Origin of the sequence: Clostridium ragsdalei P11, from assembly GCF_001675165.1 — a bacterium.
GTDB lineage: Bacteria > Bacillota > Clostridia > Clostridiales > Clostridiaceae > Clostridium_B > Clostridium_B ragsdalei.
In genome coordinates, this window is record NZ_LROS01000015.1 from 1 (window position 1) to 57,671 (window position 57,671).

The following is a 57,671-nucleotide window of genomic DNA, read 5'->3' on the forward strand; positions in this document are numbered from 1 at the left end:
GGGAATTAGTATCAGATATTAAAATTCTTTTTGACGAACTTAATTCTAATTTTGCTAAGATTCATTCATTAGCTTATGCTAGAAGTTTCCTAGTATAAGTTAAATTATCACTTAGAAACCCTATAATTATAATGAAAAATTAAATCTTAACAAAAACGAACTATTGAAAAAGGAAACAAAATCTAAAATAGATGCTTCCATTATTATTTACTGTAAAAATCAATTAAATGCTTTAAAATCAACAATAGACTCTCTAATAAATTCCTATAATAGGACTAATTATGAAATTATAGTAGTAGACGATAGTTCTATAGACGGAAGTGCAGATTTTTTACAATATAACTTAGATAAAGGATCCTATAATGATATGACTTTGATTAAGACTCCTAATATAGGAACTGTAAAAGCCAAAAACTATGCTGCAAAAGTTTCTAAAGGAAATTACTTGTCTTTCTGTGATGCTGGTATAAATGTACCAAAATACTGGTTAGACAATCTTCTAGCTATATCTCAAAAATATAAAGCTTCTATAATAGCACCATCCATTTTAACTACCAAGGATAATATTACAAATTACGGTATGACTTTTGATAGTGAACTTACACCTAAACCTTTGATAAATAATCCTAAAATCATAAGTGAAATTCCCTTTGTATGCAGTTCTGCTTTTTGTATTAACAGAGCTGTATTTAAAAAGATAACCGGTTTTAACGAAATTTTTGATATTTATGGAAGTGAATATTTTGAATTGTGTCTTAAAGCCTGGCTTTATGGTTATAAAGTAGTAGTGGCACCGGATATAACAGTAAATCGGTATTGTTTAAAAAACTCATATTCCATTAGCATAGGTACATCCTATATGATTTTTAATATGTTATGCACTGCTTACTGCCATTTTAAAAAAAGTAGGATTGCTAAAATTATAGATACTGTAAGAAATAATTATTTTTTTTATACCGCATCAGATAATATAAAATCCAATATAGATTTAATTTTTAAGTGGAGAGAGAAATATTTTAACGAACGCCTGCACAGCGATGATTTTTTCTTTGATAAATTTAATATTCCATTTTAAATTATTTCTTAAAATCTATATAGTTGAGAGGAGTGTACATTTAGTGGAAGAAAAACCTTCATATAAAAATAAAGTAGATGTTTCCATAATTGTCCCCTGCAAAAATGAAGTAAATAACTTAAAATGGACATTGGACTCCATTATGAAATCTAAAAATTTTCTTAACTTTGAAATCATAGTAGTAGATGATGCTTCAAATGACTCAAGTACCCAATTTTTAAAGTCTGATTTAAACAAGCCTACCTATAAAGATATTATTTTAATTAAAACAAATAATATAGGAGCTGCTCGTGCAAGAAATGCTGGTGCAAAAGTAGCTAATGGAAACTATTTGTTTTTCTGTGATGCCCATGTAAAAGTTCCTGACCACTTACTAGACAATCTAGTGGATACCTTAAAAGTTTCTAATGCCAATATAGCAGCACCTTGTATTTTAGATATGCATAATAATTTAGCAGCTGGCTATGGTCAAACCTGGGATAATAAACTCAATGTTACCTGGATTGTACGTAATCCTGGCATTATCTATGAGATTCCCATTGCCTGCGGATGTGCTTTTTGTATAACCAAAGAGGCTTTTCAAAAAATAAACGGTTTTGACAATTTATTCCAAGTATGGGGAAAAGAAGATGAAGAGCTTTGTTTTAAAGCCTGGCTTTACGGATATAAGATTGTGGTCAACCCAGAAGTAAAAGTAAGACATCTTTTCAGGCCAAAACATCCCTATAAAGTTACTTCATCTAATGTTGCTTACAATATGCTTTGTATGGCATATTCTCACTTTAAAAAACAGCGTATACTTAAAACCATAAACCTTATAAATAGCTATTCTTATTTTCCTATTGTAGTTTCAAGTATTAAATCCAACTTAGACTTAATATTTACCCAAAGGGAAAAATATTTTAAAGAGCGTATACATGATGACGATTTTTTCTTTAAAAAATTCATGATTTCATTTTAAAAAATAAAGGTTATCTCAAAACACTTCTTACGAAATATTTTTGAGATAACCTTTTTAATCTGATGGCTACCATCCGTAACACTTCCATCATATTTAGCTGGAAGACAACGGCTGCTACGCCCCTGGATAAGTTCTTCTAAGCCTCAGATGGAGGATGGTATTCCTCTTAAGCAAACTCCATCTGAGTCTAAGAATCACTTGATGTAAAGTAAATACTAACATGTAGGTGTAATTTTACCTGTAACCTCGTATATATTTACTTTAGGACATGAGGAGCCTACCGTTCCAAGGTTGTTATAGCTTAAACCGCTGACTAAAAATTTTATAGTATTTGGATCTATAGTTCCACAGCAAACTACATCCGAATTACAGAAACATACAACATCTGTGCAGCATAGGAAAGCACAATTTCCACTTGGATCTTTAAATCCCAAACTTGCAAATACTTTAACACTTCCAGTAACTTTTGCTCTATTGAGTGCTATAGTACATCCATTTGTAAGTGTTGCTGTACATTTGCCACTTCCCTGAGTAACAGTAAACTCAGTACGTTTAGAAACACCAGCATGCACATGTCCAGGTATAAATGTAAAATCAGTAGGAACACTAATTAAGCAGCAAAAAGTTCCTGCCGTACAGGATGGACATGGAGTTGGTGGTGTTGTTGGATCACAATTACAACAAGGATCAGAAACGCTTTGTTGCAAAACTTCTCCTGAACCAGATTCAATTAACCCCACTAGTTCCTTTTTTTCATCCTCACTTAAATCCACCGCTAATTGGCCTTTAGTTATATTATCTATTTCCATCATGATTTCTTGAACGTCCTTCAATTATTATCTCTCCTTTTTTAAGTACTTCTACATTAACATTTTACGTAGCAAGTTTTTAATTGTTACAATTTTAAATATTTTTTGTTATAATATTGAAGTCCTTAAGCATATTTTATATATAAAGAATAATTCTCCAAGAGGAGTTAGTTTAATGAGATCTAAAGACAAAAAATCTTATATTTTAAAACGCTCTAATGGAGTTATATGGAACATATCTTATAATGAAAATAGAGAAATTGTATATAGAATATTCAAAGAAAATGCCTGGCATACTTATAATTTGATTACAAGCAATATTACTCAAAATTTTTCAGCTATATTACTTCCAAATGATATAATATATGTTTTATATCAGGATATGAAAGGAAATATAAATTTGCTTTCAGAAGATGAAACAAGATGGAATGAACAGCAAATCATTAAAAACAATAATGGAAAAATAAATGATGTTTACTTTCAAGCTCTCCTAAACCAAAATGAGATTCACATCATCTACAGTGTTTTAAATAAAAAAACAGGTATTACAACTATATGGCACCAAATTTTAGATAAAAAAAATGACCTATCTTCTTCTAAAATAATAGATACACTAAAATTCAATTATGATATATCTTTTTCCCTTCATACTTCAAAAGATAAAAAAATACTTATTTTATATCAGAAATCAGTAAATAATAGGCATGAGCTTGGATACAAAATACTCAATCATGAAAGTAAAAATTGGTCCAACTTCTATAGTATAGATTCAAGTACTTTCCCCTATAAATATTATTCTATACTTAAAAGCAAAAATACAATTCATATACTATATATAAAAAATGACCAAAATAGAAACAGTTTAATCTATGCTAATGGCATTGGTACAGACTTTAAATATAATAAATTATCAGAAAGTGTAAATATAGACTTCTGTTATCTTTTTATAGGATATAATCAAATATGGTGCTCCTGGACACAAGATAATAAAATTTTCAGCAACTTTTCCATAGACAATGGTAGAAGTTTTAGTGATGATCCCTTTAAGGATTCATTAACTTTCCTAGATATTACAAAATGTATTTATAGCTCAAATAATCAAAGTTATCTAGATACTTTTGATTTCAACGAACTGTATACCATAAATAAAAATCCTCTAGAGTATTTGATTATATCTCAAATATTTTCTAATAGTAACGATTATAAGGTCAACCCTTATATGACTTATTTTATGGATGAAATTTCGAAAAAAATCTCTGCATACCAAAAAATGCTTAATCAAAAAAATAACTTAATTCTTCAGCTTAAATATTTATTAAAGCAAGAAAAAACCAAATATCTCTCATACAAAAGCAGATGCTATAATATAAATGAGGAATATGACAATTTCAATAAAACAAAAGATTTGCTAAATGAAAATATTAACTTTATTCAAAAAAGTTTAATTGAAAAGGAAAACAAAATTAATGAACTAGAAAATGCCTCTATTGAAAAAGAAGATGCTATTATTAATCTAAAACTTCAACTAAAAGCTGTTACTTCCCAGCTAAATTTATGTAAATCAAAATCAAATAGTTCTCTTTTAAAGAGAATATTTAAAAATGATAAAATATAATTACACTTTTCACTTGTAACATTTTTTCAAGCTTAATAATTATTTATTTTCAATATCTCATCATATAATTTTTTGTACAAAAACAGAAAATTTTTATATAGTAGAAATGCAGCTAATTATAACTCATCTATAATTAGCTGCATTTCTAAATCTTAATTTTATCAAACTCTTCTGCATTTTAAAAAAGCATTAAATAAACTTGATTCTGATAAAAGTTTATTTTATATTTTCCTGTTTTTTTACCCAATAACTCATTATTTATGAATGGCATCCTGATAAAATTCATAAGCTTGCTTATCAGTTGCTTTCTCATGAACAATCTTACCTATGGCTTCAGCCATTTCTACTGGATGAAGACTTTGGAAAATATTACGTCCCATATCTAGTCCATGCGCACCCTCACTTATTGCATGATATGCCATTGTAAGAGCTTCATTTTCAGGTAACTTTTTTCCACCTGCTACAACAATAGGAACTGGACATGCTGCTGCAACTTCTTCAAAGTTCTCACAATAGTAGGTCTTAACAATGTTAACCCCAATTTCTGCTAAGATACGTGTAGCAAGTTTAAAATAACGATCTGTACGTTCCATATCCTTTCCTACTGCTACAACGCCCATAGTGGGAATGCTATAACGTATACCTTCATTTATAACCTTCGATAAATTATTTATACTTTGAAGTTGGCCATCTGCACCAATAAATCCTTGAACAGCCATACAATCTGCATTGCAGCGGATTGTATCTTGAATGTCAACAGCAACTACCTCATGAGATAAATCATTATTTAGCATAGATGAACCAGATGAAACACGTAGTGCGATTGATTTTTGTCCAACTGGTGGAACACAAGTACGAAGTGCACCTCTTGTACACATCAAAACATCAACATAATCCATAAGTTTGGGAATCAACAAATCAAGTCTTTCCAAACCTGATACAGACCCCATAAAATATCCATGATCAAATGCAAACATTACAGTATTGCCACTATTTTTATCAAAAATATTTGCAAGATGCTTTTTCATTCCCCAATCTAAATTATTAGCTCCTTTAACATAAAAGCCTTTAGAATTATTCGCAAATTCAGTATCTATGTGATAATCTTTTGCTACTTTAAAGCCTTCCATATCTGGCATAATTAAAATCCTCCTTATAATTTATACATTTATCATTTGAAATCAAATAAATAAGTTATACATTAAAAATCAAAATTGTTCATATTACTTTTAGTAAATACAGTTCTCTCAGGTAGTAATACAACTCCTGAAGAAGGATCAGAAGTACTTGCTGAATCATTAAGTACATTATTAGGCATAACTTCTACAGTACCAATATCAGGAATTTTAATCTTATCACCAACTTTTACTTTATTACCTGCAGCAAGATAGTATGCCATGTAGCAACCCATAGCACCTTGGATTCCGCAATCCCATAATCCCCAACGTGTAATAATACCTTCTTTACAATACTGTTTTATAGAATTAGGTGAAGCAAACCCAGTAATAGTAATATCTTTAGCTTTTTTACCTTTGTTCTGAGCTGCCTGACATTGTCCAGGAAGTGCAGTAGAGTCATTGCAGATAATTAAGTCAATATCCTTATGTGCTGATAATATAGATTCACCAACTGAAATAGCTTGTTCGGCATCTTGATTTGAATAATAGTTATCTGGTGCAACATTTTGCCAGTTAGGATATTTTTGCTTAATGTATTTTTCTCCCTCTACTCTCCAAGAGTTTTGGTCAGTAACACTTGCATTTGAATAATGCCAGCAATATTTGATAGGATCCTTATCTGGGTTTTTGCCACGTTCTTTTAATGAATCGTAACTCATTTTAACTAGCATTTCTCCTAATTGCTTAGGTGTACCTTGAGAGACCATAATTTTACGAACAGATGGATCTACATCAGAATCCCATGTAGTAACTTTAACACCTGCTGCTGCTGCAGCTTTTAAAGCATCCTTAACGCCAGCAGCATCAACAGATGACATACAAATTGCATTTGTACCTTGTTGAACTGCTTTGTTAATTACAGATACCTGAGCAGATGCAGATGCACTAGCATCACCTTCGTAGTCAACTTTAAATCCCCACTTTTTAGCATATTTTTGAGCACCCTTATTAGCAGATTCAAAGAATGCATTGCCTGTAACCTTTGGAATAAAAGTTACCGTAATGTTACTATTTTTGTTAGAAGTACTTTTCTCTGCAGAATCACTTGATGGCTTACTGGATGAACCACATCCCGTAAATGCTGTAAGAGCCATAACAACAGTTAATGTCAAAGCAAAAACTTTTTTCATTATAAAACCCCCCTGTTTTTTTGTTTTTATATGCAGACGTAAATATTCGTCTATATATACCTAATAACACTAAATAAAATTTATTTATGACTAATTTTTGATGGATACATAATGGCGTAAAACTGTAGAAATCTTTTGATTTTTAGAAATACAGCTTCCTGCAACTACAAGGACTAACATAATGCCTACTGGAATATCTAAGTACTGGTTTGGCATGCCATTCATTGAAAGACCAAATCTCATGATTCCAATTACAACTGCCGCAAGTGCTGAACCAATTACTCCACCTTTACCTCCTAAAGTGGATGTTCCACCAAGTACTACAGCTGTAATTATTGGCATAGTTAAATCACTTCCAAAATCAGATTTTGAAGATCCAAGATAACTTGTCATAATGATACCTGCAATAGCAGCTGCCATACCTGAGAAAATATATGTACTCATAATGATAAGCTTTGAATTAATACCAGTAAATCCTGCTGCATTTTGATTAATTCCACAAAGGAAAACTTTTCTTCCATATTTTGTACTGTGTAAAATAATATAAGCAATAGCTGAAAGTGCTATGAAAATAAGAAACTGTGATGGAATAACACCAAAAAAACGTTTCTTGGTAAAACTTGTAAAGTACTGTGGAAAACCACTAATGCCAAGATAAGCAGCGGTCTTTGATATATTTGATACCGCAATAGCAAGTCCAGAATATAGAAATGATCCACCTAATGTAACTACCATTGGCTGAACACCAGTAAACCCTATAAAAAAACCACTTAGGGCACCACATAGGCCACCAACAATAAGAGCTATTAGGCATGCTGCTATAATGTTAACTCCTGCACTTTTCCACATTACTCCAATAACTATCGAGGTTAACCCCACTATAGAACCGGCCTGCAAATCAATACCACCTGTAATAAACACAAAGCATGTAAAAATTGCAATAATACAAATAGAAATAAAATCGTTTACACTGCCAAATAGAACTTGAGGTTTTAAAAATCTAGGATTTAAATTACCAAATATAATTACTTCTACAATAAGCAATATTACCAGGAAATATTCCCATCGAAACTTGAATTTTGTATATATTCCTTTTAGTTTCTGTCGCATACTTTATTTCCTCCTTCTACTTTGTATTCAATAACTTCTGCAGTTCTCGCTGCCAAACGTTCTCTTCTTGACTTTTCAATATTATGCTTCTGAATTACTGCATCTATAACAACAATAGTAATTAACAAAATTCCAGTAATTGTGTTATCATAATTGGATGATAATCCTACGAAGACCAAAATACGACTGATGGATGCCATAATTAATGCACCAAAAGTTGCTCCAATCATATTTCCAATACCACCAGAAAGACTTATTCCACCAATAACACATGCAGCAATAGCTTTCATCTCATAACCATTACCAGACATAGGCGTTACAAACCCAATACGACTAACAAATATTACAGAAGCCAAGGATGCACAAACTGCACAAATTATAAAGCTGATCATCTTAGTTGCAGTAACGGGAAGACCTATATGAACAGCTCCATCCTCATTATCACCTACTGCTTGAAAATATCGTCCACATCTTTTTTTCGTTACACAAAAATGTATAAGAATCATTATTATAATAGTACCTATATAAAACCATGATAATCCAAACATACCCATCTGCGAAATTTCCTTAAAGTTACGGGGAATATTTTCAACCCAGGCACCACCAGTATAAACATAAGAAAAGCCTCTTACGATACCGTTTACACCTATAGTCATAATAATTGATGGAACTCCAAGAACTGCTACACCAAATCCATTAACAGTACCTATAACTATTCCAATCAAAATAGCTACCAATAATGCCATCATACTTGAATTACCATTTCTTATCATAGTAGCTGCCACTGCAGCTGATAACCCTAATGTACCACCTATAGATGCATCAATCTCTCCTGTAAAAATAACAAATGCCATACCAATAGCACAGATTGTATAAACCGTAGAACCATTTAAGCAAAGCATAATATTATCTAATTTCCAAAATGCCGGATTTACAACTCCTGCAATTCCAAACAAAGCAAGGAGGAAAATTATGGACGAAAATTCTCTTCTTTTTGTTATCTTTTTCATAAAACTCATACTTTCCATACTCTATACACCCTCCTTTTCTTCTTCATAAACACCAAATGCGGCACTCATCAAGTTATTCTGATTTATATCCGCTTTATTAAATATATGATTTATTCTTCCCTGAAACATGGTAACTGCTCTATCTGAAAGTTCAATAATCTCTTCCATATCTGATGATATGAGTAAGAAAGAAAAACCTTTCTCTTTTAATTTATTCATAATTGAATATACATCACCACGGGCTGAAGCATCAATTCCACGAGTAGGTTCATCTAATATAATCAGCTTTGGATGTGTTAAAAGTGTTCTAGCAATTACAACCTTCTGCTGGTTTCCGCCTGAAAGACTGCCAAGTAACTGATCCTGTCCAGTTACTTTAATGCGAAAATCACTTATAGACTTATCAGTTAACTCTCTTTCTTTCTTAGAATTTATAAAAAACTTAGAAAGATGATTTAAACATCCACATGTAGTATTCATCCTTATATCACCAATCTTAAAAATTCCATCTTGTCGTCTATCTTCTGGAATATAACTTATGCCCTTTTCCATCACTTGAGCAGTTGACATTCCAGTAATATCTGTACCTTCAAGATAAACCTTTCCACCAAGTACCACATCTTTACCAAAAATTGTAGTTGCAAGTTCGGTACGTCCAGCACCTACTACACCTGCCAAGCCTAAAATTTCACCAGGATACACATCAAAAGTCACGTCCTTAAATCCATATCCACTAAAGTTCTTTAAGCTGAATATTGGTTTCAGATTTTTATAATCTGGTACCGTACTATTAAAATTAAGTTCTTTCTTTTCTATATCTGTGGGAAGTAATCCTTGTACAAGCATCTCTCGAGTAAAATCTTTAACTTCCCCATTAAGTGTTATAATCCCATCTCTCATAATTGCAACATGAGTAGCTATAGTAAATACCTCAGCAAGTCTATGAGTAATATAGATAATACCGATGTTTTTCTTTTTAAGATCTTCAATAATTTTAAAAAGGGATTCTACTTCATCAAAAGTTAATGCGCTAGTAGGCTCGTCCAAAATTAATAATTTTGCATTTCTTAATAACCCACGAAGAAGTTCTACCAATTGCTGTTCAGCAATAGATAAAGTCATAGCTTTTCTGTTTAAATCCAAATGCCAACCAATCTGTTTCAATAAATTTCTAAGGTGTTTGTCTAACTCTTTAGAGCTCTCATTAAATCCAATTAGTATATTTTCTTCCACACTCATATTTGGAAAAAGCATAGGTTCCTGTGGTACAAGATACATACCAAGTTTCATTGCATCTAAAGGTTTAGAATTCAAAACCTTTTTGCCACCTACATAAATATCGCCAATATCCTGCTGATAGATGCACATAATAATTTTCATTAAAGTACTCTTGCCTGCACCATTACCTCCAATCAATGCTAATACTTCACCTGCACTGACATCTAGATTAATACCTTTTAAAACTTTATTTTTTGCAAATGACTTATGAATATTTCGCACAGAAAGGAGCGTATTATCAGTATTTATTTCTGAATTTTTTGAAATATTTTCTTCCATACTCCTAGCCTCCATAATTAAATTCCTAACATTTGTTACATGCAGATTAATTTTGTTTGTTTACAAAATCATAAAACATTTTGAAAACTTTGTCAACCGTTTACAATAAAGTTGCTTGTTTTATTATCAGAATTTTATATAAATTTTACTTTTATACACAAATTATTTTATTGATAAAGTATTTATACTAGCCATATTATAAGGTAGTACAATTATTATATTACACAAATTTATTTGAAAATAATAAATTTCTTTTACAACAAGTTTCCATGTTGACATTAAAAAATCATGTTGTTATACTATTTATAAAGTTATCATTTGTTTTTCATCAAAACAAAAGATAGTAAGTCTTTGGAGTAGTCTTCCACTAAATTTAAGTAATTGAAGATTAATATTAAATTTTGTATGCTCTTCTATTGAAAATTGAAATAGGAATTACTACTTTCAAACGTAAAGATATTATTTTTAGCCATAATCTAATACTAAGTCATAGTATTTTATAATCACATAAAATTAATATAGAAAGCGAGAGAAAAACAAATGGATAATGAAGAAGCACTTATGATTAAAGTATCATGGTATTACTATTTTGATAATATGACCCAGCAGCGTATCTCAGAACTTCTTGGTATCTCACGTATGCGTGTAGTAAAACTGTTAGATAGGGCACGTAATACTGGAATTATTCAATTTAAGCTGCGTGATGACCCAGCAAGTCGCTTGCATATAGAAAAGAAATTATCCCAAGTGTATAATCTTAAAGATACTTTTATTGTACCTTCACCACCAAAAGAAGTTTCTATTAATGAAAATATTGCGCGAGCCGCTGCCATGTATATAAATAACCGCCTAGGTAATAACAACTTCATTAATATGGGATATGGCGATACTCAAAGTCGCATCTTGAATAATCTAGCAACCATGGCCGAACGTCCCCTCTCTGTAGTATCAATGACAGGTGGTGTTAGTTATTATTTACCTAATAATATGTCTACAATCTTTAATGCTAAACTTTATTTGATTCCATCACCACTTCTAGTGTCTTCTAAAGAAGTAGTAGAAGCCCTACAAAATGAGGGATCTATTAATGAAATTTCACGTATGTTACAACTTTCTTGTATGTCTGTTGTAGGAATTGGTTCTATTAGCAATAATGCTACTATTGTAAAAAGTGGGATTCTAACTAAAAGCGATTTTCTATACTTAAAAATGAAAGGTGCTGTCGGGGACATATTGTGTCATTTTATTGATAAAGATGGAAAATTAGTAGAAACATATATAGAAGAACGTTTAATTACAACCCCGCTTTCTACACTTCTCAAACTTAATAACGTAATTGGAGTTGCAGCAGGTGATGATAAAGTGTGCGCAATTAAAGCTGTCTTAAATGGTGGCTACATTGATATTCTAATTACAGATGAATCTACTGCATTGCAGCTATTAGATACTAATGAAAGTATTTCACAAAATCCGGAAAACTAATTTTTATTTTAAATTTATTCAAGATATTACTAAAATCAGTTGTACTCATTAATACCAATTTCTAAACATTATTCAATATATGCATTTATTAATATAAATCAATAATTACTCACTGTTCACATGCAGCCTGATTCTATTATGTGGCAGTTGAGGAAAATATATAAGTTTAGTAAATTATTATAAGGAGGTCTTACTGATGCAAAAATATTTAATGGCTGTTGATGCTGGCACTGGAAGCGTTCGTGCCATTTTGTTTGATTTGGAAGGTAATCAGATTGGCTGTGTTCAGCAGGAATGGATTCACAATGAGGATCCTAAATGGCCTGGCAGCATGAATTTCGATTGGAATCATAACTGGAAACTAGCATGTGACTGTATTCATGGAGTAATAGACCAAACAAAAATTAATTCAAAAGAAATTGCAGCTGTATCTACTACCTGTATGCGTGAAGGAATTGTACTATATGATAAATTTGGAAAAGAAATATGGGCTTGTGCTAATGTTGATGCTCGTTCTAATGACGAAGTTGGTGAACTCATACGCATGAACCCAGAATTAGAAAAAGAAGTATATATGGAATCTGGACAAACCTATGCTCTTGGTGCACTGCCACGTATTCTATGGGTAAAAAACAAGATGCCTGAAATATATAAAAAAATTGCACATATAGGTATGTTTAATGACTGGCTAATTTTTAAAATGACAGGCAAATTAGCTGTTGAACCAAGTAATGGATCTACAACTGGCATCTTCGATCTAAAAAAAAGAGCTTGGGATTCTTCTATCGCTGGCAAATGCGGCCTAAAGGATACTATCTTTCCTGATGTTGTGGAATGTGGTTCCATAATAGGTAAAGTTAATACAAAAGGTGCCAAAGACACTGGTCTTGCTGAAGGTACTACCGTTGTAGTAGGTGGTGGTGATGCACAGCTTGGTTGCATAGGTGTAGGTGTGGTTAAATCAAAGGAAGCCGCCATATTTGGGGGGAGCTTCTGGCAATATGAATTTAATACAGATGCTGTAAAAACTGATTCAAACTGCCGTGTTCGTGTTAATTGTCACGCAGTACCTGATGTTTGGCAGTACGAAGCTCTAGCTTTCAAACCTGGTTTAGTAATGCGTTGGTTTAGAGACGGATTCTGTCAACTTGAAAAACAGGAAGCTGAAAAAACAGGTAAAGATCCTTATTATATAATGGATCAAAAAGCCGCTGAGATTCCAGCTGGGAGCTACGGAATGATGTGCGCATTTTCTGATGTCATGAACTTTATTTCTTGGAAACATGCTTCTCCTACTTTCACAAACTTTCAACTTGATTCTGAAAAATTTAATCGCTACACTTTTTATCATGCTATTCTAGAAAATACAGCTATGGTTACTAAAGGCCATCTTGACTTAGTACGAGAAGTTACTGGCAATATGCCAGAAAGCATTGTCTTTGCAGGAGGTGCTTCAAAGAGCCCATTATGGTGCCAGATCTTATCTGATGTTCTTGGCCTACCAGTTCGTGTTCCAGTAGTAAAAGAAGCAACTGGCCTTGGCGCTGCTATTCTGGCAGGTTATGGAGCAGGAATTTATAGCAATATCTCAGAGACAGCAAGAAAACTTGTACATTGGGATAAGACCTATGAACCATCTATAAAAAATCATTTTCTTTACGAAAACCTTTACAAAAAATGGCGTAAGGTGTATGCTGCACAATTAGAGCTTTGTAACCAGAAGCTTACAAATAATATGTGGATCGCACCAGGTCTATAGTACCTATAAAATTAAAAAGATTTTAACAAACAAGGAGGAATTTTGATTATGTATATTATTGACGAAAAAGAAAAAGAATATCGTTTTGGTGATCATGGTCCCAAATACTTGATGAAAGGTCCAAGAATGAACTTTGCTCTAGTTCAGTTTCAACCAGGACAAGATTTTAAAGCTCACTTCCATAATGTTATGGAAGAAAATTTCTACATCATTGATGGTGAAATTGATATTGTGGTAGATGGAAAAGTAAATCACCTAACAAAAGGTCAGTTTATCCATATTGAACCAGGAGAGGTTCATTATTGTGTGAACAATTCTAACTCTGCAATCAAGATGGTATCCACACTTGCTCCTTACCAAGAGGTTGATAAAGTTGAAGTTGACGATTACAAATATTGATGTAGTTTAAAAACTTATTTTAACAAAAAACTATATAGGAAGATATAGATAGATTTGTGTAAAATAGATTGGATTTAGTTTTGTAGGGCTGTCACACTAAAAATAAATTCTACAACATATTATATTAGCAAGTGAATTATCAAGTGATTCTTAGGTTCAGGTGGAGTTTGCCTATAAGGAATACCTTTTCATCTGAACCTTAGAAGAACTTATCCAGGTGCGTAACAGTGCTTATCCCCCACTTTCGCTATGTGCGATAGTGGTGGTTAGCAATGGTAGCAATCGGATAAAACAATATGTTGTATGTAAATTTCTTAGTGCAACAGTCCCCTATTTATTTGCAGATTTAATTAGTATCTGTTAAATTTATTACTAATAGTTTCCCAGTAATCAGAATTTTCCAATCCCAATCTCCATATAGAAATTCCACCTAAATCATAATTATTTACAATATCAAGTTTATATGAGATGCTTGTACTATTTTCAAAATATACAGTGTGGTATATACCTGAACTATCAGTATAATTGAAGTATGGACTTTTAGCTGCAGAATCCCATTTAACCTGGGCACCCTTTTGTGAAGCTATATTATATGCTTGGCTTATGCCATAAGATTTTGCTTTTGCTCCATTTGATGGCCAATCATAAGCATAGGCTGCTAATCCCAATAGTATTTTATCTCTAGGAATAACTGTAATTGCATAATTTATTACATTTTGCACCCATCCTATAGATGCTATGGCACCAGGTGCTCCGCCAGACCAATGTTCATCATAAGTCATCAATACAATCTTATCTGAAACCTTTGCAAGTGCAGCATAATCATAAGCTCCAATCCAGCTCTGCCACATACTATCACTTGTTTTAGCAGGAACTGCTATTGTCACTTCAAATCCTTGTGGATTCAGCGTATTATATAGTTCGCCCATAAATGTCGTAAAATAACTTCTATCATAATAGTAAACATTCTCTATATCAATATTTACACCTTTATAATTGTTTGCTTTTAAACTTTGTAATATATTATTTATAAGTTTTTGCCTATTTGTTGAATTTTCCAGTACAACTTTTGCTATATCTCCATTAAAACTATTTGATACCATGGCATATGTCTTAATTTTGTTATCATTTGCATAGCTTACCTGATTATATGGTACTGAACCTTTTATATTACCTGTGCTATCCATAATATAAGTATCTGTAGCAATTGAATCAATTGCCTGTGAATGATTTATTATAGAATTATAAGATGAACTATCTCCTATATAATAATAAGTAGTATACCCTAGTACAGTTTTACTTGGATACAAAATAGACTGTACTAAAGCATCTGATATAGCAAATGTGCCACCTAATATCTTTAATGAAGATATTGAATCTATCTTTGATCTGATTAAGGACTGTGCCTTAGTATAACTTTTACTAACTAAAACAATAGGGGCAAAATCTTTTGCTGCTGCAGCTGAACCACATAAAGCATCTGGAAAATCTCCCCCATATGCTAAATATACATTGTTAAAATTAAAATCTCCCAAAAATTCATTTATTACATTTAAATTTGTTTCATATCTATCTATTCCACTAAGTCTTTTCATATTAGGTAAATCTTTAACAACATTAGCATTTATTACATCAATACCACCAATTACATAACTTTTAGAAATACTATTGTTATTTATAAAATCTTTAACACTATCAGTCAATATTTTAGCTGGTGTAAGAAGTATTGGCATCTGTTTTGCCGCTGCTATAGAAGCTATAGATAAAGCATCTGGGAAATTTTCTCCTGAAGCTAGTACTACTCCATTACTTGCACCTATATTTTCTGCCACCTTAGCACTCGTTTCGTATCTGTCTTGTCCACTTATACGTGTAATTTGAATATTAAGAGCAATTAATTGTTCTTCAATAGTTTTAGAGACTGCTCCTATACCACCTACTATAAAAACATTTTTAGCTCCTAATCTTTTAATTTCTTCATCTACATTAGAATTTAAATTAGTGCCTTCTGTTATTAAAATAGGTGCATTATACTTTTTTGCAAGAGGTGCAGCAGAAATAGCATCTGGAAAATTTTCTCCTGAAACTAACACCACATACTCTGATTTTTGAAAATTATTTTGTGAGACATTTACTGAAGTTTCATATCTGTTCATTCCACCAAATCTGATATTGGATGGAGCTGCTGCTGCATCTTGCACTGCAATAAAAAACATTATAAATAAAAAACAAAATAAAATATGTATTTTCTTCAATTTATGTCCCCCCAATATCAATTAAATATCAATTAAGTTATCGAACACAATATGCATAATTTGAAGAAGTATGTTCATTCCTGCACGTCATATTAATGGAATTTTATACTGTGTATTCCACTTAATAAACGGGGGTATGTAGATTATTATTACTTTTTCCTAACCTATCTCCTCTAAAAATGAATTTTTTAAAATATAAGAATGGGTAAGTAAAGATTTTTCTATTACTGTTTTATTTATAAACTCTCCTTTATTCATATAATCATAAGCATCATATATGCAAAGTATAGATGCTTTAGTATTGTATACACCTTTAGTTAAGTTTGTTTCAAAAGCTAAAAAATCATTTTCAGAAGTGCTTTTAATAGCATAAGAAGGTTGTCCAATCCATCTAATACCGCTATATTTTTTAACTTCATTACTTAAAAGTGCTTTATTAATTTGATGTTTTAATTCAATTAAGCCACCATATTTATTGCCTTTAATTAGTTCTTCTACACTATTAAACTTAATATGTTCAACAGGAACTTTATTAACTTTCAAAAAAGCTAATAATCCATCGTAAAGACTTTTTTCCATAGAAACATATATAAGTTCATTATTATTGATACCTGCAGTTATATAAAAATACAGACTGGTAAAAAGATGCTGGTATCCATAATAATAAAAAGTTGAATGTATGCCAAATACGTTTTTTAAATTTAGTTTAGAAATATATTCTAAACTTTTATTGCAAAATACACACTTGTACACTAATTCATCCAAATATTCACTTAGCTTAATAATTTCTTCATCAAGCAATTTATAATCTTTTTCAGCTATTAAGTTATTCAACATAATTCTATATTTTTCTATATCATTACGTAAACTGCATGTACTGCATAAAGTTTCCACAACGTCACCTCTATTACAATTTTTATTAAATAATATAAAATTATACCACAATTTTCATATATTTGCATAACATTGTGAATATTTTTATGCTTAATTTCTACATGGAATAAATCTGATGTTTCCACTAAACCATGCAAAATCATATGTAATAATATCTTGTTTGTGCAATTATAATATAATTTACATATCTCTTTTTTGAAATGATCATAATGTTTTGAAAATGCATAGTATATATAAACAGAGTTCTTGGCATCAAATAATCGGATAAACAGATTTTTTAAATAGGAGTGAAGAAATATAAAATGAAAAAATTTCAACCTTTCCATGGTGTGGTTACCATGATTAATGACTTTTTCATAAATAATCGTGAAGAAAGCGCAGGATGTTATAAATTAATATCTGTAGAAAACAGGCTGGGTGATCTGGTAAACTTTATTGTAGGGCCATCCACTTATTTTGTAGATCATGTAACAGTGTCAGTTGGAGATACAATAACTGGCTTTTATAATACGAATGCAGCTGTTCCTCTTATTTTTCCACCACAATTTAGGGCAATTGTTATAGCAAAAGATGTTGAATACCAAAATGTAAAGGTAGACTATTTCAATAGTAAATTAGTGAGCAGTGACAATATGTTAAAATTAAACATTGGGCCAGATACTGAAATAGTTCTGGAAAATGATCAAACTTTTACTGGAAATCCTGCAAATCGTAATCTAATCGTAATCTATGGAGCTTCTACAAAGAGTATACCAGCTCAAACAACGCCTTATAAAGTTGTTGTTATTTGTCAAATTTAATATTTAATCAAAAATACTGCAGTTACTTAAAACTACAGTATTTTTGATTTATTAACAATATTTAATATATTTCTATTATTAATTACAACTCTCGGAATCTTAATTTGATTTTTTGATACTCCTTTATTAAACAAGGATTCCTTTACTAAGTTAAAAGTGTTTGGTGATAAAAGCACTACTTTTACCATACCTAATCTCTTATTATTCCTGGCTCTATCATAGGCCAAGTTTGATTTTCTTATTTCATAATCCAATGTCTCTTCTAATAGCTTAACTTTATAATTAGGTATATTATTTTTAAATTCAAAATAAAAACTGTACCTTCCAGGTGTAATTGAATTATCTGGTATCGTAGTATAATCTACTAGGTTTAAGTTTAATTTTTTCATTGTATTTCTTATGGCATTTGTCAATTGTTCTTCATTAGTCTTTTCCGCTGCCATATTAAGTACTTGATTTTTCCTATATAAAAATTCAATCTCTGGACAATTATTATAAAAATCTACTACCTTAATGACATCACCTATTCTGTATCTATAAAGGCCTGCATAATTAGTAACGACTATTTCATATTTTTCTCCTATTTTTAATTCATCTAAGCAAAAGGTATCCTTGTTTTTTTTATTTTCCTCTTTAATAGAAATAAACTCATAAAAAACAGTGTCAGGAATAATTACATATCTTATCTTATTTGCATAAGGATTAATTCCAATCATAGCTTCAGTAGCAGCGTAACCTGGAGAATAGATCGGGAGCGAATTAGTATAATAGTTAACTTTATCATCATATATTGAAAAGTTTGCTCCAGTTACTGTAGCAATATAGGCCATATTAGGCCATATTCTAACGCTTATCCCCTTAAATCCTTTCTTAAATTCACTCTCTAATTGATCAGCCCTACTGGCATTAGGTGAAAGATGTTTATTTAAATTTATTCTAGTATTTTCATCAATATTTAAGCTGCTCCTTATGCATCCTCTTCTTATATCCCTTACTAAGCTTTCATATTTACTCTCCAAGACTCTAAACAAATCTAAAATATTGGAGATAAAAACTCCACTTATATATAAAAGTTTAACTTCTTCTAACGCAAATAATAAGTGAAGGTAAAGAGCATCTTCCCTATCTTTTATTGTCATAACTTCTAATGGCGAAGTATATAAATATGGCAATATATACTTTATACCATTCATTCCTCCAGAGGTAGCAGAGCATATTGGAATCCCACCTTTAGTATAAGTTGTCATAACTATATCAGCTATCATCAATCCTTTTCCATAATTCCAATTTTTCTTAAAGTTATCATAAGAATATTTATTAATAAGAAGTGCCATATACTTTGAGGCAATTTTTCTACCCCTTTTAGTACAAGGAATTAATTTTTGTTTACCTGTAGTTCCTGATGTATGGCCAAAGTATTCCACATTGTCACTTGTTAAAATATTCTTTTGACCATTTGCCATTCGCTCTATATAGCTTTCATAATATCTATATTCTGTTAGTGGAACTTGTTTTTTAAAATCATCTATGGACTTAATATTTTTAAAATTAAACTTAATCCCTATTTCACTTTCAACATTTGATTTTAATATTTTAAATAGTACTTTTTCATTCACCTTTCTACAGTTTTGTGTTTGTCTATTAAACCTTTTTTTAACTATTCCTCCACCTTCTATAGAAATTCTATAAAGTACCTTGCTTATTATACTCGTAATAATGCACTTCCTAATTATTTTATCTTGGTTCTGGCACTAACATAACTTCTAAAGCTGGAGATTTTCCAACCAGGCCAACTGCATATAAAGTATAGTAATTATTAGGATCCACTTTAACGTTTGGAACAGTTAATACTACATTGTCCCTGCCAGCAAGGCTAACTGTGAAAGTATACGTCCCTGTAGGAACACAGGCATAATCTGTAATATCTTTATAACCAACATCAGCAAATACTTTTGTGCCGTCAGACAACTTTACATCAACAGCTGGTGCATTTGGAGAAAGATGAACAAATCTTACACAAGGTCTTCCAAAGTTCTGAGCAGTGGTTGGTTCCTGTATAGGGTATAAACTAATATCAGGAATAGTTCCTATTACAGCTACATTAAATACAGTATTTGCAGGAATATTTAAATTAGTATTTATAACAGGGTTTATCATTTGTCCTGAGGGATAAACCATAATATTGTAGCTGCCAGGAGCAACAGAAATATACTGTGAGAGTTCCTTATAGGAAAGATTTTTTACGATAAGCTTTCCATTGGCATAAACATCTACAGCTGGTGCATTAGGTGCAGCATGGAATACCCTAATAGAAGAATTCATTTGATTAGCTCTATAATAATTATTTATTCTGCGAGCATATGGGCAATAAAACATAAACATTCTCCTTATATTTTTAACCACTATTATAATACGAAATAAATATTAAAATGTTCATTTAATATTTATTACTAGGCATTTAGCAAAAATAGGTGATTTGTTCAGGATTAATATAATAGGTTTTTTCATCAGATTTTAAAACAATTAAGCAGTCATAGTTAAAAATAACTTCTCCTGATATGGCTTGGGCAGATGTAGTATAAATTGTTAAATATACTCCTTGAAAATTACAATTTATAAATGCCGCTAAGGGATACCTTAAAACATTTTTCTTATAGATATCTTTAGGATTGTATTCCGCTGCAATTTTATCATCATTAAATTTCACATCTGTCATAATATGATTATTACCATGTTCTTCTGAAATAATTGGGACATTACTAATAGTATCTACTGGTAACTCTACGTGAGTAGTATCTTCATTTGGCATTAAGGGTATAATTTCTTCGTCCTGTGTTTCTTTTAAAAATAAATTTTCGCCCTCAGCAATTGCATTAGTTTCCATAGATTTAGCGTTGGACACACAAGAATCTTGATTCTCAGCGGGCATATCTTTATAATCTGCTATCCAGTATATAATTTTATTACAATTCATATAGTAAATTATTTTATTGCGTGTTTTTAGTATAATATACTTTTCTTTTGAGCCCTTTTCACAATATTTAAGTAGTTTACAATGGAGTTTTTTACATTTAGAACCACAGTCATAGATGACAGTAATATGTTTTCCTACAAATTTATCATAATCATTAAAATAGTAATCAGCCATTATAAATCCTCCTAATAAAATATTAATATTATTTATAAGTAAAAGAGGTACCATTATAAGGTAGCCTCTAATTTACTTACATTTATTTAAACTTCTAATCATAAAACATTGTGATTAGAATGTATCATTTTAGTATATGCTTTCTATAGAATTACAATTGACCATTATTATACCATCCTTAGTTTTAAGTTTTAACATATCAGTATCTTCAGTAGATTTTAGGATAGTTCCTTGTATTTTATTACCACTCATTGTAACGATAGTCACACTATAGCCAAGTTCACCTTCACTTATTTTATTAATATTCATCAACTCTTCCTCCCCTTACGAATATTACTATAATCTTACAGAAACGCTGCATTTGTAAAAAATTATTTTACGATAAATTTTCGAAATGATTAATACATGCTTTCAATTGCATTAGTACTAACCATTATTATTCCATTCTGAGTTTTAAGCTTTAAGAAATCAGCATCTTCACCAGCTTTTAAAAGTTCACCTTGTATTTTGTTGCCACTCTTTGTTACAATTGTCATATTTGTTCCCATATAAGTTTCCTCTACCATTTTGATATTCATATAAATATCCTCCTTAAAATCTTTAAAGTCTCTTCCTTAATATGCTTATTTATTATCTACATAAATTTAATTGTAAAGATTAACTACTTCACTATATATTATTAATTTTTAGTCAATAATGTTACGAAATTTCCTACAACTATAAAAATTTTTCAAGTCTTGCATAATTGTAAATGACAACCATAAGATAAAATAATTTAGTTGAACATTTTATTGATCATATTAGTATAATGTATTAAACCCAGATCACTAATTATACAAGAAAGGAGGAGAAATCCATGTCAGAACATTTTGATGAAGTCACTGACAAAAAAATAGATTGTAAAGGAAAATATGTCTCGGTAATGATTGAATATGGTCATAGACATTCATATATTAATGGAATATTTTTAGGAGAGACCTGTGAACATCTCATAGTTAAAGATAATAAAAATAAAGTTATTTATATTAATAAAAATAAAATAATATGTCACACATTTGAAAAAAGTTAGATTTTTATTCAAATATTATTTAGTATAAATTTTATAGCTTTATTAATGAACATAAAAGAATTTTTATTAAAAAGGAATACTTTCTATATTGAGATTTAATTTGATAAAAGCGGCTATATACAGTATTAAAGTTTGTAAAAATAATAAATATGAAATTTCTTTAATTAGCAATGAACATTTTAAAAATTTCAAAATATATTATAATTAGGATTAAATTTTTAAACCAAGTAAGTACAACGTAAAGTAATAATCGAATTATAAATATTAGTATAGGTAGTGTGAAAAACTTTACGCTAATAAGATTATAGAGGGAGGCTGACATATGGAAACAAACTTAAACCCACAGGGGGCAAGTAACAATAATATATCTAAAAATATTGATCTTAAAGCAATTGGGAAAGTAACACGTAAGGAACTAATTAAAAGAAAAATCATCTTTGATGCTCCTAAGAAAGACGCGGTGTTAAAAGTAATTAATGTCCAAGATGAAGTTGAAATAAAAGATATAAAAGTAACTAGCGGCACTATTTTAGTAAGTGGTTATCTAAATAGTTGTATTATGTATACTACTATGAAAAGACCACCAGTGGAAAATAGTAACCAAGAAAAAAGCAGCGAAAACTCAAGCAAATCTGAAAGTCCTGGATATGTAAACGGACAAAATAATAAAAGTAATGAAAACAATAAAAATAAAGAAAATAATAAAAATAAAGAAGAACCTAAACCAAGCTGCGGTGTTGTAGATAACAGCATTGCTTTAGACGGTGTTGTTCGACATACAACTGTTTGGATACCATTTGAATCATTTATACCTGCAGAAGGAGTTCAAGAAGGAGATATCTGCACAGTTACATCTTCAGCTGTTTTAGATGACTTGAAATCAATGTCTATAAATTCAATTTATGAAGATGAAGATGACTATGATGAGGAAGCAACTGTTTCTATAATGCGTGGTGAAGAAAAGCAGAAATTTATAAAAGGATTTGTTAATAAAGCCTTAATTGAACTAACTGTTGATATAAAAAGATATGCTGAAAATTAATATGGCCTAATAAAGAATATGAAATAAAATTTAATTTGAATTCAAATAGGTTAAATTACTAACCATCAAATTCTCCTGTAATTATGGGGTATGGAATTAAATCCATATCCTTTTTGCGTTTATCTGACTTATTTGATTGAACCCTTGTTAAAAAACGTACAAATTATATTTATGTATCATAGTATATAGTAAAAGTTAGCCTTATGAATAACTTTTTATACTATGATTCCTATTAAAAAGCAGGAGGATAAAAAAATGGGTAACACACTAATAATAGTTTTTATAATGTTGTTTACAATTTGGTGTTATCGGTATGAAGAAAAATCAGGAAATTTCAAATATAATATTTTTAATATATATAGGGGACCTAAATCTTCACTCAGAGGACTTTGGAAAATGCCACATCATATAAAACAATTTTCTACACATCATGGAAATGAAGGCATTCCACCTCCTCCACCCCCTCCAAAACCAGTAAATCCATGGAAGGATTTTAATGTGATTGCCCTTTTCTCTATATTAATAGGTGGAAGCTTAATTATATCTACTTTTAATATAGCTATAGCAACAATTTTTGTATTTATTATGACAATAATAATTATTTTTTTGAGGCCAGCAGATATAAATGAAGCATATCCTGCCTCTGTAGGAGCAATAATTGTACTTTTAATTGGAGTTGTAAACTATGCTAATTTACAGGATATTACTAATAAAGTTGGTGGGGCTTCTATTACTATCATATCAACCATTGTTATGGCAGTTATCCTAGAAAGTTTTGGTTTCTTTCACTGGGTTGCAGCTGCACTAACAAGGCTCGCAAAGGGTTCAGGTTATCGATTATATTGGTATATACAATTATTATGCTTTGTTATGACCTTACTTTTTAATAATGATGGTAGTATTTTAATTACTACACCTATCCTTATATTGTTATTGAGAAACTTTGGATTTGTATACCCACATGAATTTATCCCTTATCTACTGAGTGGGGCATTAATTGCAACAGGTTCAAGTACACCCATAGGAGTAAGTAATATAACCAATTTAATCTCATTAAATATTATAAATATGACACTTTATAATTATACGAAAATGATGTTTATTCCTGGTACACTCGGGCTTTTGTTTATGTCTTGCTTAATGTTTTTAATACTAAAAAACAAGCTGCCGCGTACTCTTCCAAAACCGACAATAGAACTTGATGAAATGTTTTTTACAGAGAAGTTTCATTCTTTTAAAGGAAATTTGTCTCTTGATACAAAAGAAAAAAGAAAAAGTTTTATGTTAAAAGTATTAGCCTTTGTTTTTGTAATACGCTGCTTATTATTTGTTGCATCCTATTTTCGAATTCCAATAGAAATTGTTGCAGCATCAGGTTCAATTATATTACTAATATGGAGATGGTATTATTTAAGAACAAGTCCAATGGATATTTTAAGAAAAACCCCCTGGCATATATTATTATTTGCTTTTTCAATGTATGTGATTATTTATGGCTTGAATAATATTGGATTAACAGCCTATCTCATAAGCTTCTGTAAACCAATTGTGAGTAAAAGTCTTCTTCATGCAAGTTTTTTAATGGGAGGATTAATTTCTGTCCTATCCAATATTTTTAATAATCACCCAGCATTAATGATTGGTACTATAACATTAAGCAATATGGGATTAAATCCAATTACACTAAAAACAATTTATTTAGCTAATATTATTGGCAGCGATATAGGATCGCTGCTTCTTCCAATTGGAACATTAGCTTCACTAATGTGGATGTTTATACTAAAGAAAAATGATATTAGGGTTCCATGGAGAGAATATATAAATGTAACAATTGTAGTAGTCCCTACTACAGTACTGTTTACTTTATATTTGTTGTACTACTGGATTCAGAAAATGTTTTTTTAGAAGGCAAAGAATATGGTGCTATGTCAAGAAAAATCACTTCTGACATCGCACCAAATTAGAAAATATAGGCTATGTAACCATAGTTAATTATATCTTAAATTTCATCACCAGTTCATTAAGTTTCTGTGCAAGTTCTGCCTGACTTTGTGCAGTTAAGGCTACTTTCTCTATTGCTTTTGTTGTTTCATCTATACTTCCTACTATTGTTTCTGTATGTTCTGAAGATTTTTGTGCAGTTATTGTCATACTTTGCACTGCCTGACTTACCTGATCAATTGTAGCAGTAAGTTCTTCTGACATAGATGCTATTTCTTCAGACATTTGGGTCACAAAATCAGAATCATCATAATATTGCTTTCCCATATTTTCAAATTGCTCAAATTGAGGGTCTACATTTTCATTAATAAACCTCAATACATCACTGCCATTTCCAGACAGGTTTTTAAATGCATCCTGAACCTTTATAATGGTATCCTGTATACCTGTAACTGCTTCGGATGATTGCTCTGCAAGTTTTTTCACTTCTTCTGCCACTACTGCAAATCCTTTACCCTGTTCTCCTGCTCTTGCTGCTTCAATGGCTGCATTAAGTGCAAGTAAATTTGTTTGCTCTGCTATGCTTGCAATGGTGTCTGCCATAACCTTAATGTTTTCTACTACTTTACCTTCCTCTATTGCTTTTAGCATATTCTTTTTCTTTTCTTCATATAGATTTTTTACTTCCTTTATAGCATCTTTACCTTGCTTTTCTACATTAGTAGCTCTATCTTTGGATTTGTTTGCATTATTGCTTCCTTCCACAGCTTTTGCAGACAATTCATTGATACTTGAATCTACTTCTTCTACAGAAGCTGTTATTTCCTCAGAAGATGAGCTTGTTTCCTCAATCCCAGATTGTATTTTTGTTACTACACTGTCTATATTTTCAACTTTTGATGATACTTCTTCTACTACAGCAGAAAGCTCTTCACTTGAAACATCTATATGTTTTGAACTTGTAATTATCTCAGATATTAAATTTTTTGTATTAGTAGTAGCCCTATTTAAAGCTTTAATTACTTTACCAATTTCGTCTTCAGTATCTATATCGATTGTTGAGGTGAAGTCTCCTTCTCCCATAGCTTCTGCAAAAATTAAAACTTTTTTTAAAGGATTTGATATTGACAAAGATATTATTAATCCCAATACAATTGCAATTATAAATCCTAACACACATACAGTAACCATGATTTCAGAAGATTTTAAATACAATGCGTCACTTTGTATTTTTGCATTATTTGCATCCTTTTGCGAACTTTTAATCAGTTCATTCAAAGAATTAGATACTTTATCTCTTGCATCGCCTATTGAATGACTTAAATTAGATGCTTCAGCATATTTTCCATTACTCACAAGACTTATAGATTCACTATCCAAGTCTTCGTATTGTTTTAAATAATTAGTCAATGAATTAAATGAATTTCGTTGAAAATTGCTTAAATAGTTATTTTTATATTCTGACAACAATTTACTATTATCTATGATTCTTTGAGCTACATCTTTTGCATCAGTAGTTCCAGTTACATTTTTATCTTCAACTATTCTCATAACCGAAACACGCATAGTTAAAGTGTTTACATATAGCTGCTGAAGATTTTTTATGCCAATAAAATCATTGTTGTATGTTGTATTATAATTAGAATTTATCTTTCTCATGTTTACTATACCAACTGCACCAACTATACCTATAAAAAGAGCTACTATAATAAAACCAGTTATGAGTTTTTGAATTACCTTTAAATTATTAAACCATTTCATTGCAATCCCCTCCTTATGAAATTAATAGCAAAAATAATTTACCTACTGTTCTTTGCTGTACCAATTTCTGATAACTGATGTACTTTGTTCACTAGGGTAATACTTTTTATCTCCCTCTTGGTTACCTATTGCAAATACAGAGAATCCTAAAACCCACGGTTCATTCTCAAACTCTATCTTGTAAGCCTCAAAACAATTAGCTTGCTCAACATTATTTACAGTGCTATTTTCCCGTGGATTCCATGGATGAAAGGATGCTTTATCAGTTTTAGGGAATCCAAGCTCTCCAAAGAAGATAGGTTTATTCCATTTATCATAAAAGTTTTTTATTTCTCGTTTTATATTTTGGTTTCTGACTTGTCCTTTATCAGATACTACTTGAGAACATTCTATTGCACTTACAAGATTTTCAACAGTATTTGTAGGATTATTTGTAAGCTCAAAATAAGCTGCAATAGATATAAAGTCTAATTTTGAAAACAGCTTATTATTTAGCTTATTTTCATAGTCAGTAATACTTTTAGGATCCCATGATGCTGTATCCCACCTATTGGTTCTATAGGTTACTAATCCTTTATAATATTTTCTAACATAATCTATAGTATCACACCAATTCTTTTCTTCGGGTTCTATATTTACAAAGTTGCTTCCTATGTTTAGTACATCTACATTGTATGGATTTGCAATATCATCTATTAATGATTTGAGTACATTTATCTTCCAATTTGAAAAGAAAGCACTTATATTATCTGGATTCCAATCTGTTTCCCTTTCTGCACCTTCAGCTATCCAAGGATAGGGCTCTAATATTATGTTTATATTCTTACCTTTTAATTGTTTTATCAAGCTTATTGCTCTATCCTCACTATCTTTATCAACCTCCATATTACTTGAAGATAGGTTATTTATTTTTATCTTTACAGGTATATTTAAAGTATTTAATTTAAGCTTATCTATATCACTTAAGGCTTGTTTAATATCATAATCTGTAGATAGGTTGCCTGACTTAATCTTTTTTCCGCTTAAGATTTTATTTTCATTACTCTTAATGTTAAATTTCAATTTGCATTCTTTATTCAACGTCTTGCCTTTTGTAGAATGTACCCTACTTCCAATGTTCAATATATAACTTTTTCCTACTGTATATCCACCTTGTGGAGCTGTCACTGTAATTGTTCTGCCATCTTGTCCCAGATGTAATCCTACATTTACTTTAGTACCTTTACTGTCTGTTACTGTTATACCTTGTTTAGTCAAATCGTCCAATCCAATATCACTTGTAAATTTAATTGTCCATGTTTTATTAGAATCTACTGTTTGATTATCTGTAAAGCTTGCTGCTTGTACATTAAACGATATTAGAAAAAAAAGGCTAAAAATAGCTGCCATTAAAATTATATTTTTAAATTTGCTAATTATATTATAGTTATTTACATATTTAACAATTTTCATTTTTTCTCCTTAACCTCCTTTAAATATAGGGACAACTAATTAGCCATCCCTGTATATAATGCAATATTCTAATAAGCTAATACTTGGCAATTCTTATGGGTCCAATTACCTTTTCTATCATCTATATAATATGGTAATTCCAATTTATCTAATAATAGACTTAAAACATTTACATTAAGTATTTTCTTTCCCTGATCCAATGAATTAATATTAGGTTTGAAATTTGGACAACATTTTTGATTATCAACTTTAGTATAAAAACAATAAACACCATCATTTCGTCTGTCTATGCCTAATATAGCTCCTGCTACTGTGTTTAGTTGTCTTTCACTAAAAACTGGTTTTACAACAATTTTCCTTTTTAAAAAATCATACTGTCCACCATCTTTAGCAAACCACTCAATCCATTTGTTAATAATTTTAACAATATACCTTCTAGCATAAAATGGAGAACTTAAGTCATAATTTGATTGCTCCTCAAATAGTTCTTTTGCATAGGCTAATGATAAAGGATACTTTTCACCTAAACTTTCTTCAATGGTATTAATATATTCATAATAGTTACTAATAAATTCATATATAGTATTTATTATATGAAAGTTTTCACTTGCTATGCCTGACTCATTGTATGACATATCCATTAAATTAGTAAGCTCAGATTTAAGAAATTCTTTTTCACCCAATATATTTCTACGTCTTTGCTCATTCATTATCCACTTATGCTGAGTTATACCATTTAGCAATAATGACAAAGATTTACTTGTCTCATCAGCACTTTTATCAAAAGAAGTTAATATAGGTAAAGTTTGATTAGCTGCAATATAAACATGTAATAATTCATGAGAGAAGATATAATCTGAATATAATTCTGGAGTAATATATATTTCAAAATTGCCTTTATCATTACGAATATATTGAGCTTTACTATTACCAATAGGAGGTCTTTGCATTATTACTCGCAGCGTTCTCCCTTCTAAACTCTTTGTTACTTCTTCGTATAACTTCAAGATTTTACTGCTTAAATTTTCTTTCTGCAATTCCATGATAAACATCCCCATTTATATATTTTTTATATCTAAGAAAATTATAGCATATTTTTACATACTAATAACTAAATTGAAAGACATATTTAAACATAAAGAAGTCATAGAGATTAACCTGCAATTTTCGTTTAATAGACTTTTACTATGAATATTAGCAAAAAAAAGAATTACTAGTAACTAACACTAGCAATTCTATCTTATAGTTAGGCTTCTTTATTCTGCCTTATATATTTACGAATAATAGTCTGTACAAGTATTTTATTATAGTTGAGTCCAATTCTTTGTGTATACTTTACCATCAAGGAATGTTATAGTAATAGCTTTCGTTTCAAATGTCTTTTGATAATGATAAAGTTCCATTTTTCCAATTCCAGGTGTATCACTTTCACTTACAGACGTTGGCTTACCTAATAATGCTTCAACTTGTTCTTTTGTCATATCCTTTTGAATTTTATCATAAGTTTCTTTTGTAATTCCTTCGTTTTTATCTTTTTTAGTATTGTTGTCTGTTGATACTGATTTTTGCGGTGTATTGTTTGAACCTGTTTTTGAACCATTTGAAACAGCACTAATAACAATAAATAATGCTGCAATAGCAACAATAACACCCAACGCTATTTTCTTTTTCTTTAATTTTGCACCACAATGAGGACAAATTTTTGCTTTTTTACTAACTTCTTTTCCGCAATCTTTACAATTAATCAAATTACCCATTCTAATCCTCCTAACTCTATTTTTCAGCCAAATTATATCATAAATATAGTATAAGAGATACGTGTAGGTTGTATCATAATATGTTATTGCATAGTAAAGTTAACTATATTTGTAACGCAAAGAAGCCCTCAAGTGCATCACTAACACTCAAGAACTCTCCCTAGCTATATTTTCTTTTCTACAAAAGTGTATAATTAAAGACTTTCTAAAAAATCAACTCTCCTGGTTTATAGCCCTCAGGCAATTCTTCTTCACTTAAAAACTTGAAATTGTCATCACGCAGTATTGGTAAAAATACTGCGTATGGTATCCTAGAAAACTCACAGGAATAGTCACTAGCTCCAAACCACTTGCCCTCTTTGCTGCTCAAGTTCAAGCCTCTGGCAAACTTTGTATGATTTGAGCAATCATGAACTGCTAAATTCCAGTTTTCTTCATCGGCTATTTTCATAAATTTCAAAGTTAATTCCCTACTCCAAATTGGAGATATATATCCTTGCCTTGTAATATACATGTTCTCCCCATAATAATTGTTTATGTTATTCTCATTTAAATGTAATTCTGCACAATTTATAAAATCAAGTTTTGTATCTAAGATTACTTGCTTTTTCTCAAAAAAAGCTTTGAAAAACTCAGGAGTCATTGGAGTTTCAATACCTACATTTTTAATATATTTTTTTGCTATTGCAATATTTTCAATAACTTTGTCTGAACAATTAGTGGCACCCAGGTTGAAACGTATCTCATCAAGACCAGCTTCACCTAATGCTTTCAATGTCTCTTCCGAAGCTAAAGTACCATTTGTATATAGATGTTGATAAATCCCTGCATCATTAAATTTCCTTATTATAGAATAGTATTTTTCAATTTCCATAAATGGCTCTAAATAAACGTAAGAAATACCAGTAGGTTTCTGGTGGATGGAAAGTAATAAATCAATATCCTTCTCATAAAACTTTGTACCTCCAATTTCCCACATACCTTCACCAATTGGAGGCATATCTTCTATCTCTCCATAATCATAACAGAACTTACACTCCAAGTTACATTTGTTGGTTTTCCTAATTGCACTTAAACCAGTTCCAAGCAAACAAGAACGACATCCTTTTGGGAATTTGCTTTCATTTCCCACAAAAAAAGTTCTATTCTTTAAAGCTTTCAAACCTCTAATTTCCGACATTAACGTATCATTTCTATGATCAATTGCTGCTTCAATTTGTGCAAAGGTAGCGTAAATGATTTCTTGTTGTTTTGTCATAACTTCCTCATCCTCTGGTAATATCGAAAAAAATTCAAACCATTTTAACGCATCCTTCTTTGAAATCTTCATAATGTATCCCCCTCTAATTAATCTTCCTGCTGTACTTTTTAACATATTCTTCTTCAAAAAATAAATACACTCCATGTGCTAACTTTTGAAATATATTACCCAAAACACTTTGCTCTATTTATATGTTTTCGCACAGGAAGGCCCTCGAATGTATGTACATTCAAGGGCTTCAAACCATTCATATTACTAACTTTTATCTATAATATGTTCTTATACAATAAAAAAATCTATTGATTTTTTCAAGCTCTCTGCTCAAGATTTTCTTCTATATCTTCTTCACTTTTTTTATTTCAGTTTTTGTCTACTTTTATCCGATGACTATTTGATAATACATTATTTCAAGTATTATTTCAAGTTTTTTCCTCATTTTGGATATAACCACAAGAACGTATCATTTATACATATTAGTGCACGTATTTTACTTACTTAACATAAGATGATAAAAAGTCTTTGAAAGGAAATTATAATATGCATAAGACACATTCTTACTACTTTAACACTCCAATGTATAGTTTTTCCCCCATGTGTAATAGCTGCAAAATGTATTCATGCCCTCACTGCATTAATACACCAATGTATAACCGAAACTTCTCAAGACAATTCTCTAATTGTGCAAATGCTGAGGATACAAAGATAACAGGTTTTATCTCTACATTAGAAGACAGAGGTTTTATTGTTCAGGAAGGAAAACTGAAGTATTTAGATATACTTAAGCTAGTCAGTGAAGGTAAAATTGACACTGCCTTTGCGAACAATGCAGGTGCTCCTTATGCAACCTATCTCCTTCCACCGGCACCAAACCAAGATCCATCTCCAGCTCAGAAACCTCCAAAAGGATATAATCCTCAGGATCCTAATAATTATCCAGCTAATATAGAGTACACAGCACCTGGAATGGACTATAAGCTGCGTGCTGACGAGGCTATTGTATTAATCGGAAAGACCCCACCATCGGCATATAACTTTAGTTACAGAAGTTACCTTGGATTTGTGAAAAACGAACGCTCAAAAGATTACAGTGATACTATTACGGCAGGCAATGACAATACTGGTTTTTATCACAACATCGGTGCCAGCATGGGTGATCAGATCAATAACCATAATATCTGGACTGATAATACACCTTATGGTGCCCCTGGAAATCCGTTCAACAGCTCCACCATCATCATTACAACTGCAGACAGAGGCATTAACAAGCAAATGCGTGATGCTCTAGTTAAATCAGGATTTAATCTAGGTATTATGAACGATGACAACATCCCTATGGGACTTACGAACATTGGGCTTGAAAAGGGAAAAGATACTTTCTCGTTTATAATGAGGGCTGCAATTTGGTTAGATCATGATGCTGGCTGGGATTATATCAATAACCTTAAAAACTATGTGAAGGTATTACGTATTACTCCAAAAACTCCTTATCCCTATCTAAATCTCTGGCCAATACCGAACCTTAAGATGCATGAAACTGGCACCACTGAGTTTCAGATTGTTCCTTATGCAAGAAATGGACTAAATTACTTACGAAATGAGATAATTAGGAAATATGAAAATGAAGAATATGAACCTATAGATCTGGATTCAAAACTCTGGATACTTGATGGTTATGAGGGAATATTACAGGATGTTCCTGTGTATTATGATAACAGAGATGGCCTCTATATAAGGACAGACAAATTCCAACTAAAAACTGATGAGGATTTTGTGATACTATATGGCGTTGACCACGTACAATCCGGATTGGCAACATTTTTCAACATAAGCTTTTACGGCGAAGAGCTCTGGAACGGCGTTGTCGGAGCTAATATTACAGATAACTCAAAGTACCCAGCCACCGAGTATTTCCCTAAAGATTATAAGAACTCGAAATACTATTATGCAGTAAAGATGGCAAGAAAAGTTGAGGAAGGTAACGAAGTTATAATACCCTACAGTACCGGTAACCCCTCTGGATCAGCATACGGTGTTGATAACAATGAGGACGCTTATGTAGGCTTTAGGATTTATACAAACCCAGAAACAAATGTTGCCCCAGCTATCTTTGATGTTATCTGGAGTCGGGCAATTTTATTTAGGAAAAAGGAAAAACAATAATAGAAATATGTTATAGAAGATGATTACAGAATTCAATACTGAGACAATATTAAATATTGGATTCTGTTACCTAATCCTTTAACTCAAGCAGCCGACATGACCTACCCTTTATACCTGTCACTTCAGGGAAAATACTTCATAGATTTAGTTTCATAGGCTCTTATCATATCCTATTTGTCAAAAACATTATTCTCATCAAATCTCTTTTCTCTATTTTCCTTAAAAAATTTATAACAATGCTCCCATGATTTATATCGTGCATCTTTAATTCTGCTAATTTCTTCATGGAATTTTTTGATTTCCTTAATTATAAAATCAGTATTAATATTTTTCTTAGAATTTTGGAACTCTATAGATTTTATTTTAGATTGAGGTTTTTTTACACTATCATTAACTTTTATAAACGAAACAACTTTTTTCTTTAAATCCAAACTTTCAAGCTTATATCCTTCATTTATCCATGTATTAGGAAAAGTATGTGTATTATCTGCATGCCAATATGCTACATATTTATAAGCAGAAGGACTTAATGGAAACCCCAACATTTGTTCTATTTCATTAAGTGTTAAATATATATTTTTTTCTGAGCATGATTTAAAATAATTTTCTAGTTGTAAAAATTTATTCCCTTTTCCCATTATAAAAAACTCCTCATATTACTTTTACATAATTATCTCCATATTAGTCTAAAACAATTAAGTCATAACTAATTGTAGTATATCATGGAATTTAAGTAAATTAAATCATTTGCTTCTATCGTGTAAATCCTTATTTAGAAAAAATCTTATCAATGTCTAAATCTGTTAATTCCTTTATTATTTCATTGTTTGTCATCACTGCGTTTTGCTATATGACATGTGTAGATCTCCTCGAAGCATATTTGTTCCAATATCACTTTGGTCGAAGCAACGCCGCTTCTCATATTTTCCGATACCGACAATCCGGATGTCTCCTCCTCCTTGATAATTTGGCCAAACTGTGACTATGTTCTTACGTCGTCCGTGTGGGGAAACTGCCTCACAAATATACTCTCCTTTTTTTCTCTTGATGCATATGAATGATTTTTCTTTATAAATTCCCAGTTCCGCAAGCTCATCAATAATTATTTTGAGTAACGGCGGATAGGATGTATCCTTCTCTTTAATTTGAATTTCTGCAAAATCAGACAATTCAAGGTTCCTTTTGTAAGAGTGTTCGGTTTCTTTCATATCTGCTTTTGTATTCACTAGACTACTAGCAGTCTGTACACCAAATAGATTGCAACCTGGCATACTTAAACGATTATTCCAGAATATATCGAAATAAATGACATAAAATTCCGCTCCGAGCACCATACTTATTTCATTCGCCTTTTTCACAAGGTATCGCTGCATATCGTCGAACAAGGGTTTTTTTCTAATTTCCCCGAACGAAGAACCACGTGTCAAACCCCATCGATAAATACTTTCATTATCAAAAATGGATTCATTCTTAATAATCCAACTGTCTATCGGCAGAAAGAGTAACGGGGTTAGTAGCTTTCGAGTTTCATTATCAATTTCACTAGCCATGGACACGATATGCTCCAGATAGAGTTCCACCACCTTTCGAATTCGGTTATATGATTCTTCTATCAAAGTAGGTGTAGTATAAGCGAGAAGCGCCTCTTGTAGATTCATATACAATTCATGCTCAAATGTATCCATTGCTTCCTTTGTTCGAATATGTGAATGAATTTCGTTGATAATCCGGTATTTTCTCGAGAGAAAAAATTCATCACACACTTCCATTGCTTTTTTCTTATTTTCATAGAAATTGCCATAAGTAAGTTTTTTCCCAAATGCTTGTGTCGTGTTTAAATTCACTGCTTTTTTTTGAGTGCCATTAACTGTTACGCCTCTGATGATATCCTCATATTTATAAAGGACAGAAGGCTTCAGAAAGATTGTTTCTGAAGATTGCAAAGCCTGCTTGAGGATGGAAAGTCCTTTTAAACTTCTTTCAAACGTACTCATCATTTTTTCCCCCTATATCAGAAAATTTTTAATGCACTAATTTCTATATTCCCCTGCTCTTTTGCCAAAAAAACATCTAATCTGTTCTGTCGTGAGAAGCAAATATCTAACCTATTCTTCACTATCTAATAGAAGTAAATCCTTGAGTCATTTGGGTAAGTGATTCACCTTTTTGAACTCTAGAATTTTCTTTGCAACTTCGGCAGCATCTTATTCCCGCCAAAACTAATCTTTAGTATAACAGGTACTGTTGCAGTATTTTCGTTTCAATTCTGCTGCGGTGGGGTTATTTGTATAAATATATATAATCCAGCTTACCTCTATACAAATCAAAAGCTTTACCCTCTTTGCATAAAGAATCTTCAATTTGCGAATATGGACTATTTTTATTAAGCCCATATTTAAATAAAATCCTACTGTCCATATTAGGGATAATATTAGATATTATCATTTTATCAAAAACAATATCTTTTCTAAGTGTAGTTAATGTTAAGTATTTTAATGATAAAGCCAATCTTTGACCTTGTTCTACTTCTAAGATTAATCTACCTTCTTTTTCATATTTCTTGGCTACTATATAACATATTTTTCAATCCCTTTTTAGCTTCTGTTCCTGCTTCATTTCTATCACTATAATCCAAAGATATATCATCAACTTTAAAAGACGGCAACAATACCCATCTTGCAGTCTGTAGTGCAACCGCCGTCCACAAGAACACCTGATCTTTCGGATTCAAAATTGAGGTCTTTTTTACAAACTCAGCATCAATATCTGAAAAAATCTCATCCAAATTTTCATGATTCTCAAGCATTTTATTATTAACTTCAACAAACTCATTCATATTTGAGACGACACTTTTTGATATTTCTTGCCCATTCGTAACAGCAGTATTCAATTCATTATTTATCTTTCTATATTTTCTCAAATTAACATCACCTTCTCACCTATAGCTCATCATTAGGCTTTTCTTCTATATTTACTTTAATTATATACCAGTACAATGACATTGACTGTCAGTATTAATGAAAATTTGCTGACTTTATTTTTTGAATAATTTCCTTTTTAGAAGATAAATCTATAATAAAAATATATTACTAGGAGGTGGTATTATGAACCTAACAAGTATGCCCAATAGATTAATAAATGAGAACTCTTCATACTTGCTTCAACATGCACACAATCCAGTAAACTGGTATTTCTGGGGAGAAGAAGCATTTATCAAGGCAAAATCAGAAGATAATCCTGTATTTTTATCTATTAGGTACAGCTAGGTTCGTCTCTGTACGTGCCATTGGCGTCTTATCATAATATTTTCAATTATGAGAAAACTTATTAATCTGGAAAGTCCGAATCATTATTATCTTCATCGCCTGTGTAATATTCATATCCGTATCATATATATCATAATATTTATCACAAATTTTATAATTTGATTCGTCAATATCTAGTTCTTGTAATATACACTCATCAATACCATTCTTTACTTCAATCGTAAGCGTCAAATAAGAAGTTGGATAGAAAGTGTTTAAAAAATGTGAGATAATCTTCTAAAATAAGTTTTAAAGTTTTTAAAGTTAACTTGAAAAACTTTAATAGGAGATTTTAAATGGATGTACAAAAAACAACACAGGATTATAGAATGAATAAATGGATTAAGACCATACGTGAATGCATGGATAGTGGAGAAAATGTATCTTCCTGGTGCAGGAATAATGGAATTAAGGCAAACAGTTATTACTACTGGCTAAGGAAAATACGTGCTGCTGCCTGTAAAGCACTGCCTTCAATAAACCATCAGGGACAAATAGTTCCAATGGATATGCCCAAAATATCTAATGTCATTTCTACAGATACAGCTTATGTTCCTTCAGGAACATCCCAAGCTGATGTTATTGTCCATTTAGGCTCTGCAGTACTTGAAATTCACAACAGTGCCTCAGAAAGTTTAATTCAAAATATTATAAAGGTGCTCAGAAATGTTGGGTGATATTTCAAAAGCAGAGAAGGTATATATTGCAACTGGATATACAGATATGAGAAAATCCATTGATGGACTTGCTGCAATTGTACAGCAGAATTTTGAGCTGAATCCATTCCAAAATAGCTTATTTTTATTCTGCGGTCGGAAGAGAGATAGAATGAAAGCATTATATTTATTCCGATGTCGGAATAAATATAATTATTACGATATTTTAGTTATTCCGATGTTTTGAGCAAAAATAAGATAAGCCCCTCGCTTTGCATTAAAAACATCGGAATAATTATTTTAAATCAATCCATACAGTTGACGTATGACATTTTCATCGGTCTTCCAAATAGGAGTATTGCTGGTTGGAGCTTCAGGCAATACCTTGTTTTTTGATATTTTTTCTATGGCCTTTCTTTTCATTTCGGTATCCGCATATGCATAAATCAATGTTGACTGAAGTGAACTGTGTCCCATATATTCAGAAAGTAGCTGCAAGGGCATTCCATTTCTATATAGATGCATCGCTCTGGAATGTCTAAATAAATGTGGTGTTATCCTCTCAGGTATGTCAATACATTGTTCTCTGGCTTTACAGGCATACTGGTTCAAAAATCTTGCTACATTATCATCAGACATCTTCAATCGTTTTCCATGAATTACTGTATAAAATAAATACTCCTGTTTGTTTATGCTCTCTAATGGATGAAAAGCATCCATGTATCTTCTTAACTGTTCAACTGTTTTGTCCATTAGTGGTACAAGTCGTACTTTATTTCCCTTTCCCTCAAGTCGGATAGTAGGTGTTTTCCCTTTCAAATTTAATGAATCTACTTTTAATGAAAGCATTTCTCCATTTCTTGCAGCGCAATCATACATGGTAACCATGAAACAAAGATCTCGTATTCCTTTTTTCTTATGGGTATTGGGCTGCAAAAACAAGGTTTTCATGGCATTCTCAGATAAAAAACCTACAGGGATTTTTTGTTCCCTTATTGTAGAAATGGATTGTATCTCAAGTGATACAGAAGTTATCTCTGGATATATCATTCGTGCATATTTAAGAAATGCCCGTAATGAAAAAAGACGCTGATTGCGTGTTGATACAGAAACCTTTGATACATCGGAAATATAGTCCAAGTAAGCACTGATATTTTGCTGGTTCCAATCAGAAAAAGAAATTTTTTCAAATGCCAGATGCTTCTCATGCGCTAAGTAAGTTAGAAATTGATTAAGACAATGCCGGTAAGAGATAATTGTATTATCGCTTACCCCTTTTTGTTTTGGCAAAAATACTGTCAGATAATTCCGAACTGTTTTATAAAAAACACTACTATCTTTAGTCATCTAACGACACCTCCGGTATCAAATAATTAAATTGCTTCAAATTTATTCCAGTCATATTTGTAAAGGCTTCAGGGACAAGATGCAGATAATACAATGTATTTTCAATTTTTTCATGTCCCATATAGGAACTTAGACATGGCAAAAGAGTGTCAATATCCTTTCCTTCTTTTATCCATTTGTAGATTCGGAAAGTGGCAAATGTATGGCGAAAACTATATAGATTAACTTCCTTTGAACCAGCTGCTTTTATATCTGCTAACTCTCTGCAATGGCTAAATAAGTATTTCTGAGTGTCATAAGTCATGAATCTTCCTTTACGGTCAATAAATAATGCAGTACTTTCAGGAAAGAATAGAGATATTTCTTTCAGATATATTACAGTAAGCCTTATCAACTCTTGAGGAATAATAATAAATCTTTCTTTATGCCCTTTTGATTCTCTTATAAATATCCTGCCTGTTTTTAAGTTAACATCTTCTTTGTGAAGGCATCGAGCTTCCCGAGGGCGTAATCCACAGCAATACATATATCGGAACATTACTGGCGCAACCAAATGGCGTACAGCTGACTGATAATATGGTGACATATGGTCAACCACTGTAAAAAACTGTTGAAGGCTAGCATCTGAAAAAACATACGGAATTTTAGGCATCGAATTACCATGCAATCCATCAGGTAAGATAAAAGCATTTATACCTTTTTGAACTAGGTATTTTCCAAACTGACGCAGAGGAGTAATCCTGCTGATGAAACCATTTGAGTTTTCAACTTGACGGATACATGACCATTCCATGGCAATATCTGAATTTAGTATTTCTGCATTCGGATATTTATCAGAGCAAAAACGATCAAAATCCATCAGATAGTAAGCACCATTTTTATAAGGATGCCCAAATTCTCTCTTAAAATTAAGGAATTCCGATAGCTGCTTAGAAAAACCACTTCTAAATATTTCATTCTGCATACTGGTCCTCCCATAAAGAAGGAAGGCTTTTTAAATCAAGAGGACATTCTGCCAGTAACTCCTCAGAGTAGGATATATACAGTTGCGTTGCAGAAGTACCATCATGTCCAAGTATCTGTGATACCAATTCAAGACTGCTCCCGCTTTCCATTAATTCAGTTCCAAGACTCCTACGGAATGTATGCATACCAAGCTTATCTTTAGGGCTTCTTTTGATACCTGCTAAATCCATATACTTTTCGAGCCGCAGACATAAAAGGGAAGATGTTATTTTTGTATTGAAGTAGGTTTCTTTTAGGAAGACAAATGGTAAATCAGAGTGCCCTCTGGCATGAAGAATGTAATTAGCCACGGCGTTTCCGGTTTTATTCTTAAATGGAATTATAAGTGGTCGCCCTGTTTTGTTCTGTACAATAGAAATACAGGAATGATACCAGTCTATGTCTTTTAGTTTCAGTGATGAAATATCGGAACTTCTCAGTCCGCAGTCAGATGCAATTGAAAAAATGGCATAATCCCTTTTTCCTAAAATAGTACTAGTATCAATTGCTTCCAGTATACGATTTTTTTCTTCCAATGAAAAAATTCTGTACATTCTTCGATGAGGTGATACGGGATTTTTTAATACATACGAAAAATCTTTTGATACGATACATTCCTGATAAAGGTATAGGACAAAACTTTTTAATGATGAGATGACCGTTTTTAGTCCTGCAGGTCTTTTGATATTCATAAAACGAAGAAAGGCAAGCAGCTTCTCCTCATTTATTTTTTCAAGATTTTTATTCTGATAATTTTCAAGATAAATCATAAACTGTCGTACGATTCCTTTTGTTCGGTAAGCGATGGATTCTGCATGATCCCTGCTGTAATTCTGTATGAATTTTTGCAAAACGACTTCATTTTTTTGAATAGCATACCTCTTTTCGTATTGTGGAAGCTGCTTCCAGCTCAACACCCCATAATAGATGTAATCAGAAATTTTTGAAAGCACTCTTCGCAATCGTAAAAGTTTATCACGTGATATTTTGCCATCTGCGTAATCCTTGTCTATTAATCTCATGCTTCCTTTCAATTGATCTGTAACATTGAAACAATTGCAGAACTTACTCAAATAGTCATTTTCTAGTGAATGAAATACATATTTGTAACGTTTTACAGTAACATTACAGTATTTCAAATCCTGAGTAAGCCTCTGGCTGAATTTGTTCCAGTCTGGTAAGACATTGTGTACCATAATAGTAACCTCCTGTTTTTTAAATCAGATTAAAATCTGCTAAAAACAGTATACCAGTAGTTATTCCGATATTTATACTACAGGTTTTTTGTATTCATATACCTTTTTGAAAAACATCGGAATAACTAAAATATCGTAATAATTATATTGGGAGGGTGATGGCTTTGTACTTCTTTATAAAAGGTTAGAAAATGGACGTTTTCAGTGGCCCCAGGATGTACAGGCAGTAAAATGCATAACTCCCCGGGAATTTCGATGGCTCCTGGAAGGACTGTCATTGAATCAGCCGAAGGCTGTAAAAAAGGTAGATGTACAAAATGCCCTCTAGTGTCAGAGAAATCTGAAATCATGCGGTTTTATAGAAATTCATGGTATAATAATATATATAAAAAATAGTAAAGGAACTGTCTCAATTATGTATACCAAAAATGAAATTCTAGAGCTTAAAAATCGCATAATACAGCTGGAAAAGGAGAATAAAACCCTCCATGAGACAGTTGAATTTTTAACACACAAGTTATTTGGCAGGAGCAGTGAAAAAACATCTGTAATTGCAGGCCAGATAAACCTTTTTAATGAAGTAGAAACAGAAAGCAAGCCGTCTGCGCCAGAACCAACCTTACAGGAAGTAGCAAACTACCGACGTAAGAAATTCAATGGACAACGGGCAGAACTTCTAAAAGATATTCCCCATGATACAGTAATTTGTGGTCTTGAAGAAGACGAACGTTTCTGTGAAAAATGTGGAACATCTCTAGTAAGCATTGGCAGAGAATTTATTCGCACAGAATTAGAATTTATTCCAGCAAAAGTTCGTGTTATTGACTATTATCGGGAATCTTACGAATGCAGGAAATGCAGAAAAGAAGGATTGCCTTATATAGAGAAATCACCAATGCCGTACCCTGTAGTACAGCATTCAATGGCTTCACCATCTACTGTTGCCCATATCATGTATGAGAAGTTTGTAGATGCCCTTCCTCTATACCGTCAGGAGAAAGAATGGGAGTCACTGGGGGTAAAGTTAAGCCGTGCAACAATGAGTAACTGGATTATGGTTGCAGCTAGAGATTGGCTGATACCACTTACAAAATTGATGCACCAGAAACTTATTGAAGAAAAATATTTGCATGCAGATGAGACGCCTGTACAGGTACTTATGGAGCCTGGAAGGAAAAACACATCTGAATCCTATATGTGGGTATACAGTACGTATGCAGGAAGCCAAACACCGATAAGGTTGTTTGATTACAAGCCTTCAAGAAGTGGAAATTGTCCACAAAAATTTTTAAAAGGTTTTAAAGGATACCTTCATACCGACTGTTATAGTGGGTACAATAAAGTACCTGAAGTAATAAGATGCCTGTGCTGGACACATCTTAGAAGGTATTTTGTTGAAGCACTTCCTAAAGACATAAAAAGTCCAGAAGCTACACTTCCGGCAATAGGAATTGACTTTTGCAATAAACTTTTTTCAGAAGAGAAACTACTTGTCAATCTTACACCTGATGAGCGAAAAATGAAGCGTCTTGAAACGGAAAAACCGATTCTTGAGGCCTTTTGGAGATGGGCTAATTCTATAAAACAGAGCTGTCTTCCAAAATCAAGACTCGGTAAGGCAGTAGATTATGCAGTAAAGAATAAAGAAGGATTTATGAACTATCTGATAGATGGAAATTGTGCGATTTCAAACAACCTATCAGAAAATAGCATAAGACCGTTTACGATAGGAAGAAAAAACTGGCTTTTTAGTGGAAGTCCAAGGGGAGCTGAAGCCAGTGCAGCAGTTTATAGTATAATTGAAACGGCTAAAGCTAACGACCTTGAGCCCTATAGTTATCTCAAGTTTTTGTTTAAAAATTTACCAGGTGTTCAATTTGAAGCACATCCAGAATTCTTGGATGAATACCTGCCATGGGACCAATGGGTTCAATCTTCATGTAAAAAGAAAGCATAATAAATTACGACCATTTTAACGAATGGTCGTTTATTTTTTATGCTTATACACCGGGTAGTTTATCGCTTACCTTCAATCATAATTTTATGGTAGTATTTTTTTAATTCAGTAATTATTTGACGCTTACAATTGAATTTCTATTACCTCTCTATTTATTTCTAAATGCAAAAAAGCCTATACCATTACAGATACAGACTTTAGTCATATAATAAAAAATTTATGTACTCAAACTAATCAAATATTAACATATATTTTAATTTTCACAACAGATTTTTTTCAACATACATTTTTGATTTAAAGAAAAAAAATATTATTATTAAAATCGTAAATAAAGGTGAAATGTATTCAGGTACTTCAACGTGAAATCCTTCAAGAACCATAACAATGCCAAGACACAGTACTGAGTACATAGCTCCGTTTTTAAGATAAATATATTTTTTAATTTTCTCTATACTTCCCATTGTAATCTTTCTAACAACAATAGCCCCTAGACCATTCCCCAATATAATTAATGGAATTGACATTGTAAATGCAAATGCCCCTAAAACTCCATCAATTGAAAAGGTAGTATCTATTATCTCCAAGTACAATATTTTACTTATATCTGACATTTCGCTAGTATTGTTTAGCAATTTTTTCTCGTTTTCTTCGGCATTTTTTTTAAATCCATCAGTTATAAAAAAGGCAGATGATCCAATTACAGCCGATAAAGCAAGTACTGGATTGTATTTTAAAGCTAATGCTACAATACCAACTAAAATAACTGAAACAACAGCATAAAACCAAGTACCATTTTTTAAAAAGAATTCTTCAGTTACAAGTCCTAAATGCTTATCTTCAATAAATAACCAATGAAGAAACAAGAATACAAGAAACACCCCGCCTCCAAGCATAAGTATAGGTGTTGAATATTCTATAGATTCTATTATATGTGGATCATTTGAGAAAGTTGCAGTTAATGCTCCAATAGGTCCAAGAGATTGATTTGTAACCCATACAATAGCCCAAGGCAATAATCCTCTTACTATAAATACTGCAAATAATATTCCATATAATAAGAACCACTTTTTTGCCTTTTCAGACATGGTTGATAAAACTTCAGCATTTATTACAGCATTATCTATACTTGAAACTACTTCAAATAAACATAAACCTATTATGATCAAAACAATTGATATAATTTCCATAAAAATTGATCCCTTCAAATAAAAATTTCAGTTTTTAAATGAGCAAGCATATTATTATTATTCACTTTATTTTTTTATATATTTACCTTTTATGATTTATTTAACTTTGCATCTAGGAGAAAATATTACCTTAAGATTTGTTTTGGGCAGAATTTTGATTATTGGAGAAGTACTATTTAGCATTATCGGCAAAGACAAAGAAATTTCAGATTCTAAAATCTCCTCCGCTGCATAATTATTTAAAGTTTCTCTATACAAATACCTATAAAAATACAGGCATTCTGAGTTAAATTTTTACTTAAAATCTATGTATATATTCTTTTAAATTTTAAATCTCTGTACCATTTTACTCAGCTTTTGTGATTCTTCTACAAGTTTTCCTACTTCCTGAGAAACTACTCTTATTATGTTTTAGATGATATATAAAATCCTATAAAAGCTCCAATAATAAATCCCGTTGCATGGCCAATAAATCCCCCAATAATTGCACAAATTATAATAGTTCCACAACCAATATTAGATGAATTTGAATTAGTTGTTTGTTTACTGCTACCACAACTATTATTATTTGATGTTGATCCTGTTGTATTTGAATTATTAGTACTTTCTTCATTAAAGTCTGATGCTTTATAACTAAATTCTTTATGACATTTTGGGCAAGTTACAATGATTCTACCTGAGTTCTCTGGAACCCTTAGCTTTTGTCCACAATTTTCACAAAAAATAATAATTTCTTTAGAGTTTCTAGTAGTGGATTGATCGTTGCTATTATAACTATTGTTACTTGTCGTTGAATTTGCTGTATTTGAATTGTTATCTTTTACAGCTGCAGACCTTAACTTTTCTAAAAAATCTGGATTTAACTTATATAAATCAGGGTAATTAGATTTTATTCTATTAATACTGCTAATAATACTATTAGTAGCTTCATGATTTATGTCTTCTATTATATTTTTAAAATATTTATCTCGATCCTGTTCTGATAAATCTTCTGATAACCATAATGCAATTAATTTTATAATGCTATTAACTACAGTAGTATCATCTTTTAATCTATTCCACTGATCATCATGTTTTTTATTTTCTTGTGAAATGCGATATATATCTTCATAAAGTTCTCGCTTATAATTATACAATATATTGTATTCACTCTTTAATATATCAATAGATTTTATTACATTGATAAAATCTTCATCTACATAACTTTGTATTGCACGTATATTTTTGTCACAATTTTCTTTTAGTTCATCTTTTTCATATTCATCCGCATATAAGTAGTATGAAATGGGTCCTTTTAATGGTGCAATTATTCTTTCATCTTTTGATAGTGTTTCATATAAATCAAATGCTTCTCTAAGCTCTTTAGAATCGTTATATAATTCTTTAATTGCATCATTACTATCATCTATTTCAAGTGCCCTTTTAGATATTCTTTCAGATAAGCTATATATTTTTGCTTCATATAATTCATATGCTAGTTTTCCAAATTTCCATGCCACATATTCTCTTGATTCTGTTTCATCAGGGATTATTTTCTCAATTTCATCAATTATTTTTTCTATGCCATCTATATCATGTGCAAAAATATATACTTGTACCATTTGAAAATAATATATAAAATCTTGAAAATCATCATCTTTACTTTTTCCTATGCAATTTTTTAAAAATGCAATTGCTTTATCATATTCTTTTTTATCTATATATAATTCCGATAATGCTAAAATAATATCATCTTTTATAGGATCAATTTCATAAGCTTTTAACCATGCTTTTTCTGCTTTATCATAATCTAATTCTTCTTTATATACATAGGCAAGATTACTATAAAAAGTTGCATTATTAGAATTGATTTTAATTAACTCTTCAAATTGTACTAAAGCTTCGTCATATTGTTCATCATAAGCTAATGCTAATCCTAATCTATTCTTTGCAAAAGTTAGATTAGGTTCTATAATTAATATTTTTTTATACTCTTTTATTGCAGTTTTATAATCTTCATTTTCTAAAGCCTTGCTACCTGCTTTATCATGTTCATCTATTTCATCTTTATATTGCGAAAAGGCATCATATTCTGACCTAGATATTGGATCAATTAGTCTTTCATAAGCTTGGCTTAATTTTTTAAATTCTTCAGGTGCTTTCTCTGGAGGATACTTTCTTAATAACTTTGCATATGCTTTTTTAATTTGTCTATCGTCTGCTGTTCTATCAATATGGAGAATATCATATAAATCTTCTATTATAGCCACCTCCAATTTATTTAAAATAATTTTAATTATCTAAAATATACCTAACTTTTGAATTTATAAATATACTATTTGGAAACTCTTGCTGTAACTTTTTTAAAACATTCTTTGCATTATCCTTATATCCCTGCTTGTATAACATCAATCCATAATTATATAATGAATCATCATAGTAATTTTTACCGACAAACTTACTTATATAATTACTATAATATTTTTCTGCAATTTTATAGTTTCCCTTTTTTTCGTAACAAACGGCCAAATAATATGTAGATTCAGCCACTAAATCTTCTTCTATTCCATTACTAACAATATATTTAAAGTTGTCTATTGCTTGACTATACTCTTGATTTTTAAAATTTGAAATACCATTCTTAAATATTTCAGATTGGCTGCCGCTAAATTTTTTATTTTTTACATTTTTATTATCTAATGTAGTTTCTACATTAAATAAACCATTTTTTTGATTTTCATTTTTCAATTCATTTTCTGCTTTACTATACTGAGACTTACTTTTTTCAAGTGCCAGGTTACTATCATTTAGCTTATTTTTATACTCTATAAGCTTGCTCGACATTTGAATATATTTATTATGTTCATAATATAATACAATTGCAATCAATAAAAAAACTATTATGCAGCAAGCTGCTATTATATTGTTACTTTTGAATTTATTGTTTTTATCACTGGATATAATATTTTTACTGTTTATTTCATTCAAATACATTAAGCACTTAACATTTTCCCTATCCATACTAAGAGCAAGTTGTACATAGTGTTTTGCTGAATCATATTCCACTAGTCCATAATAGCAAAGTCCTATCATAACATACGGTTCAATTAATTCTTTATTTAATTGATTAATTTCTTTCAGTGCATTTATCGCATCTTCATATTTCAAATTATTGATATTATCAATTGCTAAATTGTATTTTTCAATAAGTATCTTAAATTCATCACTATTTAGGGAATTCAAATAATGACCTGCTCTATTATTTTGCATATCATACGTTAAACTTTTACGCCAATAAAAGTAGGACTTATCAAAATTGCAGAGCATGTATTGACAAATTCCCATCAAATTTAAAGTTTGTACATCTTTTGCATAATATTTTAAACATTTTTCAAGCAACTTAACTGCCTTTGAAATCTTATTATTTTTTACATAATCCAATGCATTGTTATAGTAAATATTTGATATTTCAATTAAGTTATTCATTTTTTACTCCTAAAAACAGACTTTTTAGCCAATATCAAAAAGTAAATCAGTTAATTCATCATCACACTTTTCAACTAACTTCTCATTATTATCTATTACTGCCTTTTTTAGTTTATCTAAAGTCTTTTGTACTTTTTCCCTGTCGTCATCATTCATTTTCTTCATTTTTCTTTCACATAAATCTATTGTGCTTTTAACTTTTGGTGCTAATTCACACTTTTGCCAATTATCTAAACTTTCCTCTTCAAAGAACATTGAATCTTTTTTATCAATACCTTGTGTATCTATAATTTTACTTACTGATTTTCCAGTGCTTAATATTTTAGCTGTTACTTCTAATATTCCATTTAGGTTATATGTGAAAGCTACTTCTATGGCTTCCTCACCTTTTGGTGCCTCCGGAATGCCTTCTAACACAAACTGTGCTATTTGTGTATTTTCTATTACCAGTTTTCCATCACCTTCATAAACATTAATATCCACACTAGTTTGGCTATCATGCATAGTGTAGTAAACCTTTTTTTCAGTGCAAGGTAGTTTACTATCTTTCATTATAATAGGATCAAAAATACCACCTCGTAATCTACCATTTCCTACATCTGAAACAATACTTATTCCTAATGTATAGTTGCATGCATCCGTTATTAATATGCTATCATCAGAACTAATCTCATCACTTTTTATTCCCGCTTGTATTGCTGCACCTAATGCCACAGCTTCATCTGGATTAATATTTGTTTTTATTTTATTGCCAAATTTAGTCTTTAATAACCTTTTTACACAAGGTATTCTGCTTGAACCTCCAACTGCTAATACAACATCGATATCCTGTGCACTATAACTAGAAGCCTTAAACGCATCTTGTATTTCTTTATCAGTAGATTCTACTAAATCCATTATAAGTTCTTCAAACTTGCTACGAGTTAATTTAATACTAAGTTCCAATGGATTTTCATCTTTATCAATAGCAATATAAGGTAAATCTATTTCAGTTGACTCCATACTTGATAGCTCAATCTTAGCTCTTTCAGATGCATCTTTTATCCTTGACATTGCCTTAATATTACCTCTTAAATCTATATCATATTTTTGTTTAAAATCTTCTATAACGTATTTTTCTATTCTTTCATCGAAGTCCTTTCCTCCAAGCTTATTGTTACCCCTACTGGCTTTTACATCTAGTACACCATCAAACAATTCAAGAACTGTAACGTCAAAAGTTCCACCACCTAAATCATATACTAGAACTTTTTCTTCAGATTCCAAATTATTAATTCCATATGCAAGTGCAGCGGCCGTTGGTTCATTTATTATTCTTTCTACCTTTAGTCCTGCTAATTCTCCCGCTTCTTTTGTTGCTTGTCTCTGTAAATTATTAAATTTTGCTGGCACAGTAATTACTGCTTCCGTTACTTTTTCACCTAAAAAATCTTCAGCATATTTTTTTAAATTTTTCAAAATCATAGCTGATATTTGCTGGGGCAAAAATTGTTTTTTTCCCAAGCTAACTTTTGTATCGGTTCCCATTAACCTTTTGACTTCTATTACAGTTCTTTCTGGTTTTAATATAGCGTGTCTTTTTACCAATCGTCCTACAATAATTTCATTATCATCAGTAAGTCCAACTAATGAAGGCGTTATCCTATCACCTAAGTCATTTACTATAATTTCTGGTTTACCATTTCTAATATAGGCGATTTCAGATGTTGTAGTTCCCAAATCAATTCCAATTATCTTCCCCATGTTCCTTACTCCTTGTCCCTATATATTTATCTAACAGCAATTACAGATGCTATTCTTATAACCTTTCCATTCATCTTATATCCTTTTCTAATAACATCAATAATTTCATATTTATTTTTTGTGTTATCGTGAACAGCTTCTACACATTCGTGCAATTCTGGATTAAATATTTCTCCTATTGTAGGTATTTCTTCAATTTCTAACTCTCTCAATTCTTTTCTAATAATCCTCATTACACTATTCGTGTTACTAATTAAAGCTTCATTTTGAGATTTTTCTGCAAATATACAAACATTATCTACCTGATCTAATATTGCCAAAACTTTTTTTACAAACACTTCCTCTCTTTTATTTCCATTAGTTAACTCTCTTTTTAAAGAAGCAATTTGGTCATTTTTTTCTTCTAGTTCTTCTTTCAATAACTCCATAGACATTATGTTTCTTTTATTTGTTTTGTCAATACTATTTATTTTAGTTTCTACATCATATAAATCATTTAAAGGTACCTCATATGTATTTATTGATTTTTTCTTAAATGATTTTAATTCATTTTCTATCGAAAACATTTTTTCTCCTATCTTTTATGTAATATTTTACAATTAAATATTGACGAGTTTGAACTATTTATTCAATATTATCCTAAAATATCCTTTACAAACTTACCGTTTTACAACATACAAAGGATTCAATTACAATTATACATAAAATAAAAGTAAATTTCCATATATTTTGCCATTTTTATCATCATACCATTGTTGATATTTCTATGGATAAGGTGGATTTCCGTTAGCCCTGTTTTCCAACTTTAACCCTATTTTTTTACCTCTTTGTAATCTCTTTATTTTATCTATTAGCAGTAATATCCTCAACCACTTTAGTTTTTGTTGATACCAAATCATAGCAATAGACTTCTTTATTATTTTTGCCCTTATAAAAATAATACTTATTGTCTTTTATTAATGTGTTCATGCTCCCATTATATCTGCTAGGATCACTATTTACATTTACCTCTATATTTTTAGAATCTTCTATTTCTATTACCTTATATTCACCATTAGTTAAATTGTACTCTCCAATTCTATTAAAAAAGTAATGATCACTATAATTATCTAGCAATTGAACATAAATACGATTGTTTTCAATTCCAGCTATGTACTTTGGCACTATTCCTATGAATGTTTTTTTAGGTGGAAAAATATTATGGGGATTTTCAAAAACATGAATAACTTCACATGCACCCGTAGTCAAATTCTTCTTTAATAAAACTCCCGTTACCCCATTAGCTTTTGAGGTTTCATATGCTTTTTCATAATCTGCACGTGAACTTGCAGTTCTATAACAGAAGGTAAAAATATCTACAATCTGATACAAGTTATTATCAGTTCTAACAATGTTGCCACAGGGAACAGCACCTAATTCCGAAAAAAGGGCTTTATTGTAATTTTTATCAAATAATTCTTTAAAATCTTCATAATTTTTATTTTCGAGTTCTCTTTCGCCCCATATAGTTGCATAGCTACCATAGTCCTTTTGTAGTTGTTTAACATTATTATTTCTAGTAGAATTTCTAACGAAAAAAGATGATAACACCCCAGTTATACTTACAAAAACAATCAGTGCTGCAATAATACTGATAATTAGTTTATTTCGTTTAACTCTTTTTTGTTTCATTCTAAGCGCTTTTTCTTCCCTTTCCCTCTCACGCTGCAACACTTTTTCCTCACGTTTTTGCTTAAAGATACTCAATTGTGCTTTATCCAAATATAAGGATAGTTCTTCTTTATTCGCTTTACAATTCCTACAATTTTGTTTTAAATTGGTGCTGCCACAAGCACACTGCCACCCATTGTTACCTATCTCTCGTTGCAAAAAAATTTCTCCCTCTAGCAATTTACAAGCTCTGCGATATATCTCTATATCCTCTTCAGATAATTCGGAAGAAAGACTCTTTTGCTTTTCTACCTTTATGTAGTCACTTTGTGAAACATTTGTAATGCTGTTATCCTCCCATACGATTGTTTTAACAAACACATCAACATTCCTTACTAACTCCGATGGTAATACTACTGGTGTCTTAGTGCCAAACGCAGAATGTGATTCACAATTAGCATCAATATAGGAGAACGAAAAATCTTTTTGGTTTATTATATTCCCCTGTTCATCTTTACAATTATAGGTTATATATAGGGATTTTAAATTTTTATCAGAATAGTTAAAAAATTTAAGCTGCATAATGCTATTCTTAGCTTTTCTATCCCAGAGCAATGCTCCTTTTTGTAACTCTACCTCACATAAAGGGCAAATTTCTAAAATGTCCAACTTGCAAATGCGCTTATACCTACTGACTTCTTGTCCCATTTTATATTCTCCTCATTTCTATTTGTAATCCAGCAAAGCATTTACTATAATTCTGGTAAATCCTCGTCATCATCAATTGTTTGCTGTGCTACTTTATTAGAATTAACACCTGATGCAATGTTGGATATTTCATCAGTCATAACAGCATTAACAGTATTTCCTTGTGCTAATAATCGCTGAATATCTGCAAGCCTTTGGTCTATTGACCCAAGAATTTGTACACGTTTATTAATTTTCCAATACCAACACCAAAACGCTCTTGTAAGCAAAAATATTATTATAATTATCAGTATATAGAAAATAAAAGCCCCTATACTAGCCTTAACTAAGTCTTCCATAATTCTACCTCCTAGTAGATTTTCTATTATTTACTTGTGAAGATGAAGTATTTATTATAATTGATGGTATATCAATAGTTGTCTTTAATTCCTTCTTTCCTGTTAAAGATATAATAAATAATACTGCCAATATAATAAATGGCAAAGTAAAGTTAATCAAAAAGAAGAATAGGACAATTATATTTGTAATTACTATTATTTTTCTATGTTTAGTTTTCCTTATTGTTGATACTATTGTTGGAGCTAGTATTACTACAGTACTAATAATGATGATCAATAAAATTAATATAAAAAATAATATGCCCAAGAATTTAAAACTTTCTGAAAGTGATTGGATAGCATTTCTAAATGATTCTAATTGAGATACGCCATTGAATAGCTTGTCCACAATTGTGTTCACCTCCTTCCTCTGCAAATATTCTATATGTTGGCATACTACTTACCTATAACCTTTTCTGCTTCTCTTTGAAGCACTAAATTAGAAAGCATAGCATAAAAATCCTGTTCTTCTTTACATTTAGCTTTTCTAAACAAATCCATTAAATCATTGTAAGAATAATTTAAAAATATATCATATAATTTTTCATTATTATTCTTCATTTAAACATACCTCCATAAAGACACTTTAGCATTATATAAAAACATTTTTTACACCTCTATTATATCCTATTCTCATAATCTAAACATAGTATCTTCACAATACTTAACCAAATCTATTTCTCCTAAAAAGTGCACACCTTTATACTGATATGTTACCTTGTACTGGGCGACTCGATATGACAGCATGAATGTCAAAAGCCGTTGGTCGCTCAAGGGAACATATCAATGGCATTTTTGCCTTATCATCTGTTTGTGGAAACACATCTTCTGATCTTTTATCTATTAATGAGATTTAAGAACTCCCCAAAGTTCGCTGCCAACTTTTCACTTTTCACACTCGTTGCCCCATGATAACAAGAAAATACGCCCTCTGTATTGTAAAAAATAGGGTCACCATTACAAGTAGAAAACACAAAATTTTCAGATCCTAATTCATACTCATCTTGCAAAGATTCCAATTCTTCAACTGGGAAAAAATGAATTGCATTTCCATCCATTGTCACTTCGACATCAACAGGGTTATATTTTTTAAAGAACTCTTTGAGTTCATTTGGAATCATTTCAATGTTTCCAAAATATTTTTCAAAAATATTACGTTCATCTTGATGCATAGCTATATTGACAAACTCTTTGTTATTCATAATACCCTCCTAAACAAACGATGGTTTGCATTTATCAATCATATAAACACGTATTTTCTCTGACATCTTTCTTTGATGTGTAATATCTACAATCGAATAAGTAATAAAAATTATACCTGTACTAATTGAGACAATAAGTCCGGCAGGACCTCCCCATATGCCTTGGGCGGCTATTGAAACAGCTAATAATGACAACGAAAATAATGCTTGCTTACCAATTCGAATAGCAGCTTCTTTAGTTGCCATTCCAGCTCTTTTCAATTTTATAAATTGATATGTCGAGAATATGGCAATCGTTATTACCCCAACTGTACCTATACTACACATCTTTGATATATTTTCAGTAATATTTACTCCGAGATTAGACAACATTCCTTCCATAGCATGAGTTGCTAATTGTCCAATTGTTCTACCAATACCATAGTCAACTACTGATTGAATTCCTGATACGGTACCTGTCTTTCCACCTTCTGCAATTGCATATTTTATAGAATCTGGGGTTACACCGGATTGTGCAACAGATACGGCAAATCCAATGGTAAATCCAATACCAGCACCAATTGCGGCTGCAATCCCAACTCCACGAAGTTCATTTTTAAACACCCTTTTTGCATTTGTCTTTTTGAGCATTTTGTCTTTATCAATCATTGGAGCATCACTTTCATTTTTCCAATTACCGTTATGTCCCTGCTCTTTATGCCCTTCTCTTGACTTATAAAATTTTATGTTATCCGGATTACCTTGTTCTTTTGGATGGTTTGCAATATTTTTTTGATGGTGCCCTTCCGCTCCACGAACTTTACCATTTTCTCGAATTTCCTGCTGTTGTTTCTTATTCCAATTAGCAGAACCTTTACCTCCCATATCTACATCAGCCTTTTCATAATCCCAAGCTAACTTAACGCCATCATTTCTGGCTCCTTGATATGATGGGTCATTAGTTAGCCCTTCTGAAACCTTCCGGGCAATTCTACCTCTCTGGGTTTGTAGTGTATTAAGGAATCCATTTAGCTGATTGTTAAATTGCGTAGTGGTCGCAGATGTTGCATACACTGAAGTTGCAATTGCTGTTGCTCCTATTCCTCCAGCATAAGAGGATGACAGATGTGTGTTCTGTTGTATTGAAGTAGGTTGATAAAAAGTAAGACTTTTATTGTTCCTAATTTCTGAAATCATATCATCACCTCAATTTTCTCTCACATTCAATAGAGAATCGTGTCAATGCTAATTTTCCATCATCGTCAAGTTTTCCAAAGATATACGAATATACATGATTATAATAAATTAATGTTTCATTAAATAATCTTGCTGCATCATACGCAAATAGCGTTGATGATACTAAAGAAAACAATTGTGTCTGATTCTTATACTTTTCCTCATCATTTTTGAACATCTTGAATGCCTTATTATACGATTCCACGGCCTTTTTATTATAAGCAACATTACTTTTATGTTCCATTTTCCTCATCTTGTCACTGATGCAGGCCGTACACTCCTTATTAATTTGGTCATAATGTGTTTTTTGTTCATCTGTCAAGTAATCATGCTCAATTTTCGCATCAATCTGACTGATTTCCACAAGAACCTTATCAACCTCTTCTTGTGAGTTTGCTTTGCTCAAGACTTGCTTAGCTTGGTACAATTCTTTTATAAATTTATTATTGCTTGCTTCAATACCCTTAAGTGCCTTGGATGTTCTCTCATTTTCTTCTGTGATTAACTTGCTGCTGATTTCATCGATGCGATTCTTATATGTGTTAATTTTCTCTACTAACTCTACATTCAAATCAGCATTTTCCTCAAAAAATGCAAGAGTAACATTTGCTTGTCCAACAAACTGCTTTCTTTCATCTAACGAAGGGAGTCTTTCAGCCAATGATAATAGCAGTTCTAAATACGTACTAAATTTTTCCACATCCCCATGATCCTGATTAACCATGTTGCGTCCGACCATTAATGCTTCACTAATCTTTCCAGCATCTTTATACTCATTAAAAAGTGTTATCATTTCATTTCCTCCTTGTACCATTCCCAATTGTAATAAGTTGAAAACCAATATTTTACAATGGGATATTCTCGAAAAAAGACATTAAGTTCTTTAAAATTACTATATTTTTTTGAATTGCCTCAACATCATAATTATTTACAGTGTTTCTTAATGTTTGCACATAATTTGACCATTCTTCATCAAGTTTCTGTGCAGCCTGATCAAATGCATCTTCTGTTTTTTTCCAGTAATCAGTAATTCCTTCACGGAACTGTTCAACGACCTTGTTCTCATCATATGCTTTTACAAGTTTCTTCGCTACACTTTTTTCCCAGCCACCACCAAATAACTTAGCAATTCCAAGAGATGCAGCAATTATCAATCCTATAGCAATTCCAATAGGTCCAAATGATATGACTCCTCCCACTCCCATTGCCAATGCCATATCGCCAAATATGAATGCCATTTCACCTGCAATATAAGCACCTAATCCACCTATTATTCCAATTTTAGCCAAAGCTGATATAAATGCATAACCGGCATCAAAATCAACATCAACAGATGTTCCATCAAAAGCAGCCTTTATGCCATCAGTATATTTTTCAATATACTTCTTCGTTTCTTTCGACAGAACCTCGGCTTTATCAGCTAATATAACATTACATCTTGCTTGAATTATATCTTGCAATTGACTGGCGAAACATTCGACTTCTTCCTTCTTGTTCCTAATTTTTTTGTCTTTTATCATTTTCACCAATGAATCGGTATTTATTGTTTCAGCACAATACTGACTGAATTCATTGGTTGATTCCATTGAAAGCGTATTAATAAGTTCATATATTTCATCTTTTTGATTATTGTTTTCCTTCATTCTGTCCAACTCGCTGTTCTCTATTTGTTCTAATAAGACAACATACTTTTCTCTTTCAAGTGATATTTTCTCATAATGCTTGATTTCTTTTTCAAGATTAGGCTTTTTCACTTTAACATACTCATGAATAAATTCTCTTGTCCTTGCATCAATTATTTCTGGTAGTTTCTCAAGTATTTTCTTCAAGTCTTGATTGAATCCGGTACACAATGATGGAATATCTGTTGTATACGTGTAAAATCTCCTTGTCAATGCCTGCTCACAATAATTTTCAGTATTATATCCGGATATTTCTTTTCTCCTATCCCAATATTCAGGAGCCAACGTTTTGCAGAAATTTTCGTACCCCCTTCGAAGTATATTTGTTAATTCAGTAGAATTTCCATTGCATACAGTATGTGCTTGTGATGCAACTACAAATAAATTTGATAACGGTTTGAGGTCATTTTCTTCTTTTTTCTCCCATACCGGAAGGTTTCTAACATTTTCTTTAAGATATGTGATATCCTCAATACGCATAAACCCATTTGCCTGAGATAAGTAAATCAATACATCTGTTCTCTGTGCAGCCTTAAATGTAATTGTATCATCGCTTTCTTTTTCAGTACCAAATCCCGGCAAATCAACAATATCGCAATCCTGCAAAATAGGTGCATCAAGAAATATAACTGCAGAACCAGCATTCTTCTGAAACATATCACCTTGTCGAGTACCAAATGAACGAAGTATCTCTACGCCGCCCTGTGCAATTTTCCACTTCTTACAATACTCTTCATCGTATAATCTTTTGGGATCCCACAAATCTTCGCCATCCATATTATCTGCGAACACCCATACATCATCTTTGATAAATTCAGGCATGTCCTTAATATGCTTAATATACACAGCAATTGATGTTGTCGGAGTCCAAGATGTCGGCATCTTTTCCATACCAATAAGTGCATTTATCAATGTGCTTTTACCTGTATCAGAACGACCAACAATAGAAATACTTGGTTTTACATAATTTCTCTCAATCCCATCTCGTAAATCATCCACATATTTGTATTTTTGCTCTTCTGGGACATCCATCTTTTCCAATGTATCTTTTATATATTCAATAATACTCTTTTTTGTAAAATCTGCTTTTTCCCAGGTATTCTTAGCATCAAAAGGCTTTGGTTTCGGCTTTTCATAACTCATAATTGTATTGAAATCCATTCCTGTTTTCTCAGCAATCTTTTGCAAAACAATCATTGATGGTTCGTTTGTTACTTCCCATTCTTTAATTCTTGAGATGTCCACATCAAAAGAATTTGCAAATTCTTCTTGACTTAATTTTAGTTTGTCCTCTCTTAATGACTTAAAGTTCATATTGTTTCCTCCGTTTTATTTATTGAATTACTTTGAC

Annotated in this window: 51 protein-coding genes and 2 pseudogenes; 16 read left to right on the forward strand and 37 right to left on the reverse strand. The window is 31.2% G+C overall.

What is annotated here, in order from left to right; genetic code table 11:
* Positions 1 to 163: 163 nt before the first annotated feature.
* Positions 164 to 1,075, forward strand: coding sequence for a glycosyltransferase family 2 protein (locus CLRAG_RS08065; protein WP_065077956.1), 912 nt, complete (start codon positions 164 to 166; stop codon positions 1,073 to 1,075).
* A gap of 43 nt (positions 1,076 to 1,118) precedes the next feature.
* On the forward strand, positions 1,119 to 2,036 hold the full coding sequence (locus tag CLRAG_RS08070; RefSeq protein ID WP_065078016.1) for a glycosyltransferase family 2 protein: 918 nt from the start codon (positions 1,119 to 1,121) through the stop codon (positions 2,034 to 2,036).
* 215 nt (positions 2,037 to 2,251) lie between these two features.
* Here CLRAG_RS08070 and CLRAG_RS08075 read toward each other — a convergent pair whose 3' ends face one another.
* Positions 2,252 to 2,869, reverse strand: coding sequence for a hypothetical protein (locus CLRAG_RS08075; RefSeq protein WP_065077957.1), 618 nt, complete (start codon positions 2,867 to 2,869; stop codon positions 2,252 to 2,254).
* 151 nt (positions 2,870 to 3,020) lie between these two features.
* Here CLRAG_RS08075 and CLRAG_RS08080 point away from each other — a divergent pair, with 151 nt between their 5' ends.
* Complete coding sequence (locus CLRAG_RS08080; RefSeq protein ID WP_065077958.1) at positions 3,021 to 4,460, forward strand: hypothetical protein; 1,440 nt, start codon at positions 3,021 to 3,023, stop codon at positions 4,458 to 4,460.
* Positions 4,461 to 4,714: 254 nt separating this feature from the next.
* On the opposite strand, the gene lsrF is transcribed toward CLRAG_RS08080, so the two are convergent.
* The 5 genes from lsrF to CLRAG_RS08105 form a co-directional block, all read right to left on the reverse strand.
* Positions 4,715 to 5,599 carry a 3-hydroxy-5-phosphonooxypentane-2,4-dione thiolase gene (gene lsrF, locus CLRAG_RS08085; RefSeq protein WP_065077959.1) on the reverse strand — a complete coding sequence of 295 codons (885 nt, stop codon included), beginning with the start codon at positions 5,597 to 5,599 and terminating at the stop codon, positions 4,715 to 4,717.
* Positions 5,600 to 5,661: 62 nt separating this feature from the next.
* Complete coding sequence (locus CLRAG_RS08090; protein WP_065077960.1) at positions 5,662 to 6,768, reverse strand: substrate-binding domain-containing protein; 1,107 nt, start codon at positions 6,766 to 6,768, stop codon at positions 5,662 to 5,664.
* A 90-nt stretch (positions 6,769 to 6,858) separates the two neighbouring features.
* Entirely contained in the window at positions 6,859 to 7,878 is a 1,020-nt protein-coding gene (locus CLRAG_RS08095; protein ID WP_065077961.1) for an ABC transporter permease, read from the reverse strand.
* Positions 7,863 to 8,906, reverse strand: a complete 1,044-nt coding sequence (locus CLRAG_RS08100; protein ID WP_242872114.1) for an ABC transporter permease — start codon at positions 8,904 to 8,906, stop codon at positions 7,863 to 7,865. Before CLRAG_RS08100 ends, CLRAG_RS08095 begins: the two co-directional genes overlap by 16 nt.
* A 3-nt stretch (positions 8,907 to 8,909) precedes the next feature.
* Positions 8,910 to 10,445 (reverse strand): sugar ABC transporter ATP-binding protein, encoded by a 1,536-nt coding sequence (locus CLRAG_RS08105; protein ID WP_154104961.1) that lies wholly within the window; start codon positions 10,443 to 10,445, stop codon positions 8,910 to 8,912.
* 540 nt (positions 10,446 to 10,985) lie between these two features.
* On the opposite strand from CLRAG_RS08105, the gene CLRAG_RS08110 reads away from it, so the two are divergent.
* From CLRAG_RS08110 to CLRAG_RS08120, 3 genes are all read left to right on the forward strand, one after another.
* Positions 10,986 to 11,927 (forward strand): sugar-binding transcriptional regulator, encoded by a 942-nt coding sequence (locus tag CLRAG_RS08110; protein ID WP_065077962.1) that lies wholly within the window; start codon positions 10,986 to 10,988, stop codon positions 11,925 to 11,927.
* 196 nt (positions 11,928 to 12,123) lie between these two features.
* Complete coding sequence (gene lsrK, locus CLRAG_RS08115; RefSeq protein WP_275507575.1) at positions 12,124 to 13,686, forward strand: autoinducer-2 kinase; 1,563 nt, start codon at positions 12,124 to 12,126, stop codon at positions 13,684 to 13,686.
* Positions 13,687 to 13,734: 48 nt separating this feature from the next.
* Positions 13,735 to 14,085, forward strand: coding sequence for a cupin domain-containing protein (locus CLRAG_RS08120; RefSeq protein ID WP_065077964.1), 351 nt, complete (start codon positions 13,735 to 13,737; stop codon positions 14,083 to 14,085).
* Between the two features lie 350 nt (positions 14,086 to 14,435).
* On the opposite strand, the gene CLRAG_RS08125 is transcribed toward CLRAG_RS08120, so the two are convergent.
* Together CLRAG_RS08125 and CLRAG_RS08130 are read right to left on the reverse strand one after the other, a co-directional pair.
* A complete protein-coding gene (locus CLRAG_RS08125) occupies positions 14,436 to 16,340 on the reverse strand; it encodes a cell wall-binding repeat-containing protein (RefSeq protein WP_207644797.1) in 1,905 nt (634 codons plus the stop codon).
* Positions 16,341 to 16,499: 159 nt separating this feature from the next.
* Entirely contained in the window at positions 16,500 to 17,234 is a 735-nt protein-coding gene (locus CLRAG_RS08130) for an MEDS domain-containing protein (protein ID WP_083985616.1), read from the reverse strand.
* A 302-nt stretch (positions 17,235 to 17,536) separates the two neighbouring features.
* Here CLRAG_RS08130 and CLRAG_RS08135 point away from each other — a divergent pair, with 302 nt between their 5' ends.
* Complete coding sequence (locus CLRAG_RS08135) at positions 17,537 to 18,034, forward strand: hypothetical protein (RefSeq protein WP_065077965.1); 498 nt, start codon at positions 17,537 to 17,539, stop codon at positions 18,032 to 18,034.
* 32 nt (positions 18,035 to 18,066) lie between these two features.
* On the opposite strand, the gene CLRAG_RS08140 is transcribed toward CLRAG_RS08135, so the two are convergent.
* From CLRAG_RS08140 to CLRAG_RS08160, 5 genes are all read right to left on the reverse strand, one after another.
* Entirely contained in the window at positions 18,067 to 19,740 is a 1,674-nt protein-coding gene (locus CLRAG_RS08140; RefSeq protein WP_476695873.1) for a GH3 auxin-responsive promoter family protein, read from the reverse strand.
* A gap of 28 nt (positions 19,741 to 19,768) precedes the next feature.
* Entirely contained in the window at positions 19,769 to 20,410 is a 642-nt protein-coding gene (locus CLRAG_RS08145; protein WP_065077967.1) for a DUF4397 domain-containing protein, read from the reverse strand.
* Between the two features lie 82 nt (positions 20,411 to 20,492).
* Positions 20,493 to 21,182 (reverse strand): hypothetical protein, encoded by a 690-nt coding sequence (locus CLRAG_RS08150; RefSeq protein ID WP_154104963.1) that lies wholly within the window; start codon positions 21,180 to 21,182, stop codon positions 20,493 to 20,495.
* A 129-nt stretch (positions 21,183 to 21,311) separates the two neighbouring features.
* Entirely contained in the window at positions 21,312 to 21,491 is a 180-nt protein-coding gene (locus CLRAG_RS08155; protein WP_065077969.1) for a hypothetical protein, read from the reverse strand.
* Positions 21,492 to 21,580: 89 nt separating this feature from the next.
* Positions 21,581 to 21,760 (reverse strand): hypothetical protein, encoded by a 180-nt coding sequence (locus CLRAG_RS08160; protein WP_065077970.1) that lies wholly within the window; start codon positions 21,758 to 21,760, stop codon positions 21,581 to 21,583.
* A 278-nt stretch (positions 21,761 to 22,038) separates the two neighbouring features.
* Between CLRAG_RS08160 and CLRAG_RS08165 the strand changes: the two genes are divergently transcribed.
* From CLRAG_RS08165 to CLRAG_RS08175, 3 genes are all read left to right on the forward strand, one after another.
* Entirely contained in the window at positions 22,039 to 22,251 is a 213-nt protein-coding gene (locus CLRAG_RS08165) for a hypothetical protein (RefSeq protein WP_065077971.1), read from the forward strand.
* Positions 22,252 to 22,573: 322 nt separating this feature from the next.
* Positions 22,574 to 23,293 carry an SPOCS domain-containing protein gene (locus CLRAG_RS08170; protein ID WP_065077972.1) on the forward strand — a complete coding sequence of 240 codons (720 nt, stop codon included), beginning with the start codon at positions 22,574 to 22,576 and terminating at the stop codon, positions 23,291 to 23,293.
* A gap of 255 nt (positions 23,294 to 23,548) precedes the next feature.
* Complete coding sequence (locus CLRAG_RS08175) at positions 23,549 to 25,198, forward strand: arsenic transporter (RefSeq protein WP_242872116.1); 1,650 nt, start codon at positions 23,549 to 23,551, stop codon at positions 25,196 to 25,198.
* 87 nt (positions 25,199 to 25,285) lie between these two features.
* Here the strand turns inward: CLRAG_RS08175 and CLRAG_RS08180 are convergent, their stop codons facing one another.
* The 5 genes from CLRAG_RS08180 to CLRAG_RS08200 all read right to left on the reverse strand — a co-directional run bounded on the left by CLRAG_RS08180 (position 25,286) and on the right by CLRAG_RS08200 (position 31,534).
* On the reverse strand, positions 25,286 to 26,995 hold the full coding sequence (locus CLRAG_RS08180; protein ID WP_065077973.1) for a methyl-accepting chemotaxis protein: 1,710 nt from the start codon (positions 26,993 to 26,995) through the stop codon (positions 25,286 to 25,288).
* A 42-nt stretch (positions 26,996 to 27,037) separates the two neighbouring features.
* On the reverse strand, positions 27,038 to 28,075 hold the full coding sequence (locus CLRAG_RS08185) for a glycoside hydrolase family 113 (RefSeq protein ID WP_476695874.1): 1,038 nt from the start codon (positions 28,073 to 28,075) through the stop codon (positions 27,038 to 27,040).
* Between the two features lie 440 nt (positions 28,076 to 28,515).
* Positions 28,516 to 29,490 (reverse strand): hypothetical protein, encoded by a 975-nt coding sequence (locus tag CLRAG_RS08190; RefSeq protein WP_065077974.1) that lies wholly within the window; start codon positions 29,488 to 29,490, stop codon positions 28,516 to 28,518.
* A gap of 261 nt (positions 29,491 to 29,751) precedes the next feature.
* Positions 29,752 to 30,204 carry an outer membrane protein assembly factor BamE domain-containing protein gene (gene bamE, locus CLRAG_RS21065; protein WP_065077975.1) on the reverse strand — a complete coding sequence of 151 codons (453 nt, stop codon included), beginning with the start codon at positions 30,202 to 30,204 and terminating at the stop codon, positions 29,752 to 29,754.
* Positions 30,205 to 30,409: 205 nt separating this feature from the next.
* Entirely contained in the window at positions 30,410 to 31,534 is a 1,125-nt protein-coding gene (locus CLRAG_RS08200; RefSeq protein WP_065077976.1) for a radical SAM protein, read from the reverse strand.
* A 468-nt stretch (positions 31,535 to 32,002) separates the two neighbouring features.
* Here CLRAG_RS08200 and CLRAG_RS08205 point away from each other — a divergent pair, with 468 nt between their 5' ends.
* Complete coding sequence (locus CLRAG_RS08205; protein ID WP_083985619.1) at positions 32,003 to 33,625, forward strand: hypothetical protein; 1,623 nt, start codon at positions 32,003 to 32,005, stop codon at positions 33,623 to 33,625.
* Between the two features lie 170 nt (positions 33,626 to 33,795).
* On the opposite strand, the gene CLRAG_RS08210 is transcribed toward CLRAG_RS08205, so the two are convergent.
* The 3 genes from CLRAG_RS08210 to CLRAG_RS08225 all read right to left on the reverse strand — a co-directional run bounded on the left by CLRAG_RS08210 (position 33,796) and on the right by CLRAG_RS08225 (position 36,545).
* Positions 33,796 to 34,263 carry a DUF7662 domain-containing protein gene (locus CLRAG_RS08210; protein ID WP_065077977.1) on the reverse strand — a complete coding sequence of 156 codons (468 nt, stop codon included), beginning with the start codon at positions 34,261 to 34,263 and terminating at the stop codon, positions 33,796 to 33,798.
* Between the two features lie 195 nt (positions 34,264 to 34,458).
* Positions 34,459 to 35,619: a hypothetical protein gene (locus CLRAG_RS08215; RefSeq protein ID WP_065077978.1), complete on the reverse strand. Its 1,161-nt coding sequence runs from the start codon at positions 35,617 to 35,619 to the stop codon at positions 34,459 to 34,461.
* Positions 35,620 to 36,176: 557 nt separating this feature from the next.
* The gene (locus CLRAG_RS08225; protein WP_065077980.1) at positions 36,177 to 36,545 is read right to left on the reverse strand and encodes a hypothetical protein; all 369 of its coding nucleotides are present in this window, start codon (positions 36,543 to 36,545) and stop codon (positions 36,177 to 36,179) included.
* 184 nt (positions 36,546 to 36,729) lie between these two features.
* Here CLRAG_RS08225 and CLRAG_RS20145 point away from each other — a divergent pair.
* From CLRAG_RS20145 to tnpB (CLRAG_RS08235), 3 genes and pseudogenes are all read left to right on the forward strand, one after another.
* Positions 36,730 to 36,888, forward strand: a pseudogene (locus tag CLRAG_RS20145) (DUF255 domain-containing protein); the annotation flags it as partial.
* A 338-nt stretch (positions 36,889 to 37,226) separates the two neighbouring features.
* Positions 37,227 to 37,607, forward strand: a complete 381-nt coding sequence (tnpA, locus tag CLRAG_RS08230) for an IS66 family insertion sequence element accessory protein TnpA (protein ID WP_065077981.1) — start codon at positions 37,227 to 37,229, stop codon at positions 37,605 to 37,607.
* Positions 37,597 to 37,833 (forward strand): IS66 family insertion sequence element accessory protein TnpB, encoded by a 237-nt coding sequence (gene tnpB, locus CLRAG_RS08235; RefSeq protein ID WP_083985623.1) that lies wholly within the window; start codon positions 37,597 to 37,599, stop codon positions 37,831 to 37,833. Before tnpA ends, tnpB (CLRAG_RS08235) begins: the two co-directional genes overlap by 11 nt.
* Positions 37,834 to 37,886: 53 nt before the next feature.
* Here the strand turns inward: tnpB (CLRAG_RS08235) and CLRAG_RS08240 are convergent, their stop codons facing one another.
* The 3 genes from CLRAG_RS08240 to CLRAG_RS08250 are packed head-to-tail and all read right to left on the reverse strand — an operon-like array spanning position 37,887 to position 41,134.
* On the reverse strand, positions 37,887 to 38,933 hold the full coding sequence (locus CLRAG_RS08240) for a tyrosine-type recombinase/integrase (RefSeq protein WP_065077982.1): 1,047 nt from the start codon (positions 38,931 to 38,933) through the stop codon (positions 37,887 to 37,889).
* On the reverse strand, positions 38,926 to 39,897 hold the full coding sequence (locus CLRAG_RS08245) for a tyrosine-type recombinase/integrase (RefSeq protein WP_065077983.1): 972 nt from the start codon (positions 39,895 to 39,897) through the stop codon (positions 38,926 to 38,928). The genes CLRAG_RS08240 and CLRAG_RS08245 overlap by 8 nt, the downstream gene beginning before the upstream one ends.
* Positions 39,887 to 41,134 (reverse strand): tyrosine-type recombinase/integrase, encoded by a 1,248-nt coding sequence (locus CLRAG_RS08250; protein WP_065077984.1) that lies wholly within the window; start codon positions 41,132 to 41,134, stop codon positions 39,887 to 39,889. Before CLRAG_RS08250 ends, CLRAG_RS08245 begins: the two co-directional genes overlap by 11 nt.
* Before the next feature lie 154 nt (positions 41,135 to 41,288).
* On the opposite strand from CLRAG_RS08250, the pseudogene tnpB (CLRAG_RS21385) reads away from it, so the two are divergent.
* Together tnpB (CLRAG_RS21385) and tnpC are read left to right on the forward strand one after the other, a co-directional pair.
* A pseudogene (gene tnpB / locus CLRAG_RS21385) lies at positions 41,289 to 41,462 on the forward strand (IS66 family insertion sequence element accessory protein TnpB); the annotation flags it as partial.
* Positions 41,463 to 41,549: 87 nt separating this feature from the next.
* Entirely contained in the window at positions 41,550 to 43,091 is a 1,542-nt protein-coding gene (gene tnpC, locus CLRAG_RS08255; protein WP_065077985.1) for an IS66 family transposase, read from the forward strand.
* 260 nt (positions 43,092 to 43,351) lie between these two features.
* On the opposite strand, the gene CLRAG_RS08260 is transcribed toward tnpC, so the two are convergent.
* From CLRAG_RS08260 to CLRAG_RS08315, 13 genes are all read right to left on the reverse strand, one after another.
* Positions 43,352 to 44,278, reverse strand: coding sequence for a DUF475 domain-containing protein (locus CLRAG_RS08260; RefSeq protein WP_065077986.1), 927 nt, complete (start codon positions 44,276 to 44,278; stop codon positions 43,352 to 43,354).
* Positions 44,279 to 44,682: 404 nt separating this feature from the next.
* The gene (locus tag CLRAG_RS08265) at positions 44,683 to 46,527 is read right to left on the reverse strand and encodes a DnaJ domain-containing protein (protein WP_154104964.1); all 1,845 of its coding nucleotides are present in this window, start codon (positions 46,525 to 46,527) and stop codon (positions 44,683 to 44,685) included.
* A 22-nt stretch (positions 46,528 to 46,549) separates the two neighbouring features.
* Positions 46,550 to 47,743 carry a tetratricopeptide repeat protein gene (locus tag CLRAG_RS08270; protein ID WP_065077988.1) on the reverse strand — a complete coding sequence of 398 codons (1,194 nt, stop codon included), beginning with the start codon at positions 47,741 to 47,743 and terminating at the stop codon, positions 46,550 to 46,552.
* Between the two features lie 24 nt (positions 47,744 to 47,767).
* Positions 47,768 to 49,486, reverse strand: coding sequence for an Hsp70 family protein (locus CLRAG_RS08275; RefSeq protein WP_065077989.1), 1,719 nt, complete (start codon positions 49,484 to 49,486; stop codon positions 47,768 to 47,770).
* 26 nt (positions 49,487 to 49,512) lie between these two features.
* Entirely contained in the window at positions 49,513 to 50,052 is a 540-nt protein-coding gene (locus CLRAG_RS08280) for a nucleotide exchange factor GrpE (RefSeq protein ID WP_065077990.1), read from the reverse strand.
* Between the two features lie 277 nt (positions 50,053 to 50,329).
* Positions 50,330 to 51,844: a hypothetical protein gene (locus CLRAG_RS08285; RefSeq protein WP_065077991.1), complete on the reverse strand. Its 1,515-nt coding sequence runs from the start codon at positions 51,842 to 51,844 to the stop codon at positions 50,330 to 50,332.
* Between the two features lie 44 nt (positions 51,845 to 51,888).
* Complete coding sequence (locus tag CLRAG_RS08290; protein ID WP_065077992.1) at positions 51,889 to 52,182, reverse strand: hypothetical protein; 294 nt, start codon at positions 52,180 to 52,182, stop codon at positions 51,889 to 51,891.
* Positions 52,183 to 52,186: 4 nt separating this feature from the next.
* On the reverse strand, positions 52,187 to 52,570 hold the full coding sequence (locus tag CLRAG_RS08295) for a hypothetical protein (protein ID WP_065077993.1): 384 nt from the start codon (positions 52,568 to 52,570) through the stop codon (positions 52,187 to 52,189).
* Between the two features lie 47 nt (positions 52,571 to 52,617).
* Positions 52,618 to 52,782, reverse strand: coding sequence for a hypothetical protein (locus tag CLRAG_RS20865; RefSeq protein ID WP_023163223.1), 165 nt, complete (start codon positions 52,780 to 52,782; stop codon positions 52,618 to 52,620).
* Between the two features lie 275 nt (positions 52,783 to 53,057).
* Positions 53,058 to 53,423 (reverse strand): SMI1/KNR4 family protein, encoded by a 366-nt coding sequence (locus CLRAG_RS08300; RefSeq protein ID WP_065077994.1) that lies wholly within the window; start codon positions 53,421 to 53,423, stop codon positions 53,058 to 53,060.
* Positions 53,424 to 53,432: 9 nt separating this feature from the next.
* Entirely contained in the window at positions 53,433 to 54,599 is a 1,167-nt protein-coding gene (locus CLRAG_RS08305) for a hypothetical protein (RefSeq protein ID WP_065077995.1), read from the reverse strand.
* A 4-nt stretch (positions 54,600 to 54,603) separates the two neighbouring features.
* Complete coding sequence (locus CLRAG_RS08310; protein ID WP_065077996.1) at positions 54,604 to 55,431, reverse strand: hypothetical protein; 828 nt, start codon at positions 55,429 to 55,431, stop codon at positions 54,604 to 54,606.
* Positions 55,432 to 55,483: 52 nt separating this feature from the next.
* The gene (locus CLRAG_RS08315; RefSeq protein WP_065077997.1) at positions 55,484 to 57,634 is read right to left on the reverse strand and encodes a dynamin family protein; all 2,151 of its coding nucleotides are present in this window, start codon (positions 57,632 to 57,634) and stop codon (positions 55,484 to 55,486) included.
* Positions 57,635 to 57,671: the final 37 nt, after the last annotated feature.

Coding starts and splice junctions, on each gene's coding strand:
- CLRAG_RS08080 (WP_065077958.1), top strand. CDS start 3,021: ATGAGATCTAAAGACAAAAAATCTTATATTTTAAAACGCTCTAATGGA.
- lsrF (WP_065077959.1), bottom strand. CDS start 5,599: ATGCCAGATATGGAAGGCTTTAAAGTAGCAAAAGATTATCACATAGAT.
- CLRAG_RS08090 (WP_065077960.1), bottom strand. CDS start 6,768: ATGAAAAAAGTTTTTGCTTTGACATTAACTGTTGTTATGGCTCTTACA.
- CLRAG_RS08095 (WP_065077961.1), bottom strand. CDS start 7,878: ATGCGACAGAAACTAAAAGGAATATATACAAAATTCAAGTTTCGATGG.
- CLRAG_RS08100 (WP_242872114.1), bottom strand. CDS start 8,906: ATGGAAAGTATGAGTTTTATGAAAAAGATAACAAAAAGAAGAGAATTT.
- CLRAG_RS08105 (WP_154104961.1), bottom strand. CDS start 10,445: ATGGAAGAAAATATTTCAAAAAATTCAGAAATAAATACTGATAATACG.
- CLRAG_RS08110 (WP_065077962.1), top strand. CDS start 10,986: ATGGATAATGAAGAAGCACTTATGATTAAAGTATCATGGTATTACTAT.
- lsrK (WP_275507575.1), top strand. CDS start 12,124: ATGCAAAAATATTTAATGGCTGTTGATGCTGGCACTGGAAGCGTTCGT.
- CLRAG_RS08120 (WP_065077964.1), top strand. CDS start 13,735: ATGTATATTATTGACGAAAAAGAAAAAGAATATCGTTTTGGTGATCAT.
- CLRAG_RS08135 (WP_065077965.1), top strand. CDS start 17,537: ATGAAAAAATTTCAACCTTTCCATGGTGTGGTTACCATGATTAATGAC.
- CLRAG_RS08145 (WP_065077967.1), bottom strand. CDS start 20,410: ATGTTTTATTGCCCATATGCTCGCAGAATAAATAATTATTATAGAGCT.
- CLRAG_RS08150 (WP_154104963.1), bottom strand. CDS start 21,182: ATGGCTGATTACTATTTTAATGATTATGATAAATTTGTAGGAAAACAT.
- CLRAG_RS08155 (WP_065077969.1), bottom strand. CDS start 21,491: ATGAATATTAATAAAATAAGTGAAGGTGAACTTGGCTATAGTGTGACT.
- CLRAG_RS08160 (WP_065077970.1), bottom strand. CDS start 21,760: ATGAATATCAAAATGGTAGAGGAAACTTATATGGGAACAAATATGACA.
- CLRAG_RS08165 (WP_065077971.1), top strand. CDS start 22,039: ATGTCAGAACATTTTGATGAAGTCACTGACAAAAAAATAGATTGTAAA.
- CLRAG_RS08170 (WP_065077972.1), top strand. CDS start 22,574: ATGGAAACAAACTTAAACCCACAGGGGGCAAGTAACAATAATATATCT.
- CLRAG_RS08175 (WP_242872116.1), top strand. CDS start 23,549: ATGGGTAACACACTAATAATAGTTTTTATAATGTTGTTTACAATTTGG.
- CLRAG_RS08180 (WP_065077973.1), bottom strand. CDS start 26,995: ATGAAATGGTTTAATAATTTAAAGGTAATTCAAAAACTCATAACTGGT.
- CLRAG_RS08190 (WP_065077974.1), bottom strand. CDS start 29,490: ATGGAATTGCAGAAAGAAAATTTAAGCAGTAAAATCTTGAAGTTATAC.
- bamE (WP_065077975.1), bottom strand. CDS start 30,204: ATGGGTAATTTGATTAATTGTAAAGATTGCGGAAAAGAAGTTAGTAAA.
- CLRAG_RS08200 (WP_065077976.1), bottom strand. CDS start 31,534: ATGAAGATTTCAAAGAAGGATGCGTTAAAATGGTTTGAATTTTTTTCG.
- CLRAG_RS08205 (WP_083985619.1), top strand. CDS start 32,003: ATGCATAAGACACATTCTTACTACTTTAACACTCCAATGTATAGTTTT.
- CLRAG_RS08210 (WP_065077977.1), bottom strand. CDS start 34,263: ATGGGAAAAGGGAATAAATTTTTACAACTAGAAAATTATTTTAAATCA.
- CLRAG_RS08215 (WP_065077978.1), bottom strand. CDS start 35,619: ATGAGTACGTTTGAAAGAAGTTTAAAAGGACTTTCCATCCTCAAGCAG.
- tnpA (WP_065077981.1), top strand. CDS start 37,227: ATGGATGTACAAAAAACAACACAGGATTATAGAATGAATAAATGGATT.
- tnpB (WP_083985623.1), top strand. CDS start 37,597: ATGTTGGGTGATATTTCAAAAGCAGAGAAGGTATATATTGCAACTGGA.
- CLRAG_RS08240 (WP_065077982.1), bottom strand. CDS start 38,933: ATGACTAAAGATAGTAGTGTTTTTTATAAAACAGTTCGGAATTATCTG.
- CLRAG_RS08245 (WP_065077983.1), bottom strand. CDS start 39,897: ATGCAGAATGAAATATTTAGAAGTGGTTTTTCTAAGCAGCTATCGGAA.
- CLRAG_RS08250 (WP_065077984.1), bottom strand. CDS start 41,134: ATGGTACACAATGTCTTACCAGACTGGAACAAATTCAGCCAGAGGCTT.
- tnpC (WP_065077985.1), top strand. CDS start 41,550: ATGTATACCAAAAATGAAATTCTAGAGCTTAAAAATCGCATAATACAG.
- CLRAG_RS08260 (WP_065077986.1), bottom strand. CDS start 44,278: ATGGAAATTATATCAATTGTTTTGATCATAATAGGTTTATGTTTATTT.
- CLRAG_RS08270 (WP_065077988.1), bottom strand. CDS start 47,743: ATGAATAACTTAATTGAAATATCAAATATTTACTATAACAATGCATTG.
- CLRAG_RS08275 (WP_065077989.1), bottom strand. CDS start 49,486: ATGGGGAAGATAATTGGAATTGATTTGGGAACTACAACATCTGAAATC.
- CLRAG_RS08280 (WP_065077990.1), bottom strand. CDS start 50,052: ATGTTTTCGATAGAAAATGAATTAAAATCATTTAAGAAAAAATCAATA.
- CLRAG_RS08285 (WP_065077991.1), bottom strand. CDS start 51,844: ATGGGACAAGAAGTCAGTAGGTATAAGCGCATTTGCAAGTTGGACATT.
- CLRAG_RS08290 (WP_065077992.1), bottom strand. CDS start 52,182: ATGGAAGACTTAGTTAAGGCTAGTATAGGGGCTTTTATTTTCTATATA.
- CLRAG_RS20865 (WP_023163223.1), bottom strand. CDS start 52,782: ATGAAGAATAATAATGAAAAATTATATGATATATTTTTAAATTATTCT.
- CLRAG_RS08300 (WP_065077994.1), bottom strand. CDS start 53,423: ATGAATAACAAAGAGTTTGTCAATATAGCTATGCATCAAGATGAACGT.
- CLRAG_RS08305 (WP_065077995.1), bottom strand. CDS start 54,599: ATGATTTCAGAAATTAGGAACAATAAAAGTCTTACTTTTTATCAACCT.
- CLRAG_RS08310 (WP_065077996.1), bottom strand. CDS start 55,431: ATGATAACACTTTTTAATGAGTATAAAGATGCTGGAAAGATTAGTGAA.
- CLRAG_RS08315 (WP_065077997.1), bottom strand. CDS start 57,634: ATGAACTTTAAGTCATTAAGAGAGGACAAACTAAAATTAAGTCAAGAA.